At 73.7% G+C, this 42519-nt stretch carries 34 protein-coding genes and 1 pseudogene; 17 read left to right on the top strand and 18 right to left on the bottom strand.

Annotation, left to right across the window (positions count from 1 at the left end; genetic code table 11):
* Window positions 1-120: 120 nt before the first annotated feature.
* The gene (locus TR48_RS05660; RefSeq protein WP_042364775.1) at window positions 121-705 is read right to left on the bottom strand and encodes a helix-turn-helix domain-containing protein; all 585 of its coding nucleotides are present in this window, start codon (window positions 703-705) and stop codon (window positions 121-123) included.
* Window positions 706-781: 76 nt separating this feature from the next.
* Between TR48_RS05660 and TR48_RS05655 the strand changes: the two genes are divergently transcribed.
* The 5 genes from TR48_RS05655 (at window position 782) to TR48_RS46535 (ending at window position 9962) form a co-directional block, all read left to right on the top strand.
* A complete protein-coding gene (locus TR48_RS05655; RefSeq protein ID WP_042364774.1) occupies window positions 782-2371 on the top strand; it encodes a methyltransferase domain-containing protein in 1590 nt (529 codons plus the stop codon).
* A gap of 92 nt (window positions 2372-2463) precedes the next feature.
* On the top strand, window positions 2464-3510 hold the full coding sequence (locus TR48_RS05650) for a S66 family peptidase (RefSeq protein WP_042364773.1): 1047 nt from the start codon (window positions 2464-2466) through the stop codon (window positions 3508-3510).
* A gap of 206 nt (window positions 3511-3716) precedes the next feature.
* A complete protein-coding gene (locus TR48_RS05645; protein WP_042364772.1) occupies window positions 3717-4451 on the top strand; it encodes a dienelactone hydrolase family protein in 735 nt (244 codons plus the stop codon).
* A 349-nt stretch (window positions 4452-4800) separates the two neighbouring features.
* A complete protein-coding gene (locus TR48_RS05640) occupies window positions 4801-6504 on the top strand; it encodes a discoidin domain-containing protein (RefSeq protein WP_236652020.1) in 1704 nt (567 codons plus the stop codon).
* A 26-nt stretch (window positions 6505-6530) separates the two neighbouring features.
* Window positions 6531-9962, top strand: a complete 3432-nt coding sequence (locus tag TR48_RS46535; RefSeq protein WP_201777092.1) for a discoidin domain-containing protein — start codon at window positions 6531-6533, stop codon at window positions 9960-9962.
* Between the two features lie 91 nt (window positions 9963-10053).
* Here the strand turns inward: TR48_RS46535 and TR48_RS05630 are convergent, their stop codons facing one another.
* The 3 genes from TR48_RS05630 to TR48_RS05620 all read right to left on the bottom strand — a co-directional run bounded on the left by TR48_RS05630 (window position 10054) and on the right by TR48_RS05620 (window position 14371).
* Window positions 10054-11076, bottom strand: coding sequence for a LacI family DNA-binding transcriptional regulator (locus TR48_RS05630; RefSeq protein ID WP_042364770.1), 1023 nt, complete (start codon window positions 11074-11076; stop codon window positions 10054-10056).
* A gap of 531 nt (window positions 11077-11607) precedes the next feature.
* Complete coding sequence (locus TR48_RS05625) at window positions 11608-12570, bottom strand: ROK family protein (RefSeq protein WP_063770913.1); 963 nt, start codon at window positions 12568-12570, stop codon at window positions 11608-11610.
* Window positions 12571-12685: 115 nt separating this feature from the next.
* On the bottom strand, window positions 12686-14371 hold the full coding sequence (locus tag TR48_RS05620; RefSeq protein WP_063770912.1) for a glycoside hydrolase family 27 protein: 1686 nt from the start codon (window positions 14369-14371) through the stop codon (window positions 12686-12688).
* Between the two features lie 315 nt (window positions 14372-14686).
* Between TR48_RS05620 and TR48_RS05615 the strand changes: the two genes are divergently transcribed.
* The gene (locus TR48_RS05615) at window positions 14687-15481 is read left to right on the top strand and encodes a sigma 54 modulation/S30EA ribosomal C-terminal domain-containing protein (protein WP_042364769.1); all 795 of its coding nucleotides are present in this window, start codon (window positions 14687-14689) and stop codon (window positions 15479-15481) included.
* 150 nt (window positions 15482-15631) lie between these two features.
* Here TR48_RS05615 and TR48_RS05610 read toward each other — a convergent pair whose 3' ends face one another.
* The 3 genes from TR48_RS05610 to TR48_RS05600 form a co-directional block, all read right to left on the bottom strand.
* On the bottom strand, window positions 15632-16291 hold the full coding sequence (locus TR48_RS05610; RefSeq protein ID WP_042364768.1) for a DUF4360 domain-containing protein: 660 nt from the start codon (window positions 16289-16291) through the stop codon (window positions 15632-15634).
* 109 nt (window positions 16292-16400) lie between these two features.
* Window positions 16401-17768 (bottom strand): sensor histidine kinase, encoded by a 1368-nt coding sequence (locus tag TR48_RS05605; protein WP_042364767.1) that lies wholly within the window; start codon window positions 17766-17768, stop codon window positions 16401-16403.
* Window positions 17765-18553 (bottom strand): response regulator transcription factor, encoded by a 789-nt coding sequence (locus TR48_RS05600; RefSeq protein WP_042364766.1) that lies wholly within the window; start codon window positions 18551-18553, stop codon window positions 17765-17767. Before TR48_RS05600 ends, TR48_RS05605 begins: the two co-directional genes overlap by 4 nt.
* A gap of 138 nt (window positions 18554-18691) precedes the next feature.
* Here TR48_RS05600 and TR48_RS05595 point away from each other — a divergent pair, with 138 nt between their 5' ends.
* Together TR48_RS05595 and TR48_RS05590 are read left to right on the top strand one after the other, a co-directional pair.
* A complete protein-coding gene (locus tag TR48_RS05595; RefSeq protein WP_042364765.1) occupies window positions 18692-20881 on the top strand; it encodes an MMPL family transporter in 2190 nt (729 codons plus the stop codon).
* Window positions 20878-21597, top strand: coding sequence for an LmeA family phospholipid-binding protein (locus TR48_RS05590; RefSeq protein WP_042364764.1), 720 nt, complete (start codon window positions 20878-20880; stop codon window positions 21595-21597). Before TR48_RS05595 ends, TR48_RS05590 begins: the two co-directional genes overlap by 4 nt.
* 10 nt (window positions 21598-21607) lie before the next feature.
* Here TR48_RS05590 and TR48_RS05585 read toward each other — a convergent pair whose 3' ends face one another.
* The 4 genes from TR48_RS05585 to TR48_RS05570 all read right to left on the bottom strand — a co-directional run bounded on the left by TR48_RS05585 (window position 21608) and on the right by TR48_RS05570 (window position 26017).
* Entirely contained in the window at window positions 21608-22276 is a 669-nt protein-coding gene (locus TR48_RS05585; protein ID WP_042364763.1) for a response regulator, read from the bottom strand.
* Window positions 22273-23601, bottom strand: a complete 1329-nt coding sequence (locus tag TR48_RS05580) for a sensor histidine kinase (RefSeq protein ID WP_084728856.1) — start codon at window positions 23599-23601, stop codon at window positions 22273-22275. Before TR48_RS05580 ends, TR48_RS05585 begins: the two co-directional genes overlap by 4 nt.
* Before the next feature lie 207 nt (window positions 23602-23808).
* The gene (locus tag TR48_RS05575; RefSeq protein ID WP_042364762.1) at window positions 23809-24993 is read right to left on the bottom strand and encodes an acyltransferase family protein; all 1185 of its coding nucleotides are present in this window, start codon (window positions 24991-24993) and stop codon (window positions 23809-23811) included.
* Between the two features lie 10 nt (window positions 24994-25003).
* Window positions 25004-26017, bottom strand: a complete 1014-nt coding sequence (locus TR48_RS05570) for an alpha/beta hydrolase (protein WP_042364761.1) — start codon at window positions 26015-26017, stop codon at window positions 25004-25006.
* A gap of 280 nt (window positions 26018-26297) precedes the next feature.
* Between TR48_RS05570 and TR48_RS05565 the strand changes: the two genes are divergently transcribed.
* The 3 genes from TR48_RS05565 (at window position 26298) to TR48_RS05555 (ending at window position 30349) form a co-directional block, all read left to right on the top strand.
* A complete protein-coding gene (locus TR48_RS05565; RefSeq protein ID WP_042364760.1) occupies window positions 26298-27197 on the top strand; it encodes a PfkB family carbohydrate kinase in 900 nt (299 codons plus the stop codon).
* 162 nt (window positions 27198-27359) lie between these two features.
* The gene (gene helR / locus TR48_RS05560; protein WP_042364759.1) at window positions 27360-29519 is read left to right on the top strand and encodes an RNA polymerase recycling motor ATPase HelR; all 2160 of its coding nucleotides are present in this window, start codon (window positions 27360-27362) and stop codon (window positions 29517-29519) included.
* Window positions 29520-29911: 392 nt separating this feature from the next.
* Window positions 29912-30349 (top strand): lytic transglycosylase domain-containing protein, encoded by a 438-nt coding sequence (locus TR48_RS05555; protein WP_042364758.1) that lies wholly within the window; start codon window positions 29912-29914, stop codon window positions 30347-30349.
* A gap of 117 nt (window positions 30350-30466) precedes the next feature.
* Here the strand turns inward: TR48_RS05555 and TR48_RS05550 are convergent, their stop codons facing one another.
* Both TR48_RS05550 and TR48_RS05545 read right to left on the bottom strand, forming a co-directional pair.
* Entirely contained in the window at window positions 30467-31342 is an 876-nt protein-coding gene (locus TR48_RS05550) for a diacylglycerol/lipid kinase family protein (protein ID WP_042364757.1), read from the bottom strand.
* Window positions 31339-32988 (bottom strand): FAD-binding oxidoreductase, encoded by a 1650-nt coding sequence (locus TR48_RS05545; RefSeq protein ID WP_042364756.1) that lies wholly within the window; start codon window positions 32986-32988, stop codon window positions 31339-31341. Before TR48_RS05545 ends, TR48_RS05550 begins: the two co-directional genes overlap by 4 nt.
* A gap of 72 nt (window positions 32989-33060) precedes the next feature.
* On the opposite strand from TR48_RS05545, the gene TR48_RS05540 reads away from it, so the two are divergent.
* Both TR48_RS05540 and TR48_RS05535 read left to right on the top strand, forming a co-directional pair.
* Window positions 33061-33687: a TetR/AcrR family transcriptional regulator gene (locus TR48_RS05540; RefSeq protein WP_152627811.1), complete on the top strand. Its 627-nt coding sequence runs from the start codon at window positions 33061-33063 to the stop codon at window positions 33685-33687.
* A 49-nt stretch (window positions 33688-33736) separates the two neighbouring features.
* Complete coding sequence (locus TR48_RS05535) at window positions 33737-35290, top strand: glycerol-3-phosphate dehydrogenase/oxidase (protein WP_042364754.1); 1554 nt, start codon at window positions 33737-33739, stop codon at window positions 35288-35290.
* Window positions 35291-35399: 109 nt separating this feature from the next.
* On the opposite strand, the gene TR48_RS38610 is transcribed toward TR48_RS05535, so the two are convergent.
* From TR48_RS38610 to TR48_RS05515, 4 genes are all read right to left on the bottom strand, one after another.
* Window positions 35400-36602 carry a peptidoglycan DD-metalloendopeptidase family protein gene (locus tag TR48_RS38610; protein ID WP_052442420.1) on the bottom strand — a complete coding sequence of 401 codons (1203 nt, stop codon included), beginning with the start codon at window positions 36600-36602 and terminating at the stop codon, window positions 35400-35402.
* Window positions 36599-37429 carry a peptidoglycan-binding protein gene (locus TR48_RS05525; protein WP_161789777.1) on the bottom strand — a complete coding sequence of 277 codons (831 nt, stop codon included), beginning with the start codon at window positions 37427-37429 and terminating at the stop codon, window positions 36599-36601. Before TR48_RS05525 ends, TR48_RS38610 begins: the two co-directional genes overlap by 4 nt.
* A 426-nt stretch (window positions 37430-37855) precedes the next feature.
* Window positions 37856-38626, bottom strand: a complete 771-nt coding sequence (locus TR48_RS05520; protein WP_042364753.1) for a hypothetical protein — start codon at window positions 38624-38626, stop codon at window positions 37856-37858.
* A 7-nt stretch (window positions 38627-38633) separates the two neighbouring features.
* A complete protein-coding gene (locus tag TR48_RS05515; RefSeq protein ID WP_042364752.1) occupies window positions 38634-39044 on the bottom strand; it encodes a DUF5997 family protein in 411 nt (136 codons plus the stop codon).
* Window positions 39045-39144: 100 nt separating this feature from the next.
* On the opposite strand from TR48_RS05515, the gene TR48_RS05510 reads away from it, so the two are divergent.
* From TR48_RS05510 to TR48_RS05500, 4 genes and pseudogenes are all read left to right on the top strand, one after another.
* Window positions 39145-39918, top strand: a complete 774-nt coding sequence (locus TR48_RS05510; RefSeq protein ID WP_042364751.1) for a LysR substrate-binding domain-containing protein — start codon at window positions 39145-39147, stop codon at window positions 39916-39918.
* Between the two features lie 99 nt (window positions 39919-40017).
* A pseudogene (locus TR48_RS46970) lies at window positions 40018-40485 on the top strand (NAD(P)-dependent oxidoreductase); the annotation flags it as partial.
* Window positions 40471-40908 carry an NAD-binding protein gene (locus tag TR48_RS46965; RefSeq protein ID WP_268873560.1) on the top strand — a complete coding sequence of 146 codons (438 nt, stop codon included), beginning with the start codon at window positions 40471-40473 and terminating at the stop codon, window positions 40906-40908. The pseudogene TR48_RS46970 and the gene TR48_RS46965, both read left to right, overlap by 15 nt.
* Before the next feature lie 139 nt (window positions 40909-41047).
* Window positions 41048-41548: a cupin domain-containing protein gene (locus TR48_RS05500; protein WP_042364749.1), complete on the top strand. Its 501-nt coding sequence runs from the start codon at window positions 41048-41050 to the stop codon at window positions 41546-41548.
* A gap of 21 nt (window positions 41549-41569) precedes the next feature.
* Here the strand turns inward: TR48_RS05500 and TR48_RS05495 are convergent.
* Window positions 41570-42519, bottom strand: a 950-nt coding sequence (locus TR48_RS05495) for a LysR substrate-binding domain-containing protein (RefSeq protein WP_369405557.1), incomplete at its 5' end; no start/stop codon positions are given.

The following is a 42519-nucleotide window of genomic DNA, read 5'->3' as shown; positions in this document are numbered from 1 at the left end:
GCCGGACACCGGGCCCGGGCTCCCGCCCCTCCGCCCGCCCTCCCGCGCGGAACCCGCCAGGCGGCGCCGCCGGGCTGAACGGCCGTGCCAGGGTCCGCTCCGAGCCCCGCAGGGCCGCGGCTACTCCGCGGCCCTGCGGGGTTGGGCGCGGACGTGGATGCGTTCGCCCTGGGGGCCGAAGAGGCTGAGCACCTCGACGGGCGCGGTGCCCGTGCTGCCGAACCAATGCGGGAGGCGGGTGTCGAACTCCGCGGCCTCGCCCGCCTTCATCACCAGGTCGTGGTCCGCGAGGACCAGCCGCAGTTCGCCCGCGAGGACGTAGAGCCACTCGTAGCCCTCGTGGGTGCGAAGGTCCGGCTCGCAGCGCTCCGGCGGGACGATCATCTTGAAGGCCTGGACGCCGCCAGGGTTGTGGGTCAGCGCCATGATCGTCGCGCCGTGCCGCTGCACCGGCTTCAGCCGGACCCGCGGGTCGCCGACCTCGGGCGCGCCCACCAACTCGTCCAACGGCACCTGGTGCGCGCGGGCCAGCGGCAGCAGGAGCTCCAGCGTCGGCTTCCGCTCGCCGGACTCCAGCCGGGACAGCGTGCTCACGGAGATGCCGGTGGTGTCCGCGAGCCGCGCGAGCGTCGTGCCGCGCTTACGGCGCAGCTCGCGCAACCGCGGGCCGACCAGCGCCAGCACCTCGGCGTCGTCGTTTGCCATATCGGCAAGTTTACTTTGCCGATCGGCCCGGCCCGGCGCACGGTGGCACCGGAACCGACGGCGAGAGGAGATCCCGGTGGACGAGGCGTACGACGTGGTCGTGGTGGGGGGCGGGGCGGCCGGACTGAGCGGGGCGGTGACGCTCGCGCGGGCGCGACGCTCGGTGTTGGTGGTCGACGCCGGGCAGCCGCGCAACGCGCCCTCCGGGCACGTCCACGGCTACCTGGGCCGCGAGGGCACGCCGCCCGGCGAGCTGATCGCGGCAGGCCGCACCGAACTGGACGGCTACGGCGGCCGGCTCGCCGTCGGGACGGTCACCTCCGCGGCCAAGGACGGCGAGGGGTTCGTCGTCACGGTCGAGTCGCCGGACGGCGCTGCGCGCGAGGTGCGGGCGCGGCGCCTGCTGGTGACGACGGGCCTGGCCGACGAACTGCCCGAGGTGCCGGGCCTGGCCGAGCGCTTCGGCAGGGACGCGCTGCACTGCCCGTACTGCCATGGCTGGGAGGTCCGCGGCGGTCGCGTCGGCGTCCTCGCCACCAGCCCGCTCGCCTGGCACCACGCGGAGCTGTGGCGTCAGTGGAGCGAGCACGTGATCGTGCTGCGGCACGGGGTCGAGGCCCCGGACGCCGCGCAGGCCGAGCGACTGGCCGCGCGCGGCATCCACGTGGCGGACGGTCCCGTCACGGCGGTCGAGGCGGCAGAGGACAGGCTGACCGGAGTCCGGCTGGCCTCGGGCGAGTTGGTCCCGCTCGACGCCCTCGTCGTGGCGCCGCGCATGACGGCGCGGGCGGAGCTGCTGGAGTCGCTCGGCCTGCGGCCGGAGCCCGTCGAGTTCGGCGGCGAGGTCGTCGGCAGCCGCGTCGCGGCCGATCCGACCGGGGCCACCGAGGTGCCCGGCCTCTGGGTGGCGGGCAACGTCGCCGACGTCAGCGCCCAGGTCGTGGTCTCGGCGGCGGCGGGCCTGCGGGCCGGCGCGATGATCAACGCCGACCTCGTCGCCGCGGACACCCGCGACGCCGTCGAGGCCTACCGCGAGCTGCAGCGCACCCACTTCGAGCAGGACGCCTGGGAGGAGCGCTACCGCTCGCGTCCCACGCTGTGGAGCGGCCACCCCAACCCCCAACTCGTCACCGAGGCCGCCTCCCTGGCTCCGGGCCGCGCGCTCGACGTCGGCAGCGGCGAGGGAGCGGACGCGATCTGGCTCGCCGCACGCGGCTGGCGGGTCACCGGAACGGACATCTCCACCGTCGCTTTGGACCGGGCCGCCGAGCACGCGCGGGCCGCCGGGGCGGAGATCGCGGAGCGGATCACCTGGTCCCACGCCGACCTGCGCGAGGCCCCGCCGACAGCCGGTGCGTACGACCTGGTCACGGCGCAGTTCATGCACCTCCCGACGGGACCGCGCCGCGCCCTCTTCGCCGCCCTCGCCGACGCGGTGGCCCCCGGCGGCACCCTGCTGATCGTCGGCCACCACCCCAAGGACAAGCGGGACGGCGGCGGCCCCGGGGTGTACCTCGACATGATGTACACCCCGGAGCAGGCAGCAGCCGACCTGGACCCGGCCCACTGGGAGATCCGCGCGGAGACCCGCGCCCGCCGGGCGCGGAACCCGGAGGGCGAGGAGATCACCCTGCACGACGCGGTGCTGGTGGCCCGGCGGCGGTGACCTCGCGCGCGGCCTGACGGCGGTGACCTCGCGTCGCGGGGGCCCGGAAACCCGGTGGGACGGGCTGCGGCGGTTCTCGTAGCATCCTGCGCATGCGATCCGATCTGCGCCGACTGCCCAAGCTCGCCCCCGGCGACGCCGTCGCCGTCGTGTCGCCCTCCGCCGGGCTGCCGGGGCTGTTCCCCGCCCCGTACGAGCTCGGCCTGCGGCGGCTGGCGGAGGAGTTCGGGCTGGTGCCGGTCGAGTACCCGACGACACGGACCATGGGCGCGACGCCGCAGGAGCGCGCGGCGGACCTGCACGCGGCGTTCGCCGATCCCCGGATCAAGGCCGTCTTCGCCAGCATCGGCGGGGACGACCAGATCCGGGTGCTGCCGTACCTGGACCGCGAGCTGCTGCGGGCCAACCCCAAGCCGTTCTTCGGCTACAGCGACAACACCAACCTGCTCGTGCTGCTGTGGAACCTCGGCGTCCCCGGCTACCACGGCGGTGCGGTGATGACGCAGTGGGGCCGGCCGTGCGCGATGCACCCGCAGACCGCGGACACGCTGCGGGCCGCGCTCTTCGAGTCCGGTCCGCACGTGCTGACCGAGCCGCGGCGGGTCGACTCCGTGACCGGGGACTGGGCCGATCCCGGCACGTTCGCGCGCGAGCCGGAGAGCGAGCCCGCCGAGCCGTGGCTCTGGCACCGCGCCGACCGGCGCGTCGAGGGCCCGACCTGGGGCGGCAACCTGGAGATCCTCTCCTGGCTGCTGATGGCGGACCGGGAGATCCTGCCGCCGGACGCCTACGACGGCTGCGTGCTGCTGCTGGAGACCTCCGAGGAGATGCCGAGCGCGGCCGAGGTCTACCGCGTCCTGCGCAGCATGGGCGAGCGCGGACTGCTGCGCCGCTTTCCCGCGCTGCTGATGGCCCGGGCGAAGGCGTGGAACTTCGATCAGAGGCTCGGCTCCGCCCAGCGCGCGGCCTACCGCAAGGACCAGCGGGAGGCGGTACTGCGCGCGCTCACGGAGTACGCCCCCGACACCATGGCCGTCCTCGACGTCGACTTCGGGCACACCGACCCCCAACTGGTGCTCCCCTACGGCGGCCTGCTGACGGTCGACGGCCCGGCCCGGGAGTTGACCGCGCACTACTGAGCGGCGCCGGCACGTGGCAACGGCCCGGCCCGCGGAAACCCGTTTGCGGACCGCAGTGGCCGCTGCTACGTTTCCGGAGGCCGTGCGAGAGAACGAGGAGGTGGTACCCGTGAACGCAGTTTCGACATGGGTGCTCCCCTCCGGGGTCACGGTCGGGCGATAGGTCGTCCGGGAGCGCCGTCAGAGCACTCCCGAAGGACACGACCATGCAGTTCACTTCCGAGCGACGCCACGACGACGGCGTCGTCGAGCGCGAGTTCACCCTCGGCGCGGATCCCGAGAGCCGGATTCCCGGCACCCTGTGGACGCCCGCGTCCACGCCGGCCCCGCTGATCCTGATGGCCCACAACAACGCCCTGCCCAAGAACGAACCCCGGCTGGTGGCCCGGGCCCGGCACACCGCGGCGCACGGCTACGCGGTGGCCGCCATCGACGCGGTCGGGTGCGGCGACCGGCCCCGTTCCGCCGCCGACGAGCAGGCCCGCGCCGACTTCCGCCGGGCGATGCAGGCCGGCGAGCGAAGCGACGAGGTCTTCGAGACCTACATCGGCCCGCTGGTCCAGAACGCCGTGCCGGACTGGCGGACCACCCTGGACGCCCTCCTCTCCCTGCCCGAGATCAACGGTCGGGTCGGCTATTCGGGGTGGACCGCCGTCGGCATCCGGCTCGCCGCGGTCGAGCCGCGCATCGCGGCCGCCGGTCTCTTCGCCGGAGGCTACGTACCCCTCGCTCAGCGCGAGGAGGCCCGGCAGATCACCATCCCGCTGCTGTTCCTGCTCCAGTGGGACGACGAGGGGAACCCGCGGCAGCGCGCCCTGGACCTCTTCGACGCCTTCGGCAGCAAGGAGAAGACGCTGCACGCCAACCTGGGCGGGCACGTCGGCACCCCGGCCTTCGAGCTGGAGGACGGCAGCCGCTTCTACGACCGGCACCTGAGGTGAGTCCGGACTGCCGCGCCTGACCGGGCCGGGGCCGCACGCGCGTCCGTCGCGCGTGCGGCCCCGGTCGCTCCCGCGCCCGAACACGTCGGCTCCGCTCCTCCGGGGCGAACGGGCTGACGGACCGACAACTCGCGGGCCGCACAACCTTGGAGAGAACGCTCTCGGGCCTTGACATGCCCTGCGCGGCTGCCCACACTGCTCGTGCGAGAGAGCGCTCTCTCAGGCGCTCCCCTCACTCTCGCTGCGCGTCCCACCCACCTTCACTCACGCGCGCCTGAGGAGTCGCCGCATGCCAGGATCGCCCTCGCCAACCCTCCCCCGCAGGAGAGCGCTTCGCGCGCTTCTCGCCGTGTCCGCCCTGCTCGCCGGTCTGCTGCTGGCGCTCACCCAGGCGCCGTCCGCCCACGCCGCGGGAACCCTGCTGTCGCAGGGCAGGACCGCCACCGCTTCGTCCGTCGAGAGCGCCGCCTACCCCGCCTCCGCCGCCGTGGACGGGAACACCGGCACCCGCTGGTCCAGCCAGTTCAGCGACCCGCAGTGGCTCCAGGTCGACCTCGGCGCGCGTGCGAACATCAGCCAGGTCGTCCTTCAGTGGGAGACCGCGTACGCCACCGCGTACCAGATCCAGGTCTCCGACGACGCCGCCAACTGGACCACGGTCTACGCCACCACCACCGGAGCGGGCGGCACCGAGACCCTGAACGTCACCGGCGCCGGCCGCTACGTCCGGATGTACGGCACGGCCCGCGCCACCCCGTACGGCTACTCCCTGTGGGAGTTCCAGGTCTACGGGACGCCCGCTGCCACCGGCGGCTGCGGCACCACGAACGCCGCGCTGAACCGGCCCGCCACCGCCTCGTCCACCGAGAACGCCGGGACCCCGGCTTCCTCCGCCGTGGACGGGAACACCGGCACCCGCTGGTCCAGCCAGTTCAGCGACCCGCAGTGGCTCCAGGTCGACCTCGGCAGCAGCCAGAGCATCTGCCAGGTGACGCTCCAGTGGGAGACCGCCGCCGGAAAGGCCTACCAGATCCAGGTCTCCGACGACGCGACCAACTGGACCACGGTCTACGCCACCACCACCGGAGCGGGCGGCACCGAGACCCTGAACGTCACCGGCACCGGCCGCTACATCCGGATGTACGGCACCGCCCGAACCACCCAGTACGGCTACTCCCTGTGGGAGTTCCAGGTGTTCACCACCGGCTCCAGCGGCTCCGGTGGCGGGACCGGCGACCCGTTCTGGGGTGACACCAGCAGCATCCCGCCCGCGCAGAACGTGCTGATGGTCAAGGTGCTGAACCGCACCAACGGCGCGTACCCCGACAGCCAGGTGTACTGGAGCTTCGACGGGCAGACGCACTCCATCGCCGAGCAGCCGTACCTCGACATGCCCGCCAACTCCTCGGGGCGGATGTACTTCTACCTCGGCTCACCGACCGGCAAGTACTTCGACTTCATCGAGTTCACCGTCGGCGCGGGCGTGTTCAACGGCAACACCACCCGCGTCGACGCCTGGGGTCTGCCGATCGCGATGCGGCTGCACGCCGCCGACGGGTACGACGTCCAGGTCGGCGACACCCAGCAGGTCTTCGACGAGAGCCGCGCGCAGGTGTTCACGGACTTCCAGAACGCCGTGCCGCAGGAGTTCAAGGTGCTGGCGCAGACCCAGGCTCCCTACCGGATCATCGCGCCCGGCAGCGACCCGAGCTTCCAGACGGGCGGGGTGAACGCGAACTACTTCACCGCGTACGCGAACTCGGTCGGCGTGAACGAGAGCACCTCGAACATCTTCGGCTGCGCCGGGACGCTCGCCAGCGACGCCGCCGAGTGCGCGGCGCTCAACCGCCATGTGGCGACGCTGCCGCAGGCCCAGTGGTCCGACCCGAGCCAGTACTACCAGGCGGCGCCCGCCAACTACTACGCGAAGTTCTGGCACGACCACGCGATCAACGGGCTGGCCTACGGCTTCCCCTACGACGACTACGCGGGCCAGTCCTCGTACATCTCGCACGCGAACCCGCAATGGCTCGAAGTGGCCGTCGGCTACTGAGCGACCCCGACAGAGCGAGGAATGCCATGAACGCACGCTCCCCGGGGTTCACCCCGGTCACCCGAGGCACCGTCAGATCGATGTGGACGGCGGCTCTGGCCGTCCTGGCCCTGCTCACCGCCCTCTTCACCGCCGGCGCGCCGGCCGCGCGCGCGGCCGGGACACTGCTGTCGCAGGGCAAGACCGCCACCGCCTCCTCGGTGAACACCGGCAACGCGGCGGCCAACGCGGTGGACGGCGACACCGGCACGCGCTGGGAGAGCGCCTGGAGCGACCCGCAGTGGCTTCAGGTGGACCTCGGCGCCAGCTCCACCATCAGCCAGGTCGTGCTCCAGTGGGAGACGGCGTCGGCCAAGGCCTACCAGATCCAGGTCTCGGAGGACGGCTCGAACTGGACCTCCGTCTACTCCACCACCAGCGGTCCCGGCGGCACGGAGACGCTGAACGTGTCCGGCGCCGGCCGCTACGTCCGCATGTACGGAACCGCGCGCAACACCCAGTACGGCTACTCCCTGTGGGAGTTCCAGGTCTACGGCACCGCCGGCACGGGTGGTTCCTCCTGCGGCACGCAGAACGCCGCGCTGGACCAGCCCGCCACCGCCTCCTCGACCGAGAACGCCGGCGCCCCGGCCTCTGCGGCCGTGGACGGGAACACCGGCACGCGCTGGTCCAGCCAGTTCAGCGACCCGCAGTGGCTGGAGGTGGACCTGGGCTCGACGCTGACGGTCTGCCAGGTCGTCCTGGACTGGGAGACGGCCTACGCGACGGCCTTCCAGATCCAGACCTCGACCGACAACACCAACTGGACGACCGTCTACTCCACCACCACCGGCACCGGCGGCACCCAGACGCTCGACGTCACCGGCACCGGGCGCTACCTGCGCATGTACGGGACCGCCCGCGCCACCCAGTACGGCTACTCCCTGTGGGAGATGCAGGTCCTCACCGGCGGCAGCGGCAACTCCGGTGGCGGCACGGGCAACTGCGGCACCACCAACGCCGCCCTGGGGCACCCGGCCACCGCGTCCTCGATCCAGGACGGCAACCCGGCGTACGACCCCTTCTACGCCACCGACGGCAGCACGCTGACCCGCTGGTCGAGCGCGTCCTCGGATCCGCAGTGGATCGAGGTCGACCTCGGCGGGAGCCTGCCGATCTGCCAGGTGGTGCTCCAGTGGGAGAACGCCTACGCGTCCGGATTCCAGATCCAGACCTCGACCGACAACACCAACTGGACGCCGATCTACACCACGACGACCGGCACCGGCGGCACGCAGACCCTGAACGTCACCGGCACCGGCCGCTACGTCCGCATGTACGGCACCGCGCGTGGGACGGGCTACGGGTACTCGCTCTGGGAGTTCTCCGTCTACACCGTCGGCAACCAGACGGTCACCATCCCGCCGCCCCCGCCGCAGCCGGCTCCGGGCAGCTGCCCCTGGCTCAACGAGCCGAACGTCGCCGTCCCGACCCGCGTCGCCCAGCTCATGGGCGCGATGACGCAGGACCAGAAGGACGCGATGCTCTACGGCGACGGCTCGAACGTCTACATCGGGCAGATCGCCGCCCAGCCCTCGCTGTGCATCCCGAGCGTCAACCTCGAGGACGGGCCCAGCGGCGTCGGCGACGGTCTGGGCGGGGTCACCCAGTTCCCGGACGGAGAGGTCTCCGCGGCCACCTTCGACACCGACTACGAGCACAGCTTCGGCGTCGCGGTCGGCCAGGAGTTCGCCGGGAAGGGCGTGAACGTCTCGCTCGGCCCGACCATCAACATGGTGCGCGACCCGCGTTGGGGCCGTGCCTACGAGACCTTCGGCGAGGACCCGTACCTCACCGGTCAGATCGTCAGCGCCGACGTCCAGGGCATGCAGAGCCAGGACGTGATGGCCGAGGTCAAGCACGCGGCCGCGTACAACATCGAGCAGCCGTCCGCGCCCGGCAACGAGATCATCGACCCGCGCACCCTGCAGGAGATCTACCTGCCCGGCTTCCAGACCGCCGTCGAGAAGGGCGGCGCGGCCGCGCTCATGTGCGGGTACAGCATGGTCAACGGCAACTACTCCTGCCAGAACCCGGCCATCGAGAACGTCCCGATGTACCAGCAGGCCGGGTTCCAGGGCTTCATCACCTCGGACTGGGGCGGCATCCACTCCACCGTGCCGTCGGCCAACGCCGGGGAGACCGTCGAGATGCCCTTCGGCGGGTTCTTCGCCGCCTCACTGGAGCAGGCCGTCGCGGCGGGCCAGGTCACCCAGGCCACCTTCGACACGATGGTGTCCCGGGTGCTGACCCAGATGTTCCGCTTCGGCATGTTCGACAAGGCGCCCAGCGGTTCCACCACCGCCATCGTCGCCACGCCCGCGCACCGGGCGGTGGCGCTGCGGGGCGACGAGGAGGGCACGGTGCTGCTGAAGAACAACGGCGTGCTGCCCCTCGACCCGAACGGCGGCGAGTCCATCGCGGTGATCGGCACCGACGCGAGCTCGGGGGCGATCACCGGTGGCGCCGGCAGCGGCAGCGCCACCAGCACCGGCACCTACGACCCGCTCTACAGCATCCAGCAGCGGACCGCCGGGACGAACGTCACGGTCGCCTACGACGACGGCTCGAACCAGGCCTCCGCGGTCGCGCTCGCGCGGTCCTCGAAGGTGGCGATCGTCTTCGCGGCCGACAACTACGGGCACGAGGAGTCCGACAACACCTCGCTCAACCTGCCGAACAACCAGGACGCGCTGATCTCCGCGGTCGCCGCGGCCAACCCGAACACGATCGTCGTGCTGAACGACAACTCGGCGATCCTGATGCCGTGGCTGAACCAGGTCGCGGGCGTCTTCGAGGGCTTCTACCAGGGCCAGGAGTTCGGCCAGGCCATCGCGGCGCTGCTGTTCGGCGACGTGAACCCCTCGGGGCGCCTGCCGATCACCTTCCCGACCTCGCTCACGCAGGTGCCGGCGAACACGCCCGCGCAGTGGCCGGGCGTCAACGGCACGGTGCAGTACTCCGAGGGGCTCGACATCGGGTACCGGTGGTACGACGCGAACAACGTCACGCCGCTGTTCCCGTTCGGCTTCGGCCTGTCCTACACCAGCTTCTCGTTCGGCAACCTGCAGGTGGGGGCCTTGAACAACGGCCAGGCGACGGTGACGGCCACCGTCACCAACACCGGCGGCCGGGCCGGGACGGAGGTCGCGCAGCTCTACGTCGGCGATCCGGCCTCGGCCGGTGAACCGCCCCACCAGCTCAAGGGGTTCCAGCGGATCACACTGAACCCCGGTGCGTCCGGCACCGTCACCTTCACCGTGAGGGCTCACGACCTGGCGGCGTGGGACACCGGCAGCGGGCACTGGGTCGCGGGGGCGGGGAACTACCAGATCCTCGTCGGTGACTCGTCGCGCAACCTGCCGCTGTCCGGCGGGCTGACGCTCGGCTCGGCGATCACGGCCGACGCGATGGACTAACGGAGCCGGAGCTGCCGCTTTCGGGAGCCTCGCGACCGCGCTCCCCCCGAAAGGCGACAGCCATGAACCGGCGTGATCCGGCCGGCTCTCGTCAGGCGCTCTCGCGCCGGACGAGGGTCGGCTGGAAGACCCGGGACTGCAGGGTGCGCTCCGGTGCGGCGATCTGCTCCAGCAGCAGCTCCGCCATCTGCGCCGCCATCGACTCGACCGGCTGCCGGACGGTGGTCAGCGGCGGATCGCAGGTGATGGCGGCGCTGCTGTCGTCGAAGCCGACGAGCGCCATGCGTTCGGGGATCGCGATGCCCGCGCGGTGCAGGACGGCGACCGCGCCCAGCGCCATCAGGTCGGAGGCGACGAACACCGCGTCCGCGTCGGGCGCGGACGCCAGCAGTTCGCGCATCGCGGTCGCGCCGCCCGCCTGCGTGAAGTCGCCCTCGACGCAGCCCTCCTCGGCCAGGCCGTGATGGGCGAGGCGCTCACGGAACGCGTCCAGGCGCTCGCGGCCGGCCGGCGTGTCCAGCGGGCCGGACGCCGTCGCGATCCGGCGGCGTCCCAGCCCGACGAGGTGGTCGACGGCGAGGAAGACCCCGGCCCGCTGGTCCAGCTCCACGAAGCTGATCGGCAGCGGCTCGCTGGGGCGGGCGAACAGGACCGCCGGGACCCTGGCGTCGGCCAGCGCCGCGGGGAGCGGGTCGTCGGTGTGGGTGGAGACCAGCACGACGCCGTCGACGTGGCCCTGCCGCAGGAAGTTGATCAACTGTCGCCGGGACGGCTCGTCGTCGACGATCGCCAGCACCAGCTGCACGCCGCGCGGCCGGACCGCCTGGGTGACGCCGCTGACGACGCGGCCGAAGAAGGGGTCGGCGAAGATCTGCCCGGCGCTCATGTCGGAGACCGCAAGGGCGATGGAGCCGGTCGTGCGGGTCACCAGCGAGCGGGCGGCGAGGTTGGGGGTGTAGCCGGTCGCGGCGACGGCCTTCTCGACCGCCGTGCGCAGCGCCGGGGCGACGGAGGCGTTTCCGTTCACCACGCGCGAGACCGTCGCGCGCGACACACCGGCGACCTTCGCGACATCGACGAGTGTGACCACGTCCGCTGCGGGCTTCTTCGGCATGCATGAGTTATACACGCCGCCTCTGAGATGCGGCGGGCCCGCGCGGCAGGAGCTGCGCGAAGCGGCGCCGACGGGGTGCTCCGTCCCGGCGGCGCCGCTCCCTCGGGCCCGTCGGCCTCAGCCGACCGTCCACCGCCGCAGGGCGGCCCCTGCGGCCGGCGACGGGGTGGCCGCCGCGGTGAAGGCGAGCGGATGCGCGGAGACGGGGCGGGTGTCCCCGGCCGTCCCAGGGTTGTTCCACCCGCGCTGCGGGGCCCCCTCGCGACGGCCGCGCTGCCGCCGGTCAGGCTGAGGGCGAGGCCGCTGCAGCGGTTGACCAGGCGGTAGCCGCCGTCGGCGTGGAGGACCCGCTGCCCGCCGGGGACCGCACCAGGGCCTGGATCGACCACTGCTGACCGGCCGTCGGCCCCTATGCGCCCGGCTTGCCGAGCTTCGCGGCCGCGTCCCAGGCCCGGCCCGCGTTCTTCGCCGAGTCCACGCCGAGCAGTTGGCCGCTGGCGGCGTTGGCGACGGGTCCCCCCGCGCAGGCGGTCAGCGCCGCGCGGCGAGGCGGGCGTGGGGGCGGGGTGGGGCGCCGACGCGCACGCGCGCGGGGCGCTGCTCCAGCGCCAGCAGGCCCGCGCCGACGCAGCCCGCGTCCCGGCCCAGCCCCGCTGGGAGGATCTCGGGTGTGGTCTGGAAGGCGAGGCGCTTCTCCAGCGCCGCCCGCAGCGGGTCGAAGCAGGACCGCCCCACCTGTGCCGGGCCGCCGCCCACCACGATGCGGCGCGGGTCGAACAGCGCGACGGCCGCGGCCAGCCCGTCGGCCAGGGCGGGGACCGTGCGGTCCCACAGCCACTCGGCGACGTCGTCGCCGGCCTGGGCGCGACGCCACAGCTCCTCCCCGCCGACCTGCTCGCCGGTCGCCCTGCTGTACGCGGCGGCCAGCGCCGCGTCGGAGGCCACCGTCTCCAGGCAGCCGCGCTTGCCGCAGGCGCAGAGCCGTCCGCGCGGCCGGACCGTCAGATGCCCGATCTCACCGGCGGACCCATGGCCGCCGAGCAGGATGCGCCCGTCCAGCACGAGCGCCGCGGCGATGCCGGCCCCCATCTGCACGAACAGGAAGGACCGGCAGCCGCGTCCGGCGCCGAGACGCGCCTCGGCCAGCGCCGCCGCCCGCACGTCGTGGCCCAGCACGACGGGGATGCCCAGCTCCTCGGCCGCCCACTGCCGGATCGGCACCTCGCGCCAGCCGAGGTTCGCCGCGAAGGTGCAGATTCCGGCGGCCTGGTCGATGATGCCGGGCACGGCGATGCCCGCCGCCACCGGGCGGTGTTCGGCCGCCAGCTCCCCGGCGAGGTCGAGCAGCGTCTCGACGACGGCGTCCGGACCGCGCTCGACGCCGGTGTCCGCGCTCGCACGGTGCAGCACGGTGGCGTCGGGCGCGAGCACCGCGCCCCTGATCCGGCTGCCGCCGGCGTCGAGTGCGAGGACGACCCCCTCACGGGTTCCCATCACGGCCGTTCCTCCCCCGGTGGTGCAGCGCTCGAAGTTGTGTCCTTTATAGGGAGACTGCTCAGGACTGTGCAACGGGCGGGCGCCACCGACGGACGATCACGCTGACCGCCCGCTACTGCGGCAGCGACCAGGTCTGGTTGAACTGGTTCTGGCCGCAGGGCCAGATGTCGACCTTCGTGCCGTCGGCCGAGCCGCCCCCGTAGACGTCCAGGCAGTCGCCGGAGTTCGGGTTCACCAGGTTGCCCGCCTGGGCGTAGCTCCACTGCTGCCCCGCGGACCCGTTGCAGGCGCGCAGGTCGACGTAGGTCCCGGCGGTGGTCGCCGACCCCGGCACATCGAGGCACTTGCCGAGGGTGCGCACGGTGCCGTCCCCCGGCAGTGTCCACCGCTGGTTCGGGTTGCCGGTGCAGCCGTAGACGATGACCGGGTTCCCGTCGGCGGTGCCGGAACCGGAATCGTCCAGGCACTGACCGGCGATGCCGGTCACCTGACCGCTCTGCACGGTCGTGCCACAGCCCGCGCTCGGGGTGATCCGCAGCAGGGCGGTTCCGTGCGCGGGAACGGAGGCGCTGATCGCGCCGCTGGTCGTGGATGTCGCGCCGGACCAGAGGTCCTTGACCCCGAACGTGCAGCCGCTGCCTCCGGCGAAGCCGGCGGCCGTGGTGGTCGTGTTCGCGGTGACCGTCGACGCCGAACGGTTGAGGACCGCCACGGCGCGGTCGCCGTTCGCCAGCGGGCGGGTCAGCACGTCGAGCGTCCCGTTCTGGGAGACCACGTAGCCGGGATGCCCGAGGGAGTCCTGGTCGACGGCGATGACGTCGCTGTTGCCGAGGTCGGCGACGGACGCCGCGCTGAGCTGGGTCACGTCGTCGCTGAGGATCATCGGCGCGCCCATCTCGGCCCACAGCGAGAGCTGGCTGCGCGACTCGGCGGAGGTCAGGCCACCGTCACCGGCGATGAGGAAGTCCGGGTCGTTCCAGTTGCCCGGGCTCTCGTAGCGGTGGATCGGGTTGTTGTAGCCGTAGTTGGTCAGCACGCTGCTCCAGCGGCTGGTGTTGGGCCTGCTCGCGTCGTACGTCGCGATGTCGTAGCCCTCGCGCCAGAGTTGGCCGTACTGGCCGACCCAGCCCAGCACGGTGTTCCAGTCGGTGGTGCCCTCGAAGTACGCGGGCGCGGACTCGGAGAAGACGATGGGGCGTCCGGTCGCCTTCAGTGCCTGGCTCATCTGCTGGTAGGCGCTCTGGTAGGTCTGCTCGGAGCTCTGCCCGGCCGCGGAGAGGACGTTGCAGCCGTCGAGCTTGAGGTAGTCCACACCCCAGGAGGCGAAGAGGTTCGCATCCTGCTGCCAGTGCCCCCAACTGCCCGCGTAACCACCGCAGGTGGAGGTGCCCGCGTCCTCGTAGATGCCGAACTTCAGGCCAAGGGCGTGCAGTTGCTGTCCGACGTAGGCCATGCCGTCGGGGAAGCGGCTCGGGTCAGCCTGCAGGTTCCCGTTGGCGTCGCGGGAGGTCTGCATCCAGCAGTCGTCCGTGGTGACGGTGTTGTAGCCCTTCGCCGCGAGGCCGGTCGAGACCAGCGCGCGGGCGTTGGCCAGGATCGTCGACTCGGTGTAGCCGCACTGGAAGTGGGCCCAGTCGTTCCAGCCCATCGGCGGTGTCAGCGCGAGCGCGGAGCCGGAGGTCGCGGTCGGCGAGGCGGCCGCCTGCGGAACCGCGGCCAGACTCAGCGTTAACGCGGCACCGGCGGCGGCCAGCATGGCGACCAGGCCGTGGGCGGTCTTCGTTCCGGAGCGGGGCACGGTTGTCCCTTCGGGAGAAGTGGATGACGCCGCGTCACGCGCGTGGGGGCGCGCATGAGTGGAGGCACACTCGCATGGGGTGCGGCGTCGGCTCAGATGCTAGGCAAGGACTGCGCGATTGAATAGACATCTGTGCGCACTTCTGCACGCTGACTCTGCAATTGATCAGAACTGAGCAACACTCGAGTCAGTGGGCACCCCGGCGTCGATTCGTACCTTTCGGCACTGGACACTCTTCCTGACAGATGTGGAATATCGGCTGCACGGGGACCGTCCCCGGCGGCTGGAGAGGCGAACTGCGGAGGGCTTGGGCTCGTGAACGACGCGATCTTGATGCGTGCCGACGGGGTGGCGCTGGATCTCGCCCACGAGGTGAGGCGGCGGGTCGGCGATCTGGTCAGCGGGACGGACTCGCTGGTCGAGGCGCTGCGGGTGCGGCTGAGCCGCACCCACGACGAGGAAACGGAACAGACGCTGTGTCAGGTGGACGCGGAGGTCGACGGACGCCGCGTGCGCGTTCAGCGCCTGGCCGCGGACGCCCGCCTGGCGGGCGACCGTCTGGTCGAGGGCCTGCGGCAGCGGATCGCCGAGGTCTCCCTCGAATGGCGCCCCCGCCCCTGGACCGACCGCGCCGACGCTCCCGAGGAGCTGCCCGCGGCGACGCGGGAGGACGTCCGCCCCGCGACCGTCGGCTGGGCGGAGCGCGCGGGCCGCGCGATGCTGCCGGCCATCGCCCGCATCAAGGAGCCGTTGCTCGTCTGGTGCGCCCCCGAGGTCGCCGTCCGGACGCTGGACGCGATGGACTACCAGGCCCACCTGTTCACGGACCCCTCCACCGAGCAGGACTCGGTCGTCTACCGGGCCGGCCCCACGGGTTACCGCCTGGCCTCGACGGCGCCGGAGAGCGCACCGCCCCGCGCTCCGCGCTACAACGCGTCCCTGCTGACCCTCTGCCCCCGCCCCGCGCCGCGCCTGACGGACCACGAGGCGGTCGAGCGCTGCGAGCAGTCCGCGCTCTCCGCGCTCTTCTACGCGGACCCGAGCACCGGCCGCGGCCGCCTCCTCTACCGCCGGTTCGACGGCCGCTTCGGCCTCGTCCGCGGCGAGTAGCTCTTCTAGGGGCGCGAGAAGCTGCGCGAGCAACCACCGGCGTGCGGACATCCCCGCGCGTTCGGGGCTCTGTGTGGGCGATCGGCTGCTCGCGCCCACGCGGCGGAGCCGCAGATCGGCAGAGCCTCGCGCCCCCAGGTGGTGCGCCTGTCAGCGCCTGGGGCACTGCTCCCAGGCGAGGTGGTAGATGGTGGTGAGGCTGCCGTCGGTCGAGTCCATCGTCATGAAGCTGGTCTGGCCCGGCGACTGGGAGCCGGCACGGACCAGGAGCTGCGTGTTGATGTTCAGGTCGCGGGTCTCGCCGCAGGGGGCCCAGACGAGCGAGGCGACCGACGCGGTGTCGGTGGCCTGCCAGTCGTCCGACATGGCCCCGTTGAAGGCGTGGCTGAGGGTGCCGGTCTGCGCCTGGCCCTGGAAGTAGTAGTTCGCCGCCTCGATGCCGCTCGCGCCCGGCGCGAGGTAGGCGTAGCCGCGGTAGTCCGCCTCGGCGATGGCGTAGGTGAAGCCCTGCGGGGCGTTGATCTGGACGACGAGCTGGCAGTTCTTGCGGAAGTCGGTGGGCAGGGAGTTGCCGCCCGCCTGGGCCAGGTAGTTGCTGTAGGTGACGGTGAAAGCGGTCGCGTCGGGCGAGACCGTGGCCGCCGTGGTCCCGGACGGGCAGCCGGAGCCGTTGGCGTTCACCAGCCCGATGGTGAAGCCGCCGGGCGGGGGCACGTCTCGCCCTGAGGCGTGGGCCACGGAGCCGGTGGCCGCCAGGGACGTGGCGAGCAGCGCGGTGGCGACGGCGGCCTTGCCGATGGAGCGGATCATGGAACTTCCTCTCGTCGTACGGACGATCCCCGAAGTTGTCATGCACCAATCAGACCTCAACCTAGCGCACTTCACAGCTTCTGCACAGGTTCGCCGCGCCCGAGGGCGGCTACAGCGTCACCGTGAAGCACGCTCCGGACTCCGGGCCGTGGCCGCGCGCGGTGATGGTCGCGCCGAGGCGGGTGGTGAGGCGGTGGGCGATGGCGAGGCCGAGGCCGGTGCCGACCGGACGGGTGGCGCGGTAGCGGTCCCGCAGGGCGCCCGGGTCGAAGGCGACGGCGAGGTCGTCCTCGCTGAGCCCCGGACCGCCGTCGCGGACCTCGATCTGCACCCTGCCGCCGTCCTCCCCGGCGCGCGCCGCCAGCACCAGCGGAGCGCCCGCCGGGGTGACCCGCAGGGCGTTCTGGACCAGACCGTCGAGGAGCTGCCGGACCCGGAAAGGGTCCGTCCGGACCGTCAGCGGAGCGTCGGGACGCTCCACCCGCAGCTCCACGCCCTGGAGTTCGCACGAGCCGGACCAGAACGCCGCCGTCTCGGCGACCACCGCGCCGACCTCGGTGTCGGCGAGTTCGAGGCGGAAGTCGTCCGCCTCCAGGCGCGCCAGGTCGAGCAGGTCGGCGAGGAAGCGGTCCAGGCGGCGGGTCTCCTCGGCGAGGGTGCGGCCGACCTCCGGCACCTGCTCCGGCTCGATCAGGCCGTCCGCCAGCGCCTCGGCGTAGCCCTGAACCGCGGTCAACGGCGTGCGCAGCTCGTGCGAGACGGAGAGCAGGAACTCCCTTTGGCGGTTCTCACTGCGGGCCAGGGCCTGGTCGAGCGTGGTGAGGGCGCGGCCGATCTCGGCGGCCTCGCGCGGTCCGGCGTCGGGTGCGGCCAGGCCGCGTTCGCCCTCGGCCAGACGGTGGGCGACGGCCGCCGACGCGGTGAGCGGCCGGGCGATCCGCCGTGCCAGCAGTCCGCCCGCGAGAGCCGCGCCCAACAGGCCCACCAGCAGCGGCGGAAGGATGTCCCGGCGGACCTGACCGGCCTCCCGGTCGACGGTCGCGTAGGGCTCGGTCAGCACCACCGCGCCGCCGCGCGCCGTCGGGGCGCCGACCAGTAGCACGTCCTGGCCGCCCAGGATGCTCCGGGCCGAGACGGACCGTCCGTTCAGCAGCGCCGACTTGGAGGCGAGGTCGACGGCCGGCGCCGCGGCGCCCGAGACGCCGCCGCCCGGCGCGATGACGGCGAACTGCTCGCCGTTCGGCCCCGCCAGCCGCTCCGCGCCGCTGAAGAGGACCGGGGAGATCACGGGCAGCCGGCTGAGCAGCGTCGCCTGCCGGGTCAGGGTGTCCCTTTCGCGCTGCTCGGCGGCGTGCGCGGCGGACTGCCAGGCAACGAGCCCGGTCACCAGGGCGGCCACGGCCGCGACGACGGTGGTGAGCAGGACGAGACTGCCCGCCAGGGTCCTGCGGGCGCGCGGCCTGCGTTCGGCGCTCACCGACCGGAGCCCGTCCGGCCGTTCGCTCCGCCTGCGCCGTTCGCCCCGGACGCGCCGGGGTCCGCCGCGCTGTAGCCCACGCCGCGCACGGTCCGCAGCGGGCTCGCGTCGCCGAGTTTGGCGCGCAGCTGGCTGACGAAGACGTCGACCATGCGGGTGTCCCGGTAGCCGGGGTAGCCCCAGACCTGGGCGAGCAGCTGGTCGCGGGTGAAGACCCGGCCGGGGTGCCGGACCAGGTGGGCCAGCAGGCCGAACTCCGTGGCCGTCAGCTCCACCGGCTCGTCGTCGCAGTGCGCGCGATGGGCCGCCAGGTCGAGGGTCAGCCGGCCGAGACGGACGACCGTCTCGACGCCCCGGGCCGGCCCGCGTCGCAGCACGGTCTTCACCCGGGCCACCAGCTCACGCGGCGAGAAGGGCTTGACCAGGTAGTCGTCCGCGCCGAGCTCCAGGCCGAGGATCCGGTCGGCCTCCTCCCCGCGCGCGGTGACCAGCAGGATCGGGGTCCAGTCGCCCGCGTCGCGCAGCGTGCGGCAGAAGGAGACGCCGTCCACGCCCGGCAGGCCGATGTCGAGCACGATGGCGACGGGACGCATCCGGCGGGCGGCGGCCAGTCCGGCCGCGCCGTCCGCCTCGACGTGCACGCCGAAGCCCTCACGCGCGAGGTAGAGCCGCTGGATGTCGGCGATGTGCTTCTCGTCCTCCACGACCAGCACCAGGCCGTTGGACCGGGCGCCGTCGGACGGCGCCCCGCCGGAAGCGCCGGAAGCAGGGTGCGGGAGGTTCATGCGGGTGGCCTCTCGGGATCGCGGACAGGCCCGATGCTAACCGGGCGCCCCGGCCCCACCCGGTCCGCGCGCCCGCCCGTACACTCCCCGAACATTCCGCCAACACAGCGCTCACCGCGCCACGCCACAGTGGGGCCCATGATCACCGAAGCGGGCGCTGAGCCCGGACTGCTGCACCGGACCGGGCGCTGGTGCGCCCGCCACGCCTGGCGCGTCGTCGCCGCGTGGCTGGTCCTCATCGTCGGGCTCGGCGTCGCGAACCACCGCTGGGGCGGCACCTACGCGGACAGCTTCTCGCTGCCGGGCACGGCCGCGCAGACCGGCACCGACCTGCTCAAGGCCCACGGCGACGCCAGCTCCTCGGGCGTCTCCTCGCCCCTCGTGCTCGACGCCGGGCACGGCACGCTGGCCGGCCACCAGGCAGCGATCGGGACCGCCGTCGGCGCCCTGCGCCGCCTCCCCGATGTGCTCTCCGTCACCGATCCGCTGACCACCCCCGGCGCCGTCGCGAAGGGCGGCGCGATCGGGACCGTGACCGTGCGCTTCTCCAGCAACCCGGCCGGCTTCGAGCGCTCCTACCTGAACGGGGTCGACGCGGCGGTGCGGCCGCTGCGCGCGGACGGGGTCACCGTCGAGTACGGCGATCCGCTCGGTCAGCTGGCCGAGCCCAAGTCGGCCGACGCCGTCTCGGAGGCGATCGGGATCGGCGTGGCGCTGCTGGTGCTGCTGATCGGCTTCGGCAGCGTCGCCGCGACCGGGCTGCCGCTGCTCACGGCGGTCCTCGGCCTCGGCGTCGGGCTGAGCGGCCTCGGGCTGATCGCCGCGCACGCGAGCTTCGCGCAGGCGGCTCCGACGCTCGCGGCGATGATGGGGCTGGGCGTCGGCATCGACTACGCGCTCTTCCTGGCCACCCGGTTCCGGGCGCTGCTGCGGGCCGAGGAGGAGCTGGACCCGGCCGAGGCGGTGGGGCGGACGGTGGCCACCAGCGGGCGCGCCGTGCTCGTCGCGGCGGCGACGGTGGCGATGGCGCTGGGCGGCCTGTACGCGTCCGGGATCGGCTTCATCGGCGCGCTCGGCGCGGCAGCCGGGATCACCGTGGTGGTCGCGGCCTGCGCGTCGCTGACCTTCACCCCGGCGCTGCTGGGCCTGCTCGGCCGGCGGATCGACCGGCTCCACGTGCGCCGGCCCGTCGCCGAGCCGACCGGCGACGGCGACGTCTGGCACCGCTGGGCCGCCCGCGTGGGGCGGCGGCCGTCGCTCTTCCTGGCCGGCGGCGTGGCGCTGCTCGCCGTGCTCGCCGCGCCGGTCGCGTCGATGCACCTCGGCCATGTCGACGCGGGCGCCCAGCCCGCCTCGCGGACGGACCGGCGCGCCTACGACCTGATCGCGCGGGGCTTCGGGGTCGGGGCCAACGGCCCGCTGACCGTCGTGGTGCAGCTCGACGGCGACGAGGTCGCCGACGCGTCCGCGCGGCAGCGGCTCGCGACGACGCTGCACAGCGACCTGGCCGCCGTGCCCGGCGTCGCCTCGGTGACGCCTCCTGTGGCGAGCACCGACCACGTCCTGCTGATCAGCACCGTCACCCCGACGACCGGCCCCCAGGACCGGGCCACCACCGACCTGTTCCACACGCTCCAGAACACCGCCCTCCCCCACGCGTTGGACGGCGGGGGCGGCGCGACCGGCTACGTGACCGGCGTGACCGCGTCCGGCCTAGCCTTCACCGACCAGCTCGTCGCGAAGCTGCCGCTGATCGTCGGAGTGGTGGTCGGAGCGGCCTTCCTGCTGCTGCTCACCGTCTTCCGCAGCCTGCTCGTCGCCGTCAAGGCGGCGCTGCTGAACCTGCTGTCCATCGGCGCGGCCTGGGGTGTGGTCGTCGCGGTGTTCCAATGGGGCTGGGGCGGCTCGCTGTTCGGGGTGACGGAGAAGGTGCCCGTCGAGTCCTACGTGCCGATGATGATGTTCGCCATCGTCTTCGGCCTCTCCATGGACTACGAGGTCTTCCTGCTCTCGCGGATCCGCGAGACGTGGCTGCGGCACGGCGACAACCACCGCGCGGTCGCCACCGGCCTCGCCGCCACGGCGCGCGTGATCACCTGTGCGGCGCTCATTATGACCAGCGTCTTCCTCGCCTTCCTGCTCTCGGTCAACGTCGTGGTGAAGATGCTGGCCCTGGGACTGGGCGTCAGCGTGGTCATCGACGCGACCGTGGTCCGGCTGGTGCTCGTCCCGGCGACGATGTACCTGTTCGGGCGTGCCAACTGGTGGCTGCCCGGCTGGCTGGACCGGCTGCTGCCGCACCTCGACCCGGAGGGGGACGGCCAGTGACACCCCGACCTTCCGGCGTCCTGGGCCGCCGGCTCCCCCGCGGCCGACGCTTCGTCGCCGTCGTGGCCGTCCTCGCCGTCACCGGGCTGACGGCCGCCGGAACGGGCGAGTGGGCGGCGGGGCGCCTGCTCCGGGACCGGATCGCGGCGGCCGCGCCGGGCCTGGGCGCCGATCTGACCGTCAGCGCCGGGGGTTCGGCCTTGTGGGACCTGGCCCGGCAGCAGATCCCGCAGCTCGACCTGTCCAGTGACGACGCCACGTTGGGACGCCTCGGGCCGGTGGACGTCCAGGTCCGCCTGGAAGATGTCCGGTTCGGCGGCCGGGCGACGACCGTCGGCGGTGCGACCGCTGAGGTGACCGTCCCGCTGTCGGCGGTCGCGGACGCCGTGCAGGCCGCCGCGCCCTCGGTCGCGGTCGACGGGGCGACCGCCGACCCGCAGGCCGGCACCGTCACCGTCGCCCTGGGGTTCGGCGGCGCGGCCCAGCTGACACTGCGCCCGAGCGTGGTCGACGGGCGGGTCCAGATCGCGGCTGTCTCGGCGCAGATCCTCGGCCAGGCCCTGGCCCCCGCGCGCCTCGCGGGCTTGACCAAGGGCATGGGCCAAGGAGCGCAGCATGCCTACCCGCTGGGCCTGCGCGCCACCTCGGTCCGCGTCGACGCCGACGGCCTGCGGATCGAACTGAGCGCCGGGCCGCGCGCGTTGAAACGGACGTGAACGGCGCGCGTCAGTAGCCGGCCGGCCGCACCAGGCCCGTCTCGTAGGCGAAGACGGCGGCCTGGGTGCGGTCGCGCAGGCCGAGCTTGACCAGGATCCGGCTGACATGGGTCTTCACCGTCTGCTCCGCGACGACGAGCTTGGCGGCGATCTCCGCGTTGGACAGGCCGTGCGCGATCAGCGAGAGCACCTCGGTCTCACGCTCGGTCAGGTCGCCCACCCGCTCCTTCAGCGGCGTGCGCGGCGCGCCGGGGAGGCGGGTGAACTCGGCGATCAGCCGCTTGGTCACCGTCGGCGCAAGCAGCGCCTCGCCCGCCGCCACCACCCGGACCGCCTGGGCGAGTTCGGCCGCCGAGGCGTCCTTGAGCAGGAACCCGCTGGCTCCCGCGCGCAGCGCCTCGTAGACGTACTCGTCGAGGTCGAAGGTGGTCAGCACCAGCACCTTGACGGTGCTCTCCGCCGGGCCGGTGATGCGGCGGGTCGCCTCGATGCCGCCGAGGCGCGGCATCCGGACGTCCATCAGCACCACGTCCGGGCGCAGTTCGGCGACCTTCTCCAACGCGTCGAGCCCGTCGACCGCCTGGCCGACGACCTCGATGTCCGGCTCCAGGTTGAGCAGCACCGTGAAGCCCTGGCGGACCATCATCTGGTCGTCGGCGATCATCACCTTGATGGTCATGCGCGGTCCTCCACGGCGGGCACGTCGGTGGGCAGGACGGCGAACACCTCGAAGCCGCCGTCCGGGGTCGGCCCAGCGGCCAGTTCGCCGCCGAGCATCGCGGTGCGCTCCCGCATGCCGAGCAGCCCGTGCCCGGCGCCGGGCGAGGGCGCGGGCGGCCGCGCGGGCGCGGAGTTGGTGACGCGGACGCCCAGCCCCGCGGCCCGGTAGTCCAGTTGCACGTGCACGGCCGCGCCGGGCGCGTGCCGCATGGCGTTGCTCAGCGCCTCCTGCACGACGCGGTAGCCGGAGAGCTCCACGCCCGGCGGCAGCGTCCGCTGCTCGCCCGCGGTGACGAGCTCGACCTTCAGCCCCGTCGCGCGCACGTTCTCCAGCAGCTCCCCGAGGCGGTCCAGGGTCGGCTGCGGCGCGTCCGAGGTCCCGTCGGCCACGGGCTCCTCCGAGCGCAGCACGCCGAGCACGCGGCGCAGTTCGGTGAGCGCCTCGACCGCGTTGGCGCGGATCTCCGCGAGGTTCTCGACGAGCTCCTCGGGCGGGTTCTCCACGAGGTGCGGCGCGACCTGCGCCTGGATGGAGATCACCGACATGTGGTGCGCGACCACGTCGTGCAGTTCGCGGGCGATCCGGTTGCGCTCCTCCAGCAGGGTGCGGCGGGCCCGCTCCTCCGCCGTCAACTCCTCCTGCTCCACCAGCTTCGACCGCGCCTCGCGGCCGGCCCGCACAGAGACGCCGAGCAGCGTGACGGTGGCGAAGAGGATCACCGCGAAGCCGATCGCGGACACCTGCTGCTGCGGCTTGTACAGCTCGGCGAGGAACCCCGCGAACAGGCTCAGCCCGAACGCCTCGATCGCGACCCTGGCCCGGACCTGCAGCGCGAGCAGGAACAGCACGGCGGCGTGCAGGGAGATCGTCGCCGGCGTCCACCCCGCCTGCACGAACCGACCCGGGTCGGTGAACGCGAACACGATCCCGCGCCCCGGCGCGAGCGCGGTGGCCGTCCATGCTCCCAGGAGCATCGCCAGGATCGAGGCCCACCAGGCCCGCAGGGGGCGCCACAGCGCCCCCACCAGCGCGATGGACTGGACCCCCGCGAAGACTCCCCCCAGGGGTACGCCGAGGCCGTAGGAGAACGCGTACTGGTTGACGTTGAGGAAGAACAGCCCGAAGGCGACCGCCGTCAGCGGCACTAGCAGCCACCGGGACACCCGCCTCGTCCGCGGCTGCTCGCGCAGAGCGCCACCGACCAGGTCCTCCCGCACACTGCGCGCGGCAGCGCGCAACACCGCGCCTGGACGCCTCACGCTCGGACCCCCGTCGTCGCTCATCGGGACCACCCTATGGGTTTGAGGGGCGCGAGGACTTCTGCGCGCGGACTCAGTTGCACTTCCCAGCGGCGCGGGGCTCTGCTGATCTGCGGCTCCGCCCCGTGGGCGCGGCAGGCCACCCTGTGCGGTGAGTCCCCGAACGAGCAGGGCCATCCGCACGTCGTCGGCTGCTCGCGCCGTTCCCCGCGCCCCCTGAGGAGAGTGCGACTAGCGGACCGGTTGGAGGCGTTCTGCGCCGGCGGAGGAGGCGACGTGGAGGGTGGGGCCGTGGGAGCGGCGGCGGCCCTGCTCGTGGTGGCGGAAGGCCAGCCAGCAGAGGGTGAGGGCGGTGGCGAAGACGGGGAGCCAGGCGAGGCGGGCGAGGATCCAGGAGACGGTGTCCGGCGTGGTGTGGAGGCCGAGCAGCGGGTGGCCGGCCAGCAGGCCGAGCGCGGTGACCACGATCATCGAGGTCTGGTGCCAGAGGAAGATCGTCATCGCGGACAGGTTGACCAGTGCCACCGCCGCCCACGCCGCCGGCCTGGCGAGCACGCGGCGCAGCGGGCCCAGCAGGAGCAGGGCGAGGCCGCACTGGGCGAGGCCGAAGGTGACCGCGGCGAGCGTCGGCGGGTTCAGGTTGGAGATCCTGCCGCCGGGGACGCCGACCATGGAGGCGGGGTAGCCGGCCTGGGTGATCAGCAGGGCGGTGGCGGCCACGCCGCCGACCAGCAGGACCCAGCCGGTCATCCTGCCGCGCAGGCCCTCGCGGGCCCACACCGCGCCGAGGCAGTAGGGGACGAGCCAGCCCGCGGGCAGGTTGAGCCAGCCGAGCCAGGAGGGGCCGCCGAAGGCGAAGCGGATCAGGTCGACGTGCAGCACGACCGCGAGCGGCCACAGCGGGTGCAGTCGGCGGACCAGCGGGGTCGCGGCCGTCAGCGCGGCGAAGACCAGCAGGAACCACATCGGCGACAGGACCAGCTTGACCAGCGCCTCGACCGTCCCGAAGTCGACCCCGGCGAGCAGCAGCGCGGACGCGGTGACGGTCCACACCGCGAGCACCGCGAGGACGGGCCGGAACAGGCGCGTCAGGCGGGCCCGCAGCCATGCGGGGTAGCTCGTGCCGCGGGCCTTGGCGGAGACGTAGCTCTTGGTCGCCACCTGGCCGCCGACGAGGAAGAAGACGGCGAGGGTCTGGAAGACCCAGGAGACCGGCGTGAACGCCGGCAGGTGCTGGAGCGGGCTGACGACGTGGACGCTGCCGCTGTCGACGACGACGGCGGTGACGAGCCAGTGGCCGAGCACCACGCCGAGGATGGCGAAGGCGCGCAGGGCGTCGACGGCGCGGTCGCGCTCCGGTGGTGTCGCGGCGTCGATGCGCGCCGCGAGCCGGCGCAGGGAGGTGGTGGGGCGCACGGGATTCTCCTTAGAAGCGGCTTGTCGGTGGGAGGTCGCAGCAGTGGGAGGTCGCGCGGTCCGCGGCGCCGGAGACGATCGCGGCGATGCTGCGCAGCGGCACGGAGCCGGGCCTCAGGTAGTCGCTGTGGCCGCCGGCGCCGGCGGCGAAGAGGTGGGCGCCGAAGCCCGGCGTGACCGGGTCGGTGCCGAGACCGAGCGTGGTGAACAGGGCCGGGACGCGGACGTGCGGGACGTTTGCGATCCAGTCGCCGCTCGCGCGTCCGGCCCAGACGGTGGCCTTGGTGTGCAGGCCGGAGACGTTCGGGAGGTCGCTGCCGACGCCGGGGCTGCCGAACAGGACGATGTCGGCGACGTCGAGGCCGCTCGCCGCACGGGCGCAGAGGGTGGAGCCGTAGGAGTGGCAGATCACCGAGGTCCGCGCCTGTGGCCGGAAGGCCTCCAACCGGCCGACGAAGTCCTGCAGTTGCGGCGCGGCCTGGTCGGCGCGGCCGTCCGTCAGCACGGAGGGGCTGACGGTGTCGGGCGTGGCGTAGCCGAGCCAGGCGACGACGGCCGCGTGTGCCGCGTCGCCGCCGAGCTGTCGCTCCAGCGCCTGCGCGCCGGCGGCGAAGCGGTCGTAGGTGCCGAGGTTGGTGTCCGAGCCGGGGACGAAGACGGCGACGGTGCGGGCGGTGGCGAGGTCGCCGAAGACCTCGACGGTGCGGCCGCCGTCGCGGCCGTCGAAGGAGAGGAACCGCCGTTCCGGCTGCGAGAGTTCGGCCAGCTCGGTGGCGCGCTGCCGGTCGCCGTACCGCGTGGCCAGTCGCCGGGCGGCCACGATGTCGGCGCGGTTGGCGGTGTATCGCTGCGTCAGCTCGGCCGCTCCACCGCCTGCCGTGAGCGGTCCCAGCGCGGCGGGCGCGGGGGCCGGTACGGCCGTCGGCCGGGCCGCGCCGGCCAGCGGCACGGCGACGGACGCGGCGACGACGGCCGCGAGCAGCCCTCGGCGGAGCCGCCGGACCACGTTCGGGCGGGAGGTCATGACCCAACTCCTTCTGGTTACCGGGTCGTTCCACGCCCTGGCTGGCGCGGTGTTCCGGTACCGAAGCTAGGAATCGGGGCCTGTGGTCGGCGTCCCGCCGGGGGACGCACCTGCGGCGTAGCTCCCTGGTACTACGGGGTTGCAGGGAGGGACCCCTCCGGGACGAGGGGACTCGCAGCTTGCGCAAGATCAAGAAAGCCCTTGCAGGCTCCTCTCGCGGCTGTTTGACTCTCCCTCACTCGCGCCACTCGGGCGCAAAAGCGCAGTTGAGGAGGGTGCGATGAGCACGGAGACCGACGTGCTGGTGCTCGGCGGGGCCGGGGTGGACACGGTCGTCCACGTCCCCGAGCTCCCCCTGCCCTTCGCCGACAGCTACATGATCCGACCCGGAATACAGACCAGGGCCGGACAGACCGGCGACTTCGTCGCCCTCGGGCTGCATGCCCTGGGACGACGCGTGCACCACCTCGACCTGCTGGGGGACGACGTCGAAGGAGGCCTGGTCCGGGCCCTGCACGCGGAACGCGGCATACCGCTCACCGCGATCCCCCAACCCGCGGGCACCAAGCGGGCGGTGAACCTCGTCGACCCGCTCGGTCGTCGGCTCTCGCTCTACGACGACACGCGCTCCGCGCCGGACGACCGCCTGCCGGAGTCCCTCGTCCGCGAGCTGGCCGCCGCGAGCCGTCACGCGCACGTCTGCATCACCCATCCGTGCGCGTCGGCGCTGCCCGTGCTGCGGGAGTGCGGGGTCACGCTCTCGACGGACCTCCACGACTGGGACGGCGTCAACCCGTACCACGAGCCCTTCGCCTACACGAGCGACATCGTGTTCCTCTCCGCCATCCGGCTTGCCGACCCGGAGGCCGTGCTGCGCCGCATCGCGGAGCGGGGCCGCGCCTCCGTCGTGGTCGCCACCGCCGGCGCGGAGGGCGCCCACCTGCTCGTGGACGGCGCGCTGCACCACATCCCGCCGACCGCCCCGCCGGCCCCTGTCGTCGACTCCAACGGGGCGGGCGACGCCTTCGCCGCGGGCTTCCTGCACGCCTGGCTTTCCGGCGAGCCGGCCCTGCGCGCAGCACACCACGGTGCCGTCGCGGGGGCGCACGCCTGTACCGTCCCCTCGACGGCCCACGCCCCGATCACCCGCGAGCAACTGCTCCAGCGGGTGGAGGCGTGAAACGCGCGGAGGCGCGAAAGCCGAGGCATGAAAAAGAGGAGTGGTCTCAACGCCCACTCCCCGCCACTTACAACCTATAGCGCATGGGGGGCCTTGCGGAAAGGCCCTGGTGGTGCCGCACAATCGACGGCCCAGGCCAGAAACCCTGCCGAAACGGGAGACATGGAACCCCTCAGCACCAGCGCTTTCGCTCTCTCCGACCGCCTCTCCCCCAAGGCCGACCCGGCCCTGATCGGCGCCGACGAGAAGCACTTCGCGGCCGTCGCGCAGAGCCTCGAGCTGGCGGTCGCCGACGTGTCCGACCGTCTCGACGACGCCCTGAGGGCCCCCGGCGGCGCCGGCCGGGCGGCCATGGACCGGGACGCCGAGGTCCACCGGCTCACCGGCCGCCTGCGCGCGCTGCGCCGCTTCGGGCTCGACCTGTGCCTCGGACACATCGTCAGCGCCGAGGACGCCGAGCCGGTCTACATCGGGCGGCTCGGTCTCACCGACGGAGACGGCCGCCGCCTGCTGCTCGACTGGCGCTCCCCGGCCGCCGAGCCGTTCTTCGCCGCAACCCACGCCAATCCGATGGGCCTGGCCAGCCGCCGCCGCTACCGCTGGACCCGGGGGCGGATCACCGACTACTGGGACGAGGTGTTCACCGCCGAGGGCCTGGAGGGGCGCGCCGCGCTCGACGACCAGTCCGCCTTCATCGCCAGCCTCGGCGGCACCCGCTCGCCGAAGATGCGCGACGTGCTCGCCACGATCCAGGCGGACCAGGACGCGATCATCCGGGCGGGCTCGCGCGGCGCGCTCGTCGTCGACGGCGGTCCGGGCACCGGCAAGACCGTCGTCGCCCTGCACCGCTCCGCCTACCTGCTCTACTCCGACCCGCGGCTCGGCCACCGTCGCGGCGGCGTGCTGTTCGTGGGTCCGCACCAGCCCTACCTCAACTACGTCTCGGACGTGCTCCCGAGCCTGGGCGAGGAGGGCGTGCAGACCTGCACCGTGCGCGACCTGGTCGCCGAGGGGGCCGCCGCCCGGCCCGAGGCCGACGCCGAGGTGGCCCGCCTGAAGTCCTCCGCCGGCATGGTCGAGGCGGTCGACAAGGCCGTCGGCATCTACGAGGAGCCGCCGACCAAGGGCATGACCGTCTCCACCGAGTGGGCCGACGTCCGGCTGACCGCCGACGACTGGGCGGACGCCTTCGCCGCGCCGAGCCCCGGCACCCCCCACAACGAGGCCCGCGAGCAGATCTGGGAGGAGCTGGTCGCGATCCTGATGGACCGGCTCGGCCTGGACGAGGACGGCGACATCACCCCCGAGCTGTTCCGCCGCTCGCTGCAGCTGGACGAGGAGCTGGTCACCGCGCTCCACCGCGCCTGGCCGCTGCTGGAGCCGACCGACCTGGTCGGCGACCTGTGGACGGTGCCCGCCTATCTGCGGCACTGCGCGCCCTGGCTCGGCCGCGACGAGGTCCGGCTCCTCCAGCGCGAGGACGCCCAGGCCTGGACCGTGTCCGACCTGCCCCTGCTGGACGCCGCCCGGCGCCGGCTCGGCGACCCGGAGGCCGAGCGCCGCAAGCGCCGCCACGACGCGGCCGTGGCGGCCGAGCGCGCGCGGATGTCCGACGTCATCAAGGACGTGCTCGCCGCCGACGACGACGGCGAGGGCGCGGTGACCATGCTGCACGGCCGCGATCTGCAGGACAGCCTGATCGACGGCGGCGCGCTGCCCACCGCCGCCCCGGACCGGCTGGCCGGCCCGTTCGCGCACATCGTCGTCGACGAGGCGCAGGAGCTGACCGACGCCGAGTGGCAGATGCTGCTCCAGCGCTGCCCGTCCCGCAGTCTCACCGTCGTCGGCGACCGCGCCCAGGCCCGTCACGGGTTCACCGAGTCCTGGCGGGAGCGGCTCGAAAGGGTCGGCCTGGACCGGATCGAGGTGGCCTCACTGAGCGTCAACTACCGTACGCCGGAGGAGGTCATGGCCGAGGCGGAGCCGGTGGTCCGGGCCGCGCTGCCGGACGCGAACGTGCCGGTCTCGATCCGCAGCAGCGGCCTCCCGGTCGTACACGGGTCCGCCGCCGAGCGGGACGCGATCCTCGACGCCTGGCTCGCGGAGCACGACGAGGGCGTGGCGTGCGTCATCGGCGATCCGGGCTTCCGGGAGACCGAGCGGGTGCGGTCGCTCACCCCGGAGCTGTCCAAGGGGCTGGAGTTCGATCTGGTCGTGCTCGTCGACCCGGACGCGTTCGGCGAGGGCGTCGAGGGGGCCGTCGACCGCTACGTGGCGATGACCCGCGCGACCCGGCAGCTCGTCGTGCTGACCAGCGCCTGAGCGTGCCGGAGAGGGCGTGCCGTCCGTGGTCGGACGGCACGTCCTGTGCCGCCGGTCACGCTTGACCTGCTCCTTTGGTCCGTTTTGTTCATCAAACTGTGCTCTCGGCCACTTTCGGGTCCGATTTCCTTGCCCGTCCGATCCGCGCCGTGTTTCCGTGTTTGAGGTCGAACCGCGGCGAGCCACTCGCCAGGGACGATTCCCGCAGCCCCTCCCGGCCGCGGACCGGGGCCGGATGCCCCAACGGCGGGAAGACACCGCCACGCAGACAGATCGCGCTCCTCGCGGTTGTGCAGCCGCAACGCACGGTCGAACACGTCTGCGCCTCAATCGATCGGCACGAGAACACGGCCTCCCACGCCGTTGCTGCCGTTCCCTGTCCCTGGAGTGACATGAACCGCAAGGCTCGTCTGGCCACCCGTCTCGCCGTCGCCGGCGCCATCGCCGGTGGGGCCGTTCTCGGCTCCGTCGCCACCGCGAACGCCGCGACCCCCACGTACGGCAACGACCTGAGCGGCTGGGTCGCGCAGGCCCAGTCGATCCTGGCCGCCCACGGCGACCACGTCCCGCCGGCCGCCGCCATCGAGGCCCGCGCCATGACCGAGTCCTCCGGCAACCCGCTCGCCGTGAACAACTGGGACTCCAACGCCCTCGCGGGCACCCCGTCCGAGGGCCTGATGCAGACCATCGTGCCGACCTTCGACACCTACGCGCTGCCGGGTCACACCGACATCTGGAACCCGGTCGACAACATCGTCGCCGCGGTCCGCTACGCTAACGCCACCTACGGCGCCTTCGAGAACATCGCCTACGGCACCAACGGCTACTGATCCCAAGCCGGTTCAGCCGATCGGGCCGGGATTTCGGCCCGGTCTCGCGCAGGCGACCAGCCCTCCGTCCATGGTGGTCTCTCCCAGGACGGAGGGCTGTTCACGTGATCGGGACGATCACGCCAGCAGCTTCAGCGCTCCCGGCAGCAGGGTGATCCGGGCGGGGAGCGTGGTGACCTCGTCCCCGTCCGCGCAGACCGGCACCGGCCGGTCCGCGTCGACGGTGATCGAGGTGCCGGTCATCAGCATGACCTCGGGACGCTCGATGTGCGTGCCCTTCTTGGCCTGGCCCATGAAGCTCACCACCTGGCGGCGCGGTCCGTCGCCCACCACCATCACGTCCAGCTTCCCGTCGTCCGGCTCGGCCGGCGGGACGATCCGCAGGCCGTGCCCGTACGCGCCGGAGTTGGCGACGACCACGGTGTGCGCGCGGACCTCGGTGCGCTCGCCGTCGAGGTCGAGGCGGTAGCCGGCCGGCCGCCAGCGCAGGATCGCCCGGACGGGGGCGAGCCGGTAGACCAGCAGCGCGGGCAGCCGCCGGTTGGCGTTGATGATCTGCGTGGCCAGCGAGTCGATGCCGATGTAGACGTTTCCGGGCGCGATGACGCCGTTGACGTCCAGCACGTCGAACGCCCGCGGCTCGCCCTTGAGCAGCAGCCGCGCCAGCCCGGCCGGGTCGGTCGGCAGGCCGAGCCGCCAGGCGAGGTCGTTGCCGCGACCGGCCGGGACCATGCCCATCGTGCCGTCGGCGCGCACCACGCCGTCCGCCACGTCGCGCACCATGCCGTCGCCGCCGACCGCCACCACGACGTCGCCGCGCTCGGCGGCCTGCCGGGCCACGGAGATCGCGTGCTCCCGGCTCTGCGTCGGGACGGTGAGGACGGTGGACCCGCCGGCCCGCAGCAGGTCGCTGACCGGCTGCCACTGCTCGAAGCCGTGGCCGCCCCCGGAGATGGGGTTGACGACGGCGGTGAAGGCCCTGGCGGCCGTCACTCGGTCACCGCCGCGTCGGCACGCAGCGGGAGGTTCTCGATGAGCACGCCGGGGTTGAGCACCCCGGCCGGGTCCAGCGCGCGCTTGACCGCGCGCAGCACGTCGACGGCCAGCGGCCCGATCTCGTCGGCGTAGGTGGCCGCGTGGTCGGTGCCGACGCCGTGATGGTGGCTGATCGCCGCCCCGCTCGCGCGGATCGCCGCGTTGGCGGCCGACTTGGCGAGCTCCCACTGGGCGACCGGGTCCCCGGTCTGCGCGCAGGCGACGGTGAAGTAGAGCGAGGCGCCGGTCTCGTACAGGTGCGAGATGTGGCACAGCACCAGCGGCGGCGTTCCCTGCGCGGTGAGCGCGTCGGTGAGGGCCGTGGTGACAGCGGCGCGCAGCGCGTGCAGGTTGGACCAGAAGGTGACCGTCTCCAGCGTCTCGATCAGCACGCCCTCGTCGAGCAGCGGGTCGCGCAGGTAGGGGGCGCGGTAGCGGCCGTGGCGCCAGGCCTCGCCGCCCTCGGGGCCGAGCGGCTCGCCGCCCGCCTCCCGCAGCACGGCGGTGGCGCCGGCGCGGCGCGCCTCGACGTCGGCGGCGGTGCCCTCGTAGCCCGTGACGGCGAGGCATCCGCCGGGGCCGCCGCCGAACATGGCGGACGGGTCGGCCAGGTTGATGCCGGTCTCGGCCTCGTCGGACAGCCGCAGCACAGTCGGCTCCGGGCCGTCCTGGACCAGACGGCGCAGCGCGGCGGCGCCGGTCTCGAAGTCAGGGAAGCGCCAGGACTCGTAGACCCGGACCTCGGGCCTGGGGCGCACCCGGACCGTCACCGAGGTGATCACGCCGAGGGTGCCCTCGGAGCCCAGCACCAGCTGCCGCAGGTCCGGCCCGGCCGCCGACTTGGGCGCGGTGCCGAGGACGACGGTGCCGCGCGGGGTGGCCAGGGTGAGGCCGACGACCATCTCGTCGAAGCGCCCGTACCCGGCCGAGGACTGACCGGCGGACCGGGCGGCCGCGTAGCCGCCGATGCTCGCGCCCTCGTAGGACTGCGGGAAGTGGCCGAGGGTGAAGCCCTCGGCGCCGAGCGCGGCCTCGACGGCGGGGCCGCGCATGCCCGCCTGGAGCGTGGCGGTGCGCGAGACCGCATCGATCGCCACGACCGCGTTGAGCCGGCTCAGGTCGAGCGCGACGACGCCCGCGAAGCCCTCGCGGGCGGGAGCCAGACCCCCGACGACGGAGGTGCCGCCGGAGTACGGCACGACGGCGACGCCCAGACGGGAGCACAGCTGGAGCAGCGCCACCACCTCGTCGTGCGAGCCCGGGTACAGGACCGCGTCGGGCGCGTCGGAGGCGTCGCCCGAGCGGAGCCTCAGCAGGTCCGGGGTGGACCAGCCGCGGGTGTGCGCGAGCCGGGCCTCGTGCGCGGAGCTGACCCGCTCCTCGCCCACGACGGCGGCGAACTCGGCCAGCACGGCGGCGTCGAGGGCGACGTCCGGGAGGGTGATCTCGTCCGGCTCCAGGGCGGGCGCGGGCTGCTTGACGCCGAACGCGGCGAGCGTCTCCTTGGCCGCGGCGGGCAGGTGCGTCGCGCGCGCGGGGTCGCCCCAGCGGAAGGGGTGGAACGCCACAACGGGCAGGTCGTTCTCGGACGCGGGCTCGGTCATCGGCTTCCTCGGTCGCTTCGCTGTGGCTTCACCGTGGCGGGCTCTGCGCCCGCTGATACACTTCTACATGTGATGTCGCAGCGAATCAACAGCACGGGCGAGCTGAGGGCCGCGAACGCCATTCCCGAGGAGCAGATCCTCGACGCGGCCTACCGCCTGCTGCTCAGCATCGGCCCGCAGCGGATGACCATGGCCGACCTGGCCCGCCAGGCGGGCGTCTCCCGCGCCACGCTCTACCGCCGCTGGGGCTCGGTACGCGAGGTGCTGGCCACGCTCACCATCCGCGCCTGGACCGAGCTCGCCGAGGAGGCCTTCCCGCCCGGCGCCCGGGGGGAGGTCACCCGCGCCCGCATCGTCGAGGGCGTGGTGACGCTCGCGCGCGGCATCCGCACGCACGAGCTGCTGCGGACGATCATCGCGACGGACCCGGAGTTCCTCACCCCCTACCTGCTCAAGCGGCGTGGCACCAACACCGACCACCAGCTGGCCCTGCTGGAGCTCGCGCTGGCCGCGGGTGTCGCCGACGGCTCGGTGCGCCCGGAGGATCCCGAGCTGCTGGCCCGCTCGGTGCTGCTCACCACCTGGTCCTTCACCCTGACCGGGCCGGTCCTGGCGGGGTCCGCCGACGGCACGGGCCCGGAGATGGACCGGCTCGACGCCGAGCTGGCGCGCATGCTCGACCGTTATCTCGCCCCCTGACCCTCACCCAGCGGCCTCCCCGACCCGGCCCGGCAGACAGGACACCCGCGTGAACGTGCAGCACAGCTACTCCGCCTCCCTGAACGCCGCCCGCCGGGCGCGCGAACTCGCCACGCTGCGCGAGGCCGTGGGCCGGCCGGAACCGGCCGTGGACGTGCTGGTGATCGGCGGCGGCGTCACCGGCGCGGGCGTCGCCCTGGACGCGGCCTCGCGCGGCCTGTCCGTGGTGCTCGCCGAGAAGCACGACCTCGGCTTCGGCACCAGCCGCTGGAGCTCCAAGCTGGTGCACGGCGGCCTGCGCTACCTCGCCTCCGGCGCGGTCGGGATCGCCCACGAGAGCGCGGTCGAGCGCGGTGTGCTGATGGAGCGGACCGCCCCTCACCTGGTCCGCGCCCTGCCGCAGGTCGTCCCGCTGCTGCCGGGGACGGGCGCCTCCGGCGCGTCCCTGGTGCGCGTCGGCTTCCTCGCCGGCGACGCGCTGCGGATCGCCGCGCGCACCTCCTCGGGCACGCTGCCGCGCTCGCGCCGCCTCTCCCCTGCGGAAGTGCTGCGCTACGCGCCGACCGTCGACGCGGCCGGACTGCGCGGCGGCCTGGTCTTTTGGGACGGCCAACTCACCGACGACGCCCGCCTGGTGACGTCGCTGGCCCGCACCGCCGCGGCGCACGGCGCGCAGGTGCTCACCCGATGCTCCGTCAGCGAGGCCACCGGCGACGGCGCGACGCTCACGGACGAGCTGACGGGCGAGAGCTTCCCGCTGCGGGCCGCCATGGTGGTGAACGCCGCGGGGGTCTGGGCGGGCGAGGTCACCACCGGCATCACGCTGCGTCCCAGCCGGGGCACGCATCTGGTGTTCCGTCAGGAGTCCTTCGGCGGGCTGACGGCCGGGCTGACCATCCCGATCCCCGGTGAGACCAACCGCTTCGTCTTCGCCCTCCCGGCGCCCGACGACCGCGTCTACGTCGGCCTCACCGACGAGGACGCCCCCGGCCCGATCCCGGACGAGCCCCAGCCGACCGACGCGGAGGTCGACTTCCTGCTGCGCACCCTCAACACCGCGCTGCGCGCGCCGCTCTCGCGCGAGGACATGATCGGCGCGTTCGCGGGCCTGCGCCCGCTGCTGGACACCGGCTCCGGGCGCACCGCCGACGTCTCCCGCAAGCACGCGGTGCTCACCGCGCCCGACGGCCTGGTCACCGTCGTCGGCGGCAAGCTCACCACCTACCGCCGCATGGCCGAGGACGCCCTCGACGCCGTCCTCACCGCCAACGGGCGCAGCGCGGGCCCCTGCCGCACCCGCTCCCTCCCCCTCGTCGGCGCCGCCGACCGCGCGACCCTCGCCCACGTCAAGGCGCCGCTCCGGCTGGTCCAGCGCTACGGCACCGAGGCCGTCGACGTCCTCGCCGAGGCGGGCGGCGACCCGGAGCTGCTGCGCCCTATCGCCCCGGGCACGCAGACCACGGCGGCCGAACTCCGCTACGCCGTCCGCCACGAGGGCGCCCTCGACGCCTCCGACCTCCTCGACCGCCGCACCCGCGTCGGACTCGCCCCCGCCACCCGCGCCGCCGCAGTCAGGGCAGCCGAGTCCGCCCTGACGGACTAGGCCCGGTCGCCGGCCGACGGCCTGTGAGAACTGCTCGATCGGCAGCAGGTCTCTCCTGTTCGCGGCACCGTCCACGGCTCCGACTGTGCCGTCTCGCGTCGCCCGAGGGTCAAGCCCCCCGGGCTCCGTCGGCCGGACGACGGCGGACGCGCGCCCGCACGCCCCGGCGGTGGCCGCCGGGGGCGTCGTGGAAGACGAGCGCCAGCGGTTCGCCGTCGCGGACGGCGTGGACGTGGAGGTGCGGCTCGGTGGAGTTGCCCGAGGAGCCGACCAGGCCGACCGGCTGCCCCGCGCGGACACGCTCGCCCCGCGCCGGCCTGACCGAACCCGGTGCCAGGTGGGCGAGCAGGATGCGCTCCCGGCCGGTGTCGATGACCACGTGATTGCCCGCGGGGTGAGTCCCGGCGGTGGGGTGGTCGGGCGCGCCGTCGCGGGCGCTGACGACGGTGCCCGCGGCCGGGGCGAGCACGGGGACGCGGTAGATCGGGTAGTCGCTGAGACGACGGGGGAACAGCGGGCGGCTGGAGCGGCCGCCGCGTGAGCGGCCCACGATGTCGAGTGCCCCGCGCTGGGCCGGGACGCTCCAGTGGTGGTTCAGCAGGCGGCCGTCGCCCTCGACGATCTGCCAGTCTCCTTCGCCCAGAGGCCAGTTGAGCGGGCTGCTGCGCGCCCCCGGCCCGTCGAGCCGGTCGGCCGCCGCCACCACCGCCAGTGCCAGGGCCAGCGCGGGGACGACGGCGTCGGCGAGCGAGAGGTCGTCGCGCAGGCGCGGAGCGCGCGCGACCACGTCGGCGACGACCGCGGCCCCGACGGCCCCGACACACCAGCGCTCCCAGCGCGGCACCGTGGCGGGGACGGGGACGCCCAGCCCGAAGTAGGCGATCGCGGCCAGGGCCACGAAGGCGAGCGCGTCGACCGCCGAACTCCAGGAGTCCCCGGCGAGGCATCGCGCGAACGGGCCGGCCAGCACGACGGGCCAGAGGCCGACCCCGATGGCGGCACGGTGGACCGCGCCGCGCCGCAGCGCCGGGCGGAGGGTGTCCGGGTCGGCGGGCATGTCAGGGCTCCGGGACGGAGCGGACTCGGCGACGGTCCACAGCGCCCGGAAGCGCTCCTCGGGTTCGTCCACCAGCGCGCACAGGTGCTGGACGGCCTGCCACGGCGGCAGCGCCTTGCCGCCGAGGTAGCGGCCCCAGGAGGACTGGCTGAACGGGGTGCGCTCGGCCAGCGCCGCCAGGCTCAGGTCGTGGCGGGTCCGCAGGCGCTGCAGTTCCGCGGCCAGGACGGCGCACGCGGCCGGCGTCCCGCTCATCCGCGCAGAGCCGCCCAGGTCTGCGGACCCACCTGGCCGTCGACGTCGATGTGGTGGGCCAACTGCTCCTGGATGACGGCGTGCAGGGTCATCGGGCCGAACGCGCCGTCGACGCCCCCGGGCGAGATGCCGGCATGCTGCAGCAGGCACTGGACCTCGGCGACCTCGGGACCGGCCTGACCGTCCATCACCAGATCGCTGCCGGTCGCGCTGTTGCCCGCGAACCACTTCCCGCCGGACTGCTCGTACGTGCAGTGGTACGCCACCGGGGACTTCGCGGGCGGCTTGACGGCGGCGGCCGCCGGAGCGGCCGAGGCGGTCGCGGTGCTCCACGGCTGGGTGATCGCCAGCGTCACGGCGGCTCCCAGCAGGGCGGAGAACACGGACGTCAGCACCGTCCGCGTGTCAGGAACCCGGCGTCGCACCGGTTCTCGCGTCAGCGTCGGCTCGCCCACCGGCTCCGCCACCGGCGCGGAGCCCGGTTCCGGTCCCTGCTCCGGGTCCTGCACGTCGGAGTCGGTCTCCTCCGCAGACTCCTCCGGCCCGACCGCGGATCCGACGGACTTCCACGCCTCCTGTGCGGCGTCCTGAAGCGCCGAGACGGTGGCGGCCCCGGCCCCGGCCAACTCCACCAGCCTGTCCACCGCCTCACGCGGCGCCAGCGACCGGGCGCCGAAGTAGCGCTGCCAGGACGCCTCGCTGTATCCGGTGCGCTCGGCGACCTGAACCACGCTCAGGCCGGTCTCGTCCTTCAACCGGCGCAACTCGGCGACGAACCGGACCACTGCGGGATCGAGTCCCTCCGGCAGGGCCTTCCAACGAGCCACAACTACCCACCCCTGGTCGAACAGGCGTCTCACGCGCCCTGAAGATGCGGCTGGAGGCGTGTTGTCCGGCCGCCGAAATGAACTGTACACGCCGACTCAGAGTCCCGGCCGACTGTCCGCATGGGACGACGTCTCAGCAGCTCAGAGCCCTGCCGTCCCAGAAAACCGCCACCTGACCGACAGGGCTGGACCAGCGCGTGCCGGTGCCGCAGGATCGGAGTCGGGCGGTTGCGGATCACCGCCCTCCGCTGCGCCGTCGAGGCGGCGGCGCCGCCGAGCAGCGGCACCGGTGGGCCCGCACGGGGGCCGGGCCCGCCGGATCGCCGACATCGGTTTCGGCTCCGCCGGTCTCGGTGGCGGGAGAGGTCGGTCGCAGGGAAGTCGGGCGCGGGGAGGTCGGCCGCGGGGAGGTCAGGCGCGAGGAGGTCAGGCGCGGGGAGGCAGCTCGATCCAGAGGGCCTCGGCCTCACCCAGCAACCGGCCGTCACGGCCGTAGAGGGCGGTGCAGGTGGTGTGCTTCCGGCCGTCCTGAGCGATCAGACGGGCCGTGACGACGCACGGCTCCCCCACCGTGGGCGCCCCGAGCACGCGTGCGGTGATCCGGCCGAGGACGACGTCGCGGGTCTCCAGGTCGATCGTCCACGCGCCGGGGCAGTCCAGGGCCGCCCAGACGAACTCCCGTCGCACGTGCGGGGAGGACCCGTCGGAGCCGTTCGACGCCGCGTCAGGGTCGGCGACGGCGAGCGCGGCGTCGGGGGTCCAGGTGCAGGCATGCAGGCCGTCACCGTCGGCCACCGCGCCCGCGGACAGGTGCAGGCCCGGCGCGTCGCCCCGCCCCGTGCCGCAGACGAAGCACCCGGGGAACGGATGCCGGGCCAGGCCCCGGTACGCCTGCTCGGCGGCCTTGGCCGTCTCGAAGGAGACCGGCTCCGGCGTGCCGAGGCCGGCCAGGTCGGCGGGCGCGCCCTCGCCGACCAGGACGTCCTCGTGGTGCAGCGTGACGCCGCCCTGGTCGGTCACGACGGCACGCATCGCGGCGCCGAGCGGCGGGGGCTTGCGCAGGGTCACCACAGCGGAGGCAGGGGCCCCGGGCAGGAGCGCGGCGAGCGCGCCCGCGAAGTACCCGCCGTTGGCCGAACCGGGCGGGCCGTTGAAAAGCGGCGGAACGATCAGTGCGGCAGCGGCGGGCTGGGTCATCCCGGGATCACGCCTCCTTGGCGGCGCGACGCGCGGCGTCGGCGGCGTGCTTCTCCTTGATCCGCACCTTCTCCTTGCGGACCTCCGCCTGGGTGTCGCGCTCGACCTGCAGCCAGCGCGGGTTCTCGGCCTTGATGGCCTCGATCTCGTCGGTGGTCAGCGGCTCGCTCAGGCCGTTGCGCACCAGGCCGGAGACGGAGACGCCCAGCTTCTCGGCGACCACCGGGCGCGGGTGCGGGCCGTTGCGGCGCAGGTCGGCGAGCCACTGCGGCGGGTTCGCTTGCATGGCGTTGAACTCGTCCCGGGAGACGACGCCCTCCTGGAACTCGGCCGGGGTGGCCCCGAGGTACACGCCGAGCTTCTTCGCCGCCGTGGCGGGCTTCATGGTCTGGGTCGTCCTGGGCTTGCTCGAAGTCATGGCTCAAGGGTAGCGAGCGCGCGACGCGCCTGGTCACAGCTGCTCCCACGGGCACCGCCACGCCGCGCACCGGTCGTGCGCACACCGGTACTGTGGCCGCGTGACCGATACGCCCGCTCCCTCCTCCTTCCGTCTCGCCTACGTGCCCGGTGTGACGCCGTCCAAGTGGGCCCGGGTCTGGGGCGAGCGGCTTCCGGAGACGCCGCTGGACCTCGTCCTGGTCCAGGCAGGCGAGAGCGAGCCCGCGCTCCGGGCGGGCGACGCGGACGCGGGCCTGGTGCGCCTTCCGGTCGACAAGGACCAGCTGCACGCGATCCCGCTCTACACCGAGACCACCGTCGTGGTGATGCCTAAGGACCACCGCCTGGCCGAGGCGCCGGAGGTGCCGCTCGCCGAGCTCGCCGAGGAGCTCGTGCTGCACCCGCAGGACGACGTCCTCGGTTGGCCGGAGCAGCCGCCCGGCGAGGCGGCGAAGGAGCGGCCGCGGACGACGAAGGACGCGGTGGAGCTGGTCGCGGCCGGCGTCGGCGTGGTGCTGGTGCCGCAGTCGCTCGCCCGGCTGCACCACCGGCGCGACCTCACCTACCGCCCCGTCCCCGAGGGCGAGGCGCCGCAGTCGCAGGTGGCCCTGGCGTGGCTGCGCGAGCGCGACTCGGAGCTGATCGAGGAGATGATCGGCATCGTGCGCGGCCGCACGGTCAACAGCTCGCGCGGCAGCACGGCGACGGCCGCCGCGAACCAGGCGCCGAAGCGACAGCAGCCCGCGGCACGCAAGCAGGGGCAGCAGCCCCAGAAGCAGCAGCGCCAGCAGAAGCCCCCGGCCCGCGGCTCCAAGCCCGCCTCCCGTCGCGGCAAGCCGGGCCGCCGCGGCTGAGACGCGCCGCTCCGGCGCACGACGGGGCTCGTGGGCGTCCGTCCGCTAGCGTGACGAAGGTCCGCGCCCGGACGGACGTGGACCCACGGTGACGGGAGCGCAGGAATGACGCAGGAGCTCACGGTCGGCTTCGTCGGGCTGGGCGCGATGGGGCGCGCCATGGCGGGGAACCTGGTGCGGGCGGGGTATCGCGTCCGCGTCTGGAACCGCTCGCCCGGCCCGGTGGCCGAGCTGGTCGCGCAGGGCGCCGACGCCGCGCCGGACCTGCGCGGGGCCTTCGACGCGGACGTGGTCGTGTCGATGCTCGCGGACGACCGCGCGGTCGCGCCGCTGCTCGAACCGGACCTGCTGGCCGCGGCCCGGCCGGGCCTGGTCCACGTCGACATGGCCACCATCTCCGTCGAGCTCGCCAAGCGCGCGGCCGCGGTCCACGCCGACCACGGCCTGGGCTACGTCGCCGCTCCGGTGCTGGGACGGCCGCCGGTCGCCGAGGCGGGCGAGCTCACGATCCTCGCCGCCGGGCGGCCTGACCTGCTGGACCGGGCCGACCCGCTGCTCTCGGTCCTGGGCCGCAGAACCTGGCGGCTGGGCGACGAGCCGTACGTCGCCAACGCGCACAAGCTCGCCGCCAACTACCTGATCGTCTGTGCGATCGGGGCCATGGCGGAGGCGTCCGCCCTCGTCGACGCCGTCGGCGGCCGACCTGAGGACCTGATCGGGGTGATCACGGACAGCATCCTGCCGGGGCCGGTCCACTCCGGCTACGGCGCGATGATCGCCGAACGCCGTTACGAGCCCGCCGGGTTCCGGGCCGTGCTCGGGCTGAAGGACGTCAACCTGGCGCTGACGGCCGGTGCGGAGGCCCACGTCCCGCTCCCCCTCGGCGGAGTGCTGCGCGACGCGCTCCTGGACGCGGTCGCCCACGGCGACGGCGACCGCGACTGGGCCGTCCTGGCCGAGGTCGCCCGCCGCCACGCGGGTCTGGCGTAGCGCCGTCCCGCGTCGCAGCCGCCGAGTGAACCGGACCGAGTGGACCAGGCCGACCGGCCGGCATTGGATCTTCCGGCCGGTTCCGGCCGGAAGCCAGACTGTCGGTGAACGACCGACCGTGACGCCGAAGGAGCCCCTCATGTCGTACCCTCCCGCGCGCTACCTCGACGAGACCGGCCAGGTCAGCGCCACGCTGCGCGCCGCCGACGCGGGGCCTGACCTGCTGATCGGCGAGCGGACGCAGGTCCACCACCTCGCCACCGGCGCCTCGACGGACGGTCAGTTCGGGCTCTACCGCTGGGACATGGCGGCCCTGCCGAAGGGCGGTCCGAGCGGGCACTTCCACCGGACCATGTCGGAGTCGTTCTTCGTGCTGGACGGCACCGTCTCGCTCTACGACGGCGACAGGTGGGTCGACGCCACCTCCGGCGACTTCCTCCACGTGCCGCCGGGCGGCATCCACGCGTTCAGCAACGACTCCGGCGCCCCGGCCTCGATGCTCATCCTCTTCGCCCCCGGCGCCCCGCGCGAGGCCTACTTCGCGTCGCTGGCCGAGATCGCCGCCTCCGGCCGGCAGCTCTCGGACGAGGAGTGGCTCGAACTGTGGGCCCGCCACGACCAGTTCCCCGCCGTGATCTGACCCGCGCCGGGACGCCGCCGGCTACCGCTTGCCTCCGGCGGCCCGGCGGGCGACGTCGAGGAGGAGGCGGGCCGGGGGCGGCAGCTCGGTGTCGGCACGCCAGACGGCGCGCAGGACGCGGGTGAGCGCGACCTCCTCCGCCACCGGCACCTCGACCAGGCGGCCCACCGCCAGGTCGTCGGTGACCGCGAGCAGCGAGAGCACGGCGGGCGCGGCGCCCTGCGCGGCCGCGCTGCGCAGCGGTCCGGTCGCGCCGAGCTCCAGCGCGGGCACCGAGGGCCCGACCCAGGGGCGCAGCGCACGCTCCAGCGTCTCGCGCGTGCCGGACCCCGGCTCGCGCAGCAGCAGCGGCGTCTCGGCGAGTTCCACGCCGGAGACGGGGGTGCCGCGCTGCGCCCAGGGGTGGTCCGGCGCGGTGACGACGGCCAGCCGATCGCGTCCGACGGCGAGCGAGCGCAGGTCGCGCGGGACGAAGGGTCCCTCGATGAAGCCGAGGTCGGCCTCGCCGTGGCGCAACGCCTCGATCACCTGGTGGCTGTTGGTGACCCGCAGCCCCACGTGCGTCGCGGGGCTCACCTGACGCAGACTCACCAGCCAGCCGGGGAGCAGCTGTTCGGCGAGAGTCAGGCTGGCGGCGAGCCGCAGCTCCCCGCGCTGCTGCGCCTGGAGCGCGGCGAGCGCCTCGGCCAGCACGTGCGCCTGGTCCAGCACCCCGCGCGCCCAGTCGGTGACGACCAGCCCGGCGGGTGTCAGCCGTGAGCCGCGCCGCGACCGGTCGAGCAGTTGCAACGCGAGCTTGCGCTCCAGCGTGCGCAGACGGGCGCTGGCCGCCGGCTGGGTGATCTGCTGCTGCGCGGCGGCCCGCCCGATGCTCCCGGTGTCGGCGACCGCGACCAGCAGCTCCAACGTCTCCAGATCCCGGCAACCGCCTCGACGCCGGCAACCTCGCCTGCCCGGTTCCCTCCCGCTCC

The sequence above is a fragment of the Streptacidiphilus neutrinimicus genome (assembly GCF_000787815.1).
GTDB lineage: Bacteria > Actinomycetota > Actinomycetes > Streptomycetales > Streptomycetaceae > Streptacidiphilus > Streptacidiphilus neutrinimicus.
Note: the sequence above shows the minus strand (reverse complement) of the source record. Positions and strands in the feature narration are given on the sequence as shown.

What these genes read in the sequence shown, in the direction of transcription:
- TR48_RS05570 (WP_042364761.1), bottom strand. Translation starts at nt 26,017, where the DNA reads ATGACCTCCCGCCCGAACGTGGTCCGGCGGCTCCGCCGAGGGCTGCTC.
- TR48_RS05520 (WP_042364753.1), bottom strand. Translation starts at nt 38,626, where the DNA reads ATGACCCAGCCCGCCGCTGCCGCACTGATCGTTCCGCCGCTTTTCAAC.
- TR48_RS05660 (WP_042364775.1), bottom strand. Translation starts at nt 705, where the DNA reads ATGGCAAACGACGACGCCGAGGTGCTGGCGCTGGTCGGCCCGCGGTTG.
- TR48_RS46535 (WP_201777092.1), top strand. Translation starts at nt 6,531, where the DNA reads ATGAACGCACGCTCCCCGGGGTTCACCCCGGTCACCCGAGGCACCGTC.
- TR48_RS05645 (WP_042364772.1), top strand. Translation starts at nt 3,717, where the DNA reads ATGCAGTTCACTTCCGAGCGACGCCACGACGACGGCGTCGTCGAGCGC.
- TR48_RS38610 (WP_052442420.1), bottom strand. Translation starts at nt 36,602, where the DNA reads ATGAGCGGGACGCCGGCCGCGTGCGCCGTCCTGGCCGCGGAACTGCAG.
- helR (WP_042364759.1), top strand. Translation starts at nt 27,360, where the DNA reads ATGGAACCCCTCAGCACCAGCGCTTTCGCTCTCTCCGACCGCCTCTCC.
- TR48_RS05555 (WP_042364758.1), top strand. Translation starts at nt 29,912, where the DNA reads ATGAACCGCAAGGCTCGTCTGGCCACCCGTCTCGCCGTCGCCGGCGCC.
- TR48_RS05630 (WP_042364770.1), bottom strand. Translation starts at nt 11,076, where the DNA reads ATGCCGAAGAAGCCCGCAGCGGACGTGGTCACACTCGTCGATGTCGCG.
- TR48_RS05540 (WP_152627811.1), top strand. Translation starts at nt 33,061, where the DNA reads ATGTCGCAGCGAATCAACAGCACGGGCGAGCTGAGGGCCGCGAACGCC.
- TR48_RS05595 (WP_042364765.1), top strand. Translation starts at nt 18,692, where the DNA reads ATGATCACCGAAGCGGGCGCTGAGCCCGGACTGCTGCACCGGACCGGG.
- TR48_RS05600 (WP_042364766.1), bottom strand. Translation starts at nt 18,553, where the DNA reads ATGAACCTCCCGCACCCTGCTTCCGGCGCTTCCGGCGGGGCGCCGTCC.
- TR48_RS05625 (WP_063770913.1), bottom strand. Translation starts at nt 12,570, where the DNA reads ATGGGAACCCGTGAGGGGGTCGTCCTCGCACTCGACGCCGGCGGCAGC.
- TR48_RS05565 (WP_042364760.1), top strand. Translation starts at nt 26,298, where the DNA reads ATGAGCACGGAGACCGACGTGCTGGTGCTCGGCGGGGCCGGGGTGGAC.
- TR48_RS05515 (WP_042364752.1), bottom strand. Translation starts at nt 39,044, where the DNA reads ATGACTTCGAGCAAGCCCAGGACGACCCAGACCATGAAGCCCGCCACG.
- TR48_RS05610 (WP_042364768.1), bottom strand. Translation starts at nt 16,291, where the DNA reads ATGATCCGCTCCATCGGCAAGGCCGCCGTCGCCACCGCGCTGCTCGCC.
- TR48_RS05650 (WP_042364773.1), top strand. Translation starts at nt 2,464, where the DNA reads ATGCGATCCGATCTGCGCCGACTGCCCAAGCTCGCCCCCGGCGACGCC.
- TR48_RS05545 (WP_042364756.1), bottom strand. Translation starts at nt 32,988, where the DNA reads ATGACCGAGCCCGCGTCCGAGAACGACCTGCCCGTTGTGGCGTTCCAC.
- TR48_RS05500 (WP_042364749.1), top strand. Translation starts at nt 41,048, where the DNA reads ATGTCGTACCCTCCCGCGCGCTACCTCGACGAGACCGGCCAGGTCAGC.
- TR48_RS05580 (WP_084728856.1), bottom strand. Translation starts at nt 23,601, where the DNA reads ATGAGCGACGACGGGGGTCCGAGCGTGAGGCGTCCAGGCGCGGTGTTG.
- TR48_RS05585 (WP_042364763.1), bottom strand. Translation starts at nt 22,276, where the DNA reads ATGACCATCAAGGTGATGATCGCCGACGACCAGATGATGGTCCGCCAG.